General features: G+C 70.6%; 46 protein-coding genes and 1 pseudogene (1 of these 47 running past the window's edge). 27 read left to right on the top strand and 20 right to left on the bottom strand.

Features of this window, described 5'->3' with window-relative positions; all coding sequences use genetic code 11:
* The 3 genes from ACZ44S_RS29795 to ACZ44S_RS29785 form a co-directional block, all read left to right on the top strand.
* Positions 1-114: the 3' portion of a helix-turn-helix domain-containing protein gene (locus tag ACZ44S_RS29795; RefSeq protein WP_466934311.1), read on the top strand. The gene continues 543 nt to the left of window position 1, outside the view; only the last 114 of its 657 coding nucleotides appear in the window; its start codon lies beyond the left edge, outside the window; it ends in the stop codon at positions 112-114.
* Positions 115-145: 31 nt separating this feature from the next.
* Positions 146-685, top strand: coding sequence for a toxin-antitoxin system, toxin component (locus ACZ44S_RS29790; RefSeq protein ID WP_466934443.1), 540 nt, complete (start codon positions 146-148; stop codon positions 683-685).
* A gap of 151 nt (positions 686-836) precedes the next feature.
* A complete protein-coding gene (locus tag ACZ44S_RS29785; protein ID WP_466934309.1) occupies positions 837-1,073 on the top strand; it encodes a hypothetical protein in 237 nt (78 codons plus the stop codon).
* 173 nt (positions 1,074-1,246) lie between these two features.
* On the opposite strand, the gene ACZ44S_RS29780 is transcribed toward ACZ44S_RS29785, so the two are convergent.
* Both ACZ44S_RS29780 and ACZ44S_RS29775 read right to left on the bottom strand, forming a co-directional pair.
* On the bottom strand, positions 1,247-1,924 hold the full coding sequence (locus ACZ44S_RS29780; protein ID WP_466934307.1) for a 4'-phosphopantetheinyl transferase family protein: 678 nt from the start codon (positions 1,922-1,924) through the stop codon (positions 1,247-1,249).
* Positions 1,921-2,775, bottom strand: a complete 855-nt coding sequence (locus tag ACZ44S_RS29775) for a metallophosphoesterase family protein (RefSeq protein ID WP_466934306.1) — start codon at positions 2,773-2,775, stop codon at positions 1,921-1,923. The genes ACZ44S_RS29780 and ACZ44S_RS29775 overlap by 4 nt, the downstream gene beginning before the upstream one ends.
* Before the next feature lie 237 nt (positions 2,776-3,012).
* Between ACZ44S_RS29775 and ACZ44S_RS29770 the strand changes: the two genes are divergently transcribed.
* Complete coding sequence (locus tag ACZ44S_RS29770) at positions 3,013-4,134, top strand: ATP-grasp domain-containing protein (protein ID WP_466934305.1); 1,122 nt, start codon at positions 3,013-3,015, stop codon at positions 4,132-4,134.
* A 177-nt stretch (positions 4,135-4,311) separates the two neighbouring features.
* Here the strand turns inward: ACZ44S_RS29770 and ACZ44S_RS29765 are convergent, their stop codons facing one another.
* Entirely contained in the window at positions 4,312-5,649 is a 1,338-nt protein-coding gene (locus ACZ44S_RS29765) for a 6-phospho-beta-glucosidase (protein ID WP_466934303.1), read from the bottom strand.
* Positions 5,650-6,046: 397 nt separating this feature from the next.
* On the opposite strand from ACZ44S_RS29765, the gene ACZ44S_RS29760 reads away from it, so the two are divergent.
* From ACZ44S_RS29760 to ACZ44S_RS29710, 11 genes are all read left to right on the top strand, one after another.
* Positions 6,047-7,243, top strand: coding sequence for a sensor histidine kinase (locus ACZ44S_RS29760; RefSeq protein ID WP_466934301.1), 1,197 nt, complete (start codon positions 6,047-6,049; stop codon positions 7,241-7,243).
* Positions 7,240-7,914 (top strand): response regulator, encoded by a 675-nt coding sequence (locus ACZ44S_RS29755; RefSeq protein WP_466934299.1) that lies wholly within the window; start codon positions 7,240-7,242, stop codon positions 7,912-7,914. The genes ACZ44S_RS29760 and ACZ44S_RS29755 overlap by 4 nt, the downstream gene beginning before the upstream one ends.
* Positions 7,915-8,044: 130 nt before the next feature.
* Entirely contained in the window at positions 8,045-10,153 is a 2,109-nt protein-coding gene (locus ACZ44S_RS29750) for an MMPL family transporter (protein WP_466934297.1), read from the top strand.
* A gap of 293 nt (positions 10,154-10,446) precedes the next feature.
* On the top strand, positions 10,447-11,868 hold the full coding sequence (locus tag ACZ44S_RS29745; protein WP_466934296.1) for a glycoside hydrolase family 16 protein: 1,422 nt from the start codon (positions 10,447-10,449) through the stop codon (positions 11,866-11,868).
* 238 nt (positions 11,869-12,106) lie between these two features.
* Positions 12,107-13,255, top strand: coding sequence for a transaldolase (gene tal, locus ACZ44S_RS29740; protein ID WP_466934294.1), 1,149 nt, complete (start codon positions 12,107-12,109; stop codon positions 13,253-13,255).
* On the top strand, positions 13,252-14,991 hold the full coding sequence (zwf, locus tag ACZ44S_RS29735; RefSeq protein ID WP_466934292.1) for a glucose-6-phosphate dehydrogenase: 1,740 nt from the start codon (positions 13,252-13,254) through the stop codon (positions 14,989-14,991). The genes tal and zwf overlap by 4 nt, the downstream gene beginning before the upstream one ends.
* Complete coding sequence (opcA, locus tag ACZ44S_RS29730) at positions 14,988-15,923, top strand: glucose-6-phosphate dehydrogenase assembly protein OpcA (RefSeq protein ID WP_466934291.1); 936 nt, start codon at positions 14,988-14,990, stop codon at positions 15,921-15,923. Before zwf ends, opcA begins: the two co-directional genes overlap by 4 nt.
* Positions 15,916-17,559, top strand: coding sequence for a glucose-6-phosphate isomerase (gene pgi, locus ACZ44S_RS29725; RefSeq protein ID WP_466934289.1), 1,644 nt, complete (start codon positions 15,916-15,918; stop codon positions 17,557-17,559). Before opcA ends, pgi begins: the two co-directional genes overlap by 8 nt.
* Before the next feature lie 6 nt (positions 17,560-17,565).
* Positions 17,566-18,450, top strand: a complete 885-nt coding sequence (gnd, locus tag ACZ44S_RS29720) for a phosphogluconate dehydrogenase (NAD(+)-dependent, decarboxylating) (protein WP_466934288.1) — start codon at positions 17,566-17,568, stop codon at positions 18,448-18,450.
* Positions 18,451-18,454: 4 nt separating this feature from the next.
* Positions 18,455-19,039 (top strand): histidine phosphatase family protein, encoded by a 585-nt coding sequence (locus ACZ44S_RS29715; RefSeq protein ID WP_466934286.1) that lies wholly within the window; start codon positions 18,455-18,457, stop codon positions 19,037-19,039.
* Between the two features lie 325 nt (positions 19,040-19,364).
* Positions 19,365-21,758, top strand: coding sequence for an ATP-binding cassette domain-containing protein (locus tag ACZ44S_RS29710; RefSeq protein WP_466934285.1), 2,394 nt, complete (start codon positions 19,365-19,367; stop codon positions 21,756-21,758).
* Positions 21,759-21,786: 28 nt separating this feature from the next.
* Here the strand turns inward: ACZ44S_RS29710 and ACZ44S_RS29705 are convergent, their stop codons facing one another.
* Positions 21,787-22,233, bottom strand: coding sequence for a PPOX class F420-dependent oxidoreductase (locus ACZ44S_RS29705; protein ID WP_466934283.1), 447 nt, complete (start codon positions 22,231-22,233; stop codon positions 21,787-21,789).
* A 48-nt stretch (positions 22,234-22,281) separates the two neighbouring features.
* Between ACZ44S_RS29705 and ACZ44S_RS29700 the strand changes: the two genes are divergently transcribed.
* Positions 22,282-23,511 carry a serine hydrolase domain-containing protein gene (locus ACZ44S_RS29700; protein WP_466934281.1) on the top strand — a complete coding sequence of 410 codons (1,230 nt, stop codon included), beginning with the start codon at positions 22,282-22,284 and terminating at the stop codon, positions 23,509-23,511.
* 14 nt (positions 23,512-23,525) lie between these two features.
* Here the strand turns inward: ACZ44S_RS29700 and ribA are convergent, their stop codons facing one another.
* Positions 23,526-24,185 carry a GTP cyclohydrolase II gene (ribA, locus tag ACZ44S_RS29695; RefSeq protein ID WP_466934279.1) on the bottom strand — a complete coding sequence of 220 codons (660 nt, stop codon included), beginning with the start codon at positions 24,183-24,185 and terminating at the stop codon, positions 23,526-23,528.
* Positions 24,186-24,226: 41 nt separating this feature from the next.
* Between ribA and ACZ44S_RS29690 the strand changes: the two genes are divergently transcribed.
* Complete coding sequence (locus ACZ44S_RS29690; protein WP_466934277.1) at positions 24,227-24,994, top strand: creatininase family protein; 768 nt, start codon at positions 24,227-24,229, stop codon at positions 24,992-24,994.
* Between the two features lie 317 nt (positions 24,995-25,311).
* On the opposite strand, the pseudogene ACZ44S_RS29685 reads toward ACZ44S_RS29690, so the two are convergent.
* The 5 genes and pseudogenes from ACZ44S_RS29685 to ACZ44S_RS29665 all read right to left on the bottom strand — a co-directional run.
* A pseudogene (locus ACZ44S_RS29685) lies at positions 25,312-26,193 on the bottom strand (lysylphosphatidylglycerol synthase transmembrane domain-containing protein); the annotation flags it as partial.
* 32 nt (positions 26,194-26,225) lie between these two features.
* Positions 26,226-27,176, bottom strand: coding sequence for a class I SAM-dependent methyltransferase (locus ACZ44S_RS29680; RefSeq protein WP_466934441.1), 951 nt, complete (start codon positions 27,174-27,176; stop codon positions 26,226-26,228).
* 107 nt (positions 27,177-27,283) lie between these two features.
* Positions 27,284-28,522, bottom strand: a complete 1,239-nt coding sequence (locus tag ACZ44S_RS29675; protein ID WP_466934276.1) for a glycosyltransferase family 4 protein — start codon at positions 28,520-28,522, stop codon at positions 27,284-27,286.
* Positions 28,519-28,917, bottom strand: coding sequence for a 6-pyruvoyl trahydropterin synthase family protein (locus tag ACZ44S_RS29670; protein WP_190163986.1), 399 nt, complete (start codon positions 28,915-28,917; stop codon positions 28,519-28,521). Before ACZ44S_RS29670 ends, ACZ44S_RS29675 begins: the two co-directional genes overlap by 4 nt.
* A gap of 115 nt (positions 28,918-29,032) precedes the next feature.
* On the bottom strand, positions 29,033-30,028 hold the full coding sequence (locus ACZ44S_RS29665; protein ID WP_466934274.1) for a zinc-dependent alcohol dehydrogenase: 996 nt from the start codon (positions 30,026-30,028) through the stop codon (positions 29,033-29,035).
* A gap of 108 nt (positions 30,029-30,136) precedes the next feature.
* Here ACZ44S_RS29665 and ACZ44S_RS29660 point away from each other — a divergent pair, with 108 nt between their 5' ends.
* Positions 30,137-30,901 carry a CDP-alcohol phosphatidyltransferase family protein gene (locus ACZ44S_RS29660; RefSeq protein WP_466934272.1) on the top strand — a complete coding sequence of 255 codons (765 nt, stop codon included), beginning with the start codon at positions 30,137-30,139 and terminating at the stop codon, positions 30,899-30,901.
* Positions 30,902-31,071: 170 nt separating this feature from the next.
* On the opposite strand, the gene ACZ44S_RS29655 is transcribed toward ACZ44S_RS29660, so the two are convergent.
* On the bottom strand, positions 31,072-31,614 hold the full coding sequence (locus ACZ44S_RS29655; protein ID WP_466934271.1) for a hypothetical protein: 543 nt from the start codon (positions 31,612-31,614) through the stop codon (positions 31,072-31,074).
* A 170-nt stretch (positions 31,615-31,784) separates the two neighbouring features.
* Here ACZ44S_RS29655 and ACZ44S_RS29650 point away from each other — a divergent pair, with 170 nt between their 5' ends.
* Entirely contained in the window at positions 31,785-32,408 is a 624-nt protein-coding gene (locus tag ACZ44S_RS29650) for an HD domain-containing protein (RefSeq protein WP_466934270.1), read from the top strand.
* 72 nt (positions 32,409-32,480) lie between these two features.
* On the opposite strand, the gene betT is transcribed toward ACZ44S_RS29650, so the two are convergent.
* The 3 genes from betT to ACZ44S_RS29635 all read right to left on the bottom strand — a co-directional run bounded on the left by betT (position 32,481) and on the right by ACZ44S_RS29635 (position 37,763).
* Positions 32,481-34,607 carry a choline BCCT transporter BetT gene (betT, locus tag ACZ44S_RS29645; protein ID WP_466934268.1) on the bottom strand — a complete coding sequence of 709 codons (2,127 nt, stop codon included), beginning with the start codon at positions 34,605-34,607 and terminating at the stop codon, positions 32,481-32,483.
* Positions 34,608-34,698: 91 nt separating this feature from the next.
* Positions 34,699-36,249 (bottom strand): GMC family oxidoreductase, encoded by a 1,551-nt coding sequence (locus ACZ44S_RS29640; protein ID WP_466934267.1) that lies wholly within the window; start codon positions 36,247-36,249, stop codon positions 34,699-34,701.
* Positions 36,250-36,296: 47 nt separating this feature from the next.
* Positions 36,297-37,763: an aldehyde dehydrogenase family protein gene (locus tag ACZ44S_RS29635; RefSeq protein ID WP_466934265.1), complete on the bottom strand. Its 1,467-nt coding sequence runs from the start codon at positions 37,761-37,763 to the stop codon at positions 36,297-36,299.
* 215 nt (positions 37,764-37,978) lie between these two features.
* On the opposite strand from ACZ44S_RS29635, the gene ACZ44S_RS29630 reads away from it, so the two are divergent.
* From ACZ44S_RS29630 to ACZ44S_RS29615, 4 genes are all read left to right on the top strand, one after another.
* Positions 37,979-38,578: a hypothetical protein gene (locus ACZ44S_RS29630; RefSeq protein WP_466934263.1), complete on the top strand. Its 600-nt coding sequence runs from the start codon at positions 37,979-37,981 to the stop codon at positions 38,576-38,578.
* A 238-nt stretch (positions 38,579-38,816) separates the two neighbouring features.
* Positions 38,817-39,278: a hypothetical protein gene (locus ACZ44S_RS29625; RefSeq protein ID WP_466934262.1), complete on the top strand. Its 462-nt coding sequence runs from the start codon at positions 38,817-38,819 to the stop codon at positions 39,276-39,278.
* A 9-nt stretch (positions 39,279-39,287) separates the two neighbouring features.
* A complete protein-coding gene (locus ACZ44S_RS29620; protein WP_466934260.1) occupies positions 39,288-41,114 on the top strand; it encodes an alpha/beta hydrolase in 1,827 nt (608 codons plus the stop codon).
* Positions 41,115-41,285: 171 nt separating this feature from the next.
* Positions 41,286-41,792: a hypothetical protein gene (locus tag ACZ44S_RS29615; RefSeq protein WP_466934259.1), complete on the top strand. Its 507-nt coding sequence runs from the start codon at positions 41,286-41,288 to the stop codon at positions 41,790-41,792.
* 36 nt (positions 41,793-41,828) lie between these two features.
* On the opposite strand, the gene ACZ44S_RS29610 is transcribed toward ACZ44S_RS29615, so the two are convergent.
* The 5 genes from ACZ44S_RS29610 to ACZ44S_RS29590 form a co-directional block, all read right to left on the bottom strand.
* Positions 41,829-43,889 (bottom strand): Hsp70 family protein, encoded by a 2,061-nt coding sequence (locus ACZ44S_RS29610; protein ID WP_466934258.1) that lies wholly within the window; start codon positions 43,887-43,889, stop codon positions 41,829-41,831.
* A complete protein-coding gene (locus tag ACZ44S_RS29605; RefSeq protein WP_466934256.1) occupies positions 43,886-44,419 on the bottom strand; it encodes a hypothetical protein in 534 nt (177 codons plus the stop codon). The genes ACZ44S_RS29610 and ACZ44S_RS29605 overlap by 4 nt, the downstream gene beginning before the upstream one ends.
* A 209-nt stretch (positions 44,420-44,628) precedes the next feature.
* On the bottom strand, positions 44,629-46,413 hold the full coding sequence (locus ACZ44S_RS29600) for a hypothetical protein (RefSeq protein WP_466934254.1): 1,785 nt from the start codon (positions 46,411-46,413) through the stop codon (positions 44,629-44,631).
* Between the two features lie 173 nt (positions 46,414-46,586).
* Positions 46,587-47,168: a hypothetical protein gene (locus ACZ44S_RS29595; protein ID WP_466934253.1), complete on the bottom strand. Its 582-nt coding sequence runs from the start codon at positions 47,166-47,168 to the stop codon at positions 46,587-46,589.
* A gap of 68 nt (positions 47,169-47,236) precedes the next feature.
* On the bottom strand, positions 47,237-48,463 hold the full coding sequence (locus ACZ44S_RS29590; RefSeq protein WP_466934251.1) for a DNA sulfur modification protein DndB: 1,227 nt from the start codon (positions 48,461-48,463) through the stop codon (positions 47,237-47,239).
* A gap of 147 nt (positions 48,464-48,610) precedes the next feature.
* Between ACZ44S_RS29590 and ACZ44S_RS29585 the strand changes: the two genes are divergently transcribed.
* The 4 genes from ACZ44S_RS29585 to ACZ44S_RS29570 all read left to right on the top strand — a co-directional run bounded on the left by ACZ44S_RS29585 (position 48,611) and on the right by ACZ44S_RS29570 (position 57,341).
* Positions 48,611-50,797, top strand: a complete 2,187-nt coding sequence (locus ACZ44S_RS29585) for an N-6 DNA methylase (protein WP_466934249.1) — start codon at positions 48,611-48,613, stop codon at positions 50,795-50,797.
* 105 nt (positions 50,798-50,902) lie between these two features.
* Positions 50,903-52,894, top strand: a complete 1,992-nt coding sequence (locus tag ACZ44S_RS29580) for a type I restriction-modification system subunit M (RefSeq protein WP_466934247.1) — start codon at positions 50,903-50,905, stop codon at positions 52,892-52,894.
* A 191-nt stretch (positions 52,895-53,085) separates the two neighbouring features.
* On the top strand, positions 53,086-54,150 hold the full coding sequence (locus tag ACZ44S_RS29575) for a restriction endonuclease subunit S (RefSeq protein WP_466934246.1): 1,065 nt from the start codon (positions 53,086-53,088) through the stop codon (positions 54,148-54,150).
* 11 nt (positions 54,151-54,161) lie between these two features.
* Positions 54,162-57,341 (top strand): type I restriction endonuclease subunit R, encoded by a 3,180-nt coding sequence (locus tag ACZ44S_RS29570; RefSeq protein ID WP_466934244.1) that lies wholly within the window; start codon positions 54,162-54,164, stop codon positions 57,339-57,341.
* Between the two features lie 49 nt (positions 57,342-57,390).
* Here the strand turns inward: ACZ44S_RS29570 and ACZ44S_RS29565 are convergent, their stop codons facing one another.
* Entirely contained in the window at positions 57,391-57,573 is a 183-nt protein-coding gene (locus ACZ44S_RS29565; RefSeq protein ID WP_466934242.1) for a DUF397 domain-containing protein, read from the bottom strand.
* Positions 57,574-57,671: the final 98 nt, after the last annotated feature.

Below are 57,671 nucleotides of genomic sequence, written 5' to 3'. Positions count from 1 at the left end.
GGTGTGCGGGGGATCGCCTGGCGGGCCGCGCAGCTGCCCACCGACCAGCACCGCGACAAGGTCGCGGAGTGGCTGGACATGCTCCTGGAGAGTGTCCAGCGGCCCAAGTCGTGACCCGGGGAGAACTGTGGGCATCGGTAGGGAAATGCGCCGCCTGTGCGGCGAGTTGGTCGCGGAGCTGACGCTTCCCGTCCCGGCGCGGCCCGCCGATCTGTACGCCGCCCTGTGCGAGGCGATGAGCAGGCGTCGCGGCCGGCCCGTGCTGTTCCGTACGGCCGCCTTCCCGCCGGGGACCGCGAGCGGGCTGTGGCTGGACATGACCGACCTGGACCTCGTGGTGATCGAGGAACGCACGGCACCCGATCACCAGTTGGTGATCCTGGGGCACGAACTGTGGCACATGAAGGCGGGCCACTGCGGTCGTCATGTCGCGGGTGCGCAGGTCGCGACCCGGCTCCTCGACGCGGCGCCCGACGAGGACACGCTGCGGGCGACGGTCCTGAAGGTCGCCGCGCGCACCCGGTTCGACCTCGCCGAGGAGAAGGAGGCCGAGGCGTTCGGTCTGCTGCTGGCCAGCAAGTGCCGGACACTGCTGGCCGGTTCGTCCCTGCGCGGGCCGGTGCGGCGAGATCATCTGGCGGGCCGCATCGAGGCGTCGCTCGGGTACCTGGGTCCCCAGAGCTGAGCGGGCGCGCCCCGGCGTGCGAGCCCCGCCGGCCGGGCGAACGGGCGCCCGGCTCGGCCCGATTGTCAGTGGTGGGCGGCAAGCTGGAGGTGCGTCCCCTCCGTGTGCGGGGGCGTGGCACCGACGACCACGACACGGGGAGAGCCGAGCGATGCCCACCGCCGTACTGACCGACCGCGAGCGCACCGCCGTCCAGGCCTATCTACGACTGCTGCACACCGTGCGCGCCGCCCTCGACACGCGCCCCGGCCCGCCGGGCACGCCGGGACCCCCGCTCGTCCCGCCCGCCGTCCTCGCCGAGGCGGAAGCCGCCCTGGCCCGAGCAGGCCTGACGGGCAACGAGGAGGCCTTCTTCCGCATGCTCCACGCCTGGCACCCCGAGCAGTAACACCGGAGCAGTGACTTCCGGAGGGCGTTCGGGGGACACCCTCAAACGCCCTCCGGGAAGACACGCTCCCCCACCCCGAAAACCCAGGGCGGACCCACCCCTCAAGGGGCGCGGGGAACTGCGCGACCAACCCCCACTCACCCGCATCCGCACACCACGGCCGCGCGGCGGCGTCACACGTGCGGCACCACGACCGCCGTGGCCACGAAACCCCCCGCGGCGGTCCAGCGGCCGGTGAAGTGGTCGAGGCGGCGCCCGCCGACCTGCGGGCCGGGCACGAGGAGCGTGGCCCGGAAGCCACCCCGGGATGCCACGTCGTCGTCGGCGACGAGCTCGATGTCCGCCTCCAGGAAGTCCAGCCACTTCCCGGTGAGCGGGAACCACGCCTTGTAAACGGCCTCCTTGGCGCTGAACAGCAGCCGGTCCCAGTGCACGGCGGGCAGCTCACGGGTCAGCCCGGCGATCCGGGCGGCCTCCCCGGGCAACGACACCGAGGAGAGCACCCCCTCGGGCAACGGCCCGTGGACCTCGGCGTCGATGCCGATGGACGCCAGGTCGCCGGCGCGGACCAGGGCGGCGGCGCAGTAGCCCGCGCAGTGCGTCATGCTGCCGGCCACCCCGTCCGGCCAGATCGGGGCACCGCGCTCACCGGGCAGCACGGGCTGCGGCGGCACGTCGAGCTTCTCCATCGCACGGCGGGCGCAGGAGCGCACGGCGGTGAACTCCCGGCGGCGCTTGAGGACGGCCCGCTCCACCAGCGCCGCCTCCTCGGGGTACAGCGGAGCGTCGGCGCCCTCCTCGCCGTAGGCCTCGACGGCCACGACCGTCTGCGGCAGCAGTTCCTCGATCATCGCTCGTCCTCTCGGGGCACGATCCGCCGCAGCCGCCCCGGCGGCCGGTTCCACTTGCGCCACTCGCGCGGGTAGCCCACCGACACCTCCTCGAAGCGGACCCCGTCCTGCCAGGTGGTGCGGGGGATGTGCAGATGACCGTAGACCACCGTGTGGACGGGGAACCGGCGGTGCCAGTCGTCGGTGAGCACGGTGCCGCACCACATGGCGAACTCCGGATACCAGAGCACCTCCGTGGGATGGCGGTGCAGCGGGTGGTGGTTGACGAGGACGACGGGCAGGTCGTCCGGCAGCTCACCGAGCCGGCGCTCGGTCTCGGCGACCCGGGCCCGGCACCAGTCCTCCCGGGTCGGGTACGGGTCGGGGTGCAGCAGATGTTCGTCAGTGCAGACGACCCCGGTGCCGTTCGCGTACTCCAGCCCCTCGTCCTTGGTGGCGCAGCCGGACGGCAGGAACGTGTAGTCGTACAGCAGGAAGAGGGGTGCGACGGCCACCGGCCCGCCGGGTCCGTCCCAGACGGGGTAGGGGTCCTCGGGAGTGACGACCCCGAGGTCGCGGCACTGCTGGACCAGATGGTCGTAGCGGGCGACCCCGCGCAGAGTGACCGGATCGCGCGGGTGGGTCCACAGCTCGTGGTTGCCGGGCACCCAGACGACCTTGGCGAACCGGCCGGCCAGGGTCTTGAGGGCCCAATGGATGTCCTCGACCGTCTCCGCGACATCGCCGGCCACCAGCAGCCAGTCCTCGTCCGACTCCGGCTGCATCGCCTCGACCAGGGCACGGTTCTCGGCGTAACCGATGTGCAGGTCGCTGATGGCCCACAGCTGTCCGCCGCCGCCCGTCCCCGACATTCCTCGTCGTCCCTTCAGCCGTCACCGAACCCCACCACGAGATCACATCCGTGGCGCCGGAACAAGCGCGACCCGTCCGCCGCACGTGGTATCAGGACCGGCTGCCGAAGCCCTATGATCGCCCCGACACCACCGCCGTGAGACGCCTTTCGGACAGGGCGGTTCGGTGACCCTCCATACGTCTGCCCGGGCAACGGGCCGCTGAGCCCTGCCCGCGAACCGTGAAAGGCGGCCTGCATGGTCTCTTGCGTACGCGTCTGGCTCAACCGCACGTACGCGGAGAACGTGTTCTTCATGGATCAGCTGAGGAGAAATCCCAGCGACCGGGCCGTCGAGATCCACGCCACCCACGGCGACCCCGACTCCCCCGTGCTGGCCGCGGCCGACACCGCCGAACTGGAGCCCGAAGGGCTGTCCCCGGCCGCGTACGTCGAGTACGCGCTCATCCAGTGCCGGCGGCGCGGCATCGACGTGTTCGTCCCCCGGCTGCACCAGGCGGCGATCGTCGCGCACCGCGCCGAGTTCGAGGCGGCCGGTACGGCACTGCTGGCGCCGCCGCCCGAGGCGGTGGCCGCGTTTCAGGACAAGGTGATCGCCTATGAGGCGGTCCAGGCCGTCGGGGTGCCGGTGCCGCCGTGGTGGCGGGTGCGCGGGGCGGACGAACTCGTCGCGGCGGTCGACGAGTTGGAAGGGCTCGGACACCGGGCCTGTCTGAAACCCGCGTCCGGCGCGGGTGGGGTCGGTTTCCGCATGATCACGCGTGCCCCCTTCTCACTCACGCAGTTGAGCGGCTTCCCGAGTCCGTACGTGCCCCTCGGCCTGGTGCTGGACGCCGTGCGGCGCGCGGAGGAGCCGGTGGACTGGCTGGTGATGCCCCGCCTGGAGCAGCCCGAGGTGTCGGTGGACTGTCTGACCGGGCCCGACAACCGGGTGCGGCTGGCGGTGGGACGCACCAAGAACGGCCGGCGCAGGGGCTTCACGCTGCACGAGCAGTGGCTGGAGCCGGCCCGGCGGATCGCTGAGCGCTTCGGTCTGCACCACCTGTCGAACATCCAGTTCCGGATGCTCGGCGAGCGGCCCGTGCTCATGGACGTCAACACCCGGCCGGCGGGCGGGCTGCACCAGCTGTCGCTGTGCGGGGTGAACGCCCCGTGGGCCGCCGTACGGCTGGCGCTCGGCGACGACCCGGGCGAGATCGTGCCGCCGTTCCTGGGCCAGGACTACTCGGTGGTGTCCGGTCCGCGTCCGCTGCTGCCGGTGACGTTGCCGCAGCAGCGTGCCGGGGTGTCCGCGCTGGGTGCGGTGCCGACCCCGGCGGCGCCCTCCGGGCCGAGAACGACGACCGGGGCGCGGTCGTAGGAACTTCTCAGGGGAATGGTGCGCCGAGGGTGTATCAGGGGCCGGGCCGCGGGCTCTTGATGGTGAAGGCGACTGGGGAAGCCGCCGGGGGGAAGCACGGGGGTACCGGGGGGCTCGGGTCGGTCGGCCGCTGTCACGGGGGGCGACCGGCCGCCCCGAAGCCCTCTCCGGTCCCGGCTAACCGAGGTAGGCGAGGCCGGGGTGGACGGCCGTGTAGCCGTCGACGAGCCGGCGGGCCACGGTGACGGAGTCCACCAGCGGGTGCAGCGCGAACGCCTTGACGGCCGTCGCGCGGGAGCCCGACCGGGCGGCGGCGAGCACCTCGCGCTCCACGGCCTTGACGGCGCAGACCAGACCGGTGGCGTGGTCGGGCAGCGGGTCGACGGAGACCGGATGCGCCCCGTTGGCGTCCACGAGGCAGGGCACCTCGATCACGGCCTCCGCGTCCAGTGGCGAGAGGGTTCCCCGGTTGCGGACGTTGAGGATCAGCGTGGTGCGTTCGTCGCGGGCGATGGCCCGCATCAGGGCGAGGGCCACCTTCTCGTAGCCGCCGGACAGATCGTCGGCCTCGCGCTCGCCCGCACCCGCCGCCTCCCGGTTCTCGGACATGTAGGTGGCCTCGCGTTCGGCGCGGGTGCGGTCCCACAGGGCCAGGGCGGAGACGTCGGGGTCGCCGGTGCCGGCGTAGAAGCCGGTCTGCTGGTCGTGCAGGAACGCGCCCCGGGTCCGCTCGGCCCGCCGGTAGGCGTCCACGGCCTCACGGTTGAAGTAGTAGTAGTGGAGGTACTCGTTGGGGATCGCGCCCAGGGAACGCAGCCAGTCGACGCCGAAGAGCCTGCCTTCCTCGAACGAGCCGAGCAGGGCGGGGTCGGCCAGCAGGCGCGGCAGTTCGTCGCGGCCGGCGACCCGCAGGCCGCGCACCCAGCCGAGGTGGTTGAGGCCGACGTAGTCGATCCACGCCTCCCGCGGCGGCGCGCCGAGCACCCGGGCGATACGGCGGCCGAGGCCGACCGGTGAGTCGCAGATGCCGATGACGCGGTCCCCGAGGTGGCCGGCCATGGCCTCGGTGACCAGGCCCGCCGGGTTGGTGAAGTTGATGACCCAGGCGTCGGGGGCGACGCGGGACACCCGGCGGGCGATGTCGACGGCGACGGGTACGGTGCGCAGACCGTAGGCGATGCCGCCCGCGCCGACCGTCTCCTGGCCGAGCACGCCCTCGGCGAGGGCGACCCGTTCGTCATGCGCCCTGCCCTCCAGGCCTCCGACGCGGATCGCGGAGAAGACGAAGTCGGCGCCGCGCAGCGCCTCGTCGAGGTCGGTGGTGGTGGTCACCCGGGGTGCGTCGGGCACGCCGTCGGCCTGTTCGGCCAGGACCCGGGCGATCGCGCCCAGCCGGCCGGTGTCCACGTCGTGCAGGACGACCCGGGTCACCCGTCCCTCCGCGTGGTCCGCGAGCAGTGCCCCGTACACCAGCGGCACGCGGAATCCTCCGCCGCCCAGAATCGTCAGCCTCACATCCGCACCCTTCCCACCACGACGAACGTGGACGACCCTACTCGCGGGGCGGGCGTCACCGCGGGCCGCGCGACCGCGCCGCGCGTGCCCCCGGGGCAGCAGCGAACCCGCCGTGAACGGACGACGCCGAGCGTGCCGGGCACCGGCCCGTCAGCACGACGGGCGTCCTCCGCCCGCCGTTCGCGGATCGACCACGCCCGCCCCGGCTCATGCCTCCGGCCGACGTCCGGCCCACCTCGGTAGCCGGCACAGGGAACGCCGGGCGTGGCCCGCCCGCCCGGGGGCAACCGGACGCGCCGTCCGTGTCCGCGGGGACGGCGAAATCCCTCTCACCGGTGAGGACTCGGCTCCCGGACGGTCGTGATACTGGGACGGCCCCCGCCCCGAGGAGCCGCACATGTCCCTCCGGTCCGCCCTCACGCCGGTCGTCACCCGCTGGCGCCCGGCGAATCCGTACGCCCTCGACACGGCGCTCGCCGCGCTCGTGCTGTTCGCCGTGTCCCTGCAGTGGATGTTCCCCGACGAGGGGGACGACCCGCTGACCTGGCAGGGCTGGCTGCTCGGCGCCGCCACGGCCGTACCGCTGATCTGGCGGCGGCGGGCGCCCTGTACGGCCGCGTGGGCCGTGTCGGTCGCCACCCCGGCGCAGGCGCTGTACCACGCGCCCCCGCCGGACGTGATGTACGGCGGGATGGTCGTCCTGTACACGCTGGCCACCGTGGGCAGGCCCTGGCAGCGCCGGATGATGCTGGCGGGCTGGGTGATCGGGGTCGTCGCGACCATGCAGCACCAGACGAACAAGGAACCCTTCGAGTACGCCTTCCACCTGATGGGGCTCGTCTGCGCCTACGCCCTGGGCATGCTCGCCCGCGTGCAACGCGCCTACACCACGGAGCTCGAGGACCGGGCCCGCCGGCTGGAGCGTGAGCGGGCCGCCGACACCGCGCGGGCCCGGGCCGAGGAACGCTCCCGTATCGCGCGGGACATGCACGACATCCTGGCGCACGCGGTGAGCCTCATGATCGTGCAGGCGGAGGCCGGGCCCGTCGTGGTGCGCAAGGATCCGGAGCGCGCGGAGGCCACGTTCGACACCATCGCGGCGACCGGGAGGGACGCGATGGCCCAACTGCGCCGCATCCTCGGGGTGCTGAAGGAGGAGCGGCCGGACGGCGGGACCCCACGGAGGCTGCCGCAGCCGAGCGTGACGGCGCTGCCCGCGCTGATCCGCCAGGTCGAGGAGTCCACGGGGGTGCGCACCGAGCTGCGCACCAGGGGCGAACCCTGTCCCCTCTCCTCGGACACCGAGGTCGCGGCCTACCGTGTGGTCCAGGAAGCACTCACCAACACCGTGAAGCACGCCCGTGCCTCACGCGCGGTGGTCGAACTGGACTGGGCGGAGGACCAGGTGACCCTCACGGTGACGGACGACGGACGGGGCCCGTCCGGGCCGGCCGGCGGACACGGCCTGATCAACATCCGGGAGCGGGCCGCGGCCTGCGGGGGCAGCGCCGAGACCGGCAGCGGTCCGGACGGCGGATTCCGGGTCGTCGTACGGCTGCCCGCGGCGGCCGACCGCGAGGGGGCGCTCGGGTGAGCATCCGGGTGGTCGTCGCCGACGACCAGGAGCTGGTCCGGGCGGGTTTCGGCATGATCCTCGACGCGCAGGACGACATCGAGGTGGTCGCCGAGGCCGGTGACGGCGAGGAGGCCGTCGCGGCGGTGCGACGGCACGCGCCGGACGTGCTGCTGCTCGACATCCGCATGCCGGTGATGGACGGTCTGGAGGCGGCCCGCCGGGTGTGCGCGCAGTCGGGCTGCAAGGTGGTCATGCTGACCACGTTCGACCTGGACGAGTACGTGTACGAGGCGTTGGACGCGGGTGCCAGCGGCTTTCTGCTGAAGGACGTCCGCCGGGACGACCTGGTGCACGCGGTGCGGGTCGTCGCCGCCGGCGACTCGCTGCTCGCCCCGGCCGTGACACGGCGGCTGGTCGCGGACATCGTGCGGCGCCGCCGGGAACGGGCGTCCGCCGAGACGGCGGCGCCCCCCGATCGCCTGGACGCCCTCACCGCACGCGAGGTGGAGACCCTGCGGCTGCTGGCCCGGGGGCTGTCCAACGCGGAGATCGCCACGACCCTGTTCGTCAGCGAGCACACCGTCAAGACGCATGTGAGCAACGTGCTGAGCAAGCTCGCTCTCCGGGACCGGGTGCAGGCGGTGATCTGCGCGTACGAGACGGGACTGATCACTCCCGGCTCCCCCTGAGGAGTGAGTGCGGGAGCCGTCTCCCCCGTACGGGCGAGGGGACCGAACCCCTCCCACCGGCGATCCGCCGACCCGCCTCCCGGCAGGAGCCTGGGGCGTGTTGACGAACCATCATCCGCCGGGAGGGACCGTGCTTTCCGCACTTGCCCGGGCGGCCACTCGCCGCCCCTTGACCGTGATGCTCCTGTGGGGGCTCTTTCTGCTGCTGGGCTTCGGGCTGGGGACGGGAGTCTTCGCGCGGCTCTCCGACAACGTGCCCGAAGTGCCCGGGACCGAGGCGGAGTCGGCCGCCCGCCATCTGGACCGGGTGGACCCGGCGGGCGAGTCGATCACCGGAGTGGTGGCCGGCACCGCCGTCTCGGACCCGGAGCTGCGCGCCGACGTCGAGCGGGCCGTGGCCGAGGTCCGGAAGGTCGCCGGGGTCGCCGCCGTGCCCGATCCGTACACCACGCCCGGTCTGACCGCCAAGGACGGTCAGGCGCTGATCATCTCCGTCACGCTGACGGGCGGGCTGGACGACGACGCCGAGGAACGCACGCTCGACGCGGCCGCCGACCGGATCCGGGAGATCGACGCGCCCGACGTCCATGTGAGCGGCGGCCCGCTGCTGGGGCTGCAGATCGGCGAGCGGGCCCAGGAGGACGTGAAGAACGCGGAGTTGATCTCCCTGCCGGTGGTGCTGGCGCTGCTGCTCGTGGTCTTCGGCGGGCTGCGGTCGGCGCTGCTGCCGCTGATCGTCGCGGTCAGCGGGATCGCGGGGGCGTTCCTGGCGCTGTTCGCGTTCAGCGAGGTCACCGACATCTCCGTGTACGCGATCCAGGTGACGACCATGCTGGGGCTCGGACTCGCCGTGGACTACGCCCTGTTGATGCTGGTGCGGTTCCGGGAGGAGCGCCGGCGCACCGAGGACGTCGTCGAGGCGGTGCACCGGACGGTCGCGGCGGCCGGGCGGACGGTGCTGTTCTCCGGGCTCACGGTGGCCGTCAGCCTGACCGGGCTGCTGGTCTTCCCGAGTGTGTTCCTGCGCAGCATGGGTCTCGCGGTCGCCGCCGTGGTCGTCATCGACATGCTGGCGGCGCTCACCCTGCTGCCCGCGCTGCTGGCGCGGTTCGGCGGGCGGATCCCTCCGGCGAAGACACCGAAGAGCGGTGAGGAGGGCCGGTTCTTCGCCCGGGTGGCCCGCTTCGCGGCCCGGCGCAAGGTCGCCGTGCCGGCGGTGGTGGTTCCGGTGCTGCTGGTGCTGGCCCTGCCCGTGTCCGGGATGAGCATCGCCGTGGGGGACGCACGGCAGCTGCCCACGGACACCGAGGCACGGCAGCTGCACGACACCGTCGCCGGGCACTTCCCGCCGGGCACGGGTGTCTCGCCGGTCACCGTCGTGGTCGGGCCCGGCACGGACGCGGCGGTCGCCGACCGGATCCGGGAGCTGTCACCGCGTTCCGAGACGCGTGAACTGCCGGACGGCTCCTCGGTGATCGAGATCCTGCCGCCCGGGGAGAGCGACGGTGAGGAGGCGACCCACCTGGTCGAGCGGGTACGTGAGGTACGCGGCGACGAGCCGGTGGAGGTCACCGGTACCGCGGCCCAGCTGGTCGACTTCCGCGAGATGCTCTCGGAACGGGCACCGTGGGCGGCTCTGACCGTCCTGGCCGGTATCTTCCTGCTGCTGTTCGCGTTCACCGGGTCCCTGCTGCTGCCGCTGCGCACCATCGTGACGACGCTGCTCAGTCTGGCCGCCGCCCTCGGCGTGGTGGTGTGGGTCTTCCAGGACGGTCATCTCGCGGGGCTGCTGGGCGCCGAGGGGCTGGGCGCCCTCAGTCTCACCGCGCCGCCGCTGATCGTCGCGATCGCGTTCGGACTCGCCATGGACTACGAGCTGTTCATCCTGGCCCGGATGCGCGAGGCACGCGGCCGCGGCGAGGACGACCGCGAGGCCGTGGTGAGCGGGCTGCGCCGTTCCGGACGGGTGGTCACCTGCGCGGCGCTGCTGCTGGCGGTGGTCTTCGCCGCCTTCATGACGGGCGGGTTCTCGCCCATCCTGCAGATCGGCCTCGGTCTCACGCTGGCCGTCGTCATCGACGCGACGGTCGTGCGGATGCTGCTGGTCCCGGCCACCATGGCCGTCCTCGGCCGCGGCGCCTGGTGGGCGCCGGCACCCCTGCGGCGGGTGCACGACCGCTTCGGCCTCCGGGAGGAGTCCGCGGAGACGCCCCGGCCACGGGTACCGACGGGAGTGTGAGGAGCGGCCGCACCGGCCGGCATCCGCGCGTGGTCGAACGGAGCGTGGGGGCACGTCGTCCGGGAACTTCCCGGCGTCGTGTCCCTGCGGCGCTCCTGGTCACGCCTTGCACCCATTCGCGTTTTTCGGGACCTGAACTCCCCCGGGTCACGGGGACTTTCTCGGATACATCTCTTGACGACGGATGGACCGCAGAGCACATTGGCGTCACTGTGAGAGCGCTCTCATGCATGTTCCGGGCTCTCGAACGTACCTCCCCGCACAGATGATCCGTACCGAGAGGGCATCCCCACATGAGTGACACCTCCGGCACCCCCCGCCCGCTCCGCAGACCCCGCCCGATGCGGCGGGCGCTTCTCGCCGTCGTCAGCACGCTCGCTCTCGCGGCGGGCGCGGCAACCGCCGCGAGCCCGTCCGCGAGCGCCTCGGTGCCGCCTCCGCCGTCGGGCTGGACCCAGGTCTTCGCCGACGACTTCGACGGACCCGCGGGCAGCGGTGTCAACACCTCCAACTGGCGGTACGCGACCGGCAAGGGCTACCCGGGCGGCCCCGCCAACTGGGGCACCGGCGAGATCGAGACCATGACGTCCAGCACGGACAACGTCTCCCTCGACGGCGCCGGCAACCTGCGCATCACCCCGCGGCGCGACGGCGCCGGCAACTGGACCTCGGGCCGCATCGAGACCAACCGGACCGACTTCCAGCCCCCGGCCGGCGGCAAGCTGCGCGTCGAGGGCCGCATCCAGGCCCCGAACGTCACCGGAGCCGCCGCCAAGGGCTACTGGCCGGCGTTCTGGATGCTGGGCGCCCCCTACCGGGGCAACTACTGGAACTGGCCCGCCGTCGGCGAGCTGGACATCATGGAGAACACGCAGGGCATGAACACCGTGTTCGCCACGATGCACTGCGGCACCTCGCCGGGCGGCCCGTGCAACGAGACCAGCGGCATCGGCGGTTCGACCACATGTCAGGGCACGACCTGTCAGGCCGGGTTCCACACCTACCGGATGGAGTGGGACCGCTCGACGAGCCTGGAGGAGATCCGCTTCTACCTCGACGGCAACAACTTCCACACCGTGCGGGAGAACCAGGTCGACGCGACGACCTGGAACAACGCCACGGACCACGGCTTCTTCGTCATCCTCAACGTGGCGATGGGCGGCGGCTTCCCCGACGCCTTCGGCGGCGGCCCGGACGCGGGCACCCAGCCCGGGCACTCGATGCTCGTCGACTACGTACAGGTGCTGACCTCCGGGGGCGGCGGCGACCCGGGGGACCCCGGTGACCCCGGCACTCCCGGCAACCGGGACGCCTACGGCACCATCCAGGCCGAGTCCTACGACGCCCAGTCCGGCGTGATGAAGGAGACGACCTCGGACGCGGGCGGCGGCCAGAACGTGGGCGCGCTCGCCAACGGCGACTGGCTGCAGTTCAAGGGCGTCAACTTCGGTTCGAACCCGGCGCGGCAGTTCTCCGCGCGGGTGGCGAGCGGTGCGGGTGCCGGCGTCAGCGGGCTCGTCGAAGTACGCCTGGACAGCCGGAGCAACGCGCCCATCGGCAGTTTCGCGGTGGGCAACACCGGCGGCTGGCAGTCCTGGCGGACCATCCCGGCGAACATCAGCAACGTGACGGGCACGCACGACGTCCACCTGACCTTCACCAGCGGTCAGCCGGCGGACTTCGTGAACGTCAACTGGTTCACCTTCGGTCACTGACCCACCCCCCACACCCGGCCCCCTCCGGCCGGGATGCGAAGAGGGCTCCACGCCTGCGTGGAGCCCTCTTTCGCGTGCCCGGACGCCAGGCCCGCGCCCCACCCGAACGGACCAGCACGTCGAGTCCGAGGAGGGCCGACGTGGTACCGGTTCACGCGAGTGACGATTCGCCCCCACGACGACGCGGCCGGGGAATCAGTTGCCGGTGCGTGCGGTTGACGCCATCGCGAGGAAGAAGATGATCAATGTGAGCGAAGCGACCGCGAGCGCGGGAGCACTGGAGCGACTGTCCGGCGCGGGCGTGTCGGTCTGGCTCGACGGCCTGTCCCGCGAGCACCTCACCTCCGGCGTTCTCGCCGGACTGGTCCGGTCCGGCGGTGTCACCGGCGTCAGCACCGACCCGTCGGTCCTCCGGGCGGCCGTCGGCTCCGGAACGGTCTACGAGGAGCAGCTCGCCGGCCTGGCCGTGCGGGGCGTGACCCCCGACGAGGCCGTTCGGATGATGACCACCGCGGACGTCCGGGCGGCCGCCGACGTCCTGATGCCCGTGTACGAGGCGACGGGCGGCCGGGACGGCCGGGTCTCCCTATTGGTCGACCCCCGCCTGGCGCACCACACCGCGGCCACCGTCGCCGAGGCGGGACAGCTCGCCTGGCTGGTGGACCGGCCGAACGTCCTGATCGGGATGGTGGCGACCAGGGCCGGCCTCACCGCGATCACCGAGGTGACCGGGGCCGGCATCGGCGTCGACGTCCGGCAGATCCACTCCCTGGAGCGCTACCGGGAGGTGATGGACGCCTACCTCGCCGGTCTCGAGCGGGCACGGGCCGGCGGAATCGACCTGGCCGCCCTCCACTCCGTCGCCTCCTTCTCCGTCTCCCGCGTGGACGGCGAGATCGACAAGCGGCTGGCCGTGCTGGGCACGGGCGAGGCGCTCGCCCTGAGGGGCAGGGCGGCGCTCGCGAACGCGCGGCTCGCCTACGCGGCGTACGAGGAGTTCTTCTCGTCGGAGCGCTGGCTGGCGGTGGCCGGTGGTACCCGGGCCAACAAGCAGCGGCCGCTGTGGGCGTCCACCGGGGTGAGGGACCCCGCTCGCAAGGACACCCTGTATGTGGAGGAGCTGGTCGCACCCGGCACCGTCTGCACGATGACCGAGGCCACGCTGAGGGCCACCGCCGACCACGGGGTGGTCCGGGGCGACACCGTCACCGGCGGCTACGCCCAGGCGCGGGCCGATCTGGCCGCCGTGGAGCGGCTCGGGATCTCGTACGACGAGGTGGTGCGGCAGCTGGAGAACGAAGGCGTCGCGAGGTGCGAGGACGCCTGGCAGGAGCTGCTCGACGCGGTGACGAAGTCGCTCGACAGCAAGGGAGTTGACGCGGAATGACCGACGAGACGACCCGCCCCGGGGCGCAGCCTCCCGGCGGGACGACCGAACCGGGAACGACGGCGCCCCACGCGGGAACGACGGCGCCCCACGCGGGGACCGCACCGGGGACGCGGACGTCCGGCGCGCCGGACGAGGCGGTGACGGATGCCCCGGCGGCCGACGGGACCACGCCGGAGGGTCCGCCCCCGGCCGCCCTCACCGCGCCCCCGGCCGGCTGGTCCAACCCGCTGCGCGACCCCCGGGACCGCCGGCTGCCCCGGATCGCGGGCCCCTCCGGGCTGGTCATCTTCGGGGTGACCGGCGACCTGTCCCGCAAGAAGCTGATGCCGGCCGTGTACGACCTCGCCAACCGGGGCCTGCTGCCGCCCGGCTTCTCGCTCGTCGGCTTCGCCCGCCGGGACTGGGAGGACCAGGACTTCGCAGAGGTGGTGCACGACGCCGTCAAGGAGCACGCGCGGACCCCGTTCCGCGAGGAGGTCTGGCAGCAGCTCTCCGAGGGCATGCGGTTCGTCCCGGGCGACTTCGACGACGACCACGCCTTCGAACAGTTGCGCAAGGCCGTCGACGAGCTGGACGCCTCCCGGGGCACCAGCGGCAATTACGCCTACTACCTCTCCGTACCGCCCAGGTTCTTCCCGAAGGTCGTTCAGCAGTTGAAGAAGCACGGGCTGGCCGACGCCCCCGAGGGTTCCTGGCGGCGCGCCGTGATCGAGAAGCCGTTCGGCCACGACCTGAAGTCGGCCCAGGAGCTGAACGCGATCGTGCACGACGTCTTCGACCCGGAACAGGTCTTCCGCATCGACCACTACCTGGGCAAGGAGACGGTCCAGAACATCCTGGCGCTCCGCTTCGCCAACCAGATGTTCGAACCGATCTGGAACCGGTCCTTCGTGGACCATGTGCAGATCACCATGGCCGAGGACATCGGCATCGGCGGGCGGGCGGGCTACTACGACGGCATCGGCGCCGCCCGCGACGTCATCCAGAACCACCTCCTGCAACTGATGGCACTCACCGCAATGGAGGAGCCGGCCTCCTTCGACGCGGGCTCGCTGCTCACCGAGAAGCTGAAGGTCTTCCGGGCCGTGCGGCTCCCGGACGACCTGGGCCGGCACACGGTGCGCGGGCAGTACGCGGCCGCCTGGCAGGGCGGTGCGCGGGTGCGCGGCTATCCGGAGGAGGAGGGCATCGCCCCGTCCTCCACCACCGACACCTACGCCGCGATCAAGCTGCGGGTGGACAACCGCCGGTGGGCGGGCGTGCCCTTCTACCTGCGCACGGGAAAGCGGCTCGGCCGCCGGGTCACCGAGATCGCGGTGGTCTTCCAGCGGGCGCCGCACTCCCCCTTCGACTCCAGCGCCACCGAGGAGCTGGGCCAGAACGCCGTCGTCATCCGCGTCCAGCCGGACGAGGGCATGACGGTCCGGTTCGGCTCCAAGGTGCCGGGTACCTCGATGGAGCTGCGGGACGTGACCATGGACTTCGCCTACGGCGAGTCGTTCACCGAGTCCAGCCCGGAGGCGTACGAGCGGCTCATCCTGGACGTGCTGCTCGGGGACGCCAACCTGTTCCCCCGTCACCAGGAAGTGGAGGAGTCCTGGAAGATCCTCGACCCGATCGAGGAGTACTGGGCGTCGCACGGCCGGCCGGCGCAGTACACGGCGGGCAGCTGGGGGCCCGTGGAAGCCGACGAGATGCTCGCACGAGACGGACGGAGCTGGCGCAGGCCATGAAGATCGACCTGACCGACACCACGGCAAGCAAGGTCAACAAGGCGCTGGTGCAGGGCCGCCGCGCCATCGGCACCCCGGCCGTGGGCATGGTCCTGACGATGGTGATCGTCACGGACGAGGAGAACGCCTACGACTCGATCAAGGCGGCCGAGGAGGCCTCGCACGAGCACCCCTCGCGCACCCTGGTGGTGATCAAGCGGCACGCCCGCACCCCGCGCGAGCGCACCCACCCCCGGCTGGACGCCGAGGTCAGGGTGGGCTCGGAGGCGGGCACCGGGGAGACGGTGGTGCTGCGGACGTACGGCGAGGTGTCGGACCACGCCGACTCGGTGGTGCTGCCGCTGCTGCTGCCGGACGCCCCGGTGGTGGTCTGGTGGCCGGCGGACGCTCCCGAAAACCCCGCGAAGGACCCGCTGGGCGCCCTGGGCCAGCGCAGGATCACCGACCTGTACGCCGTCGAGAACCCGATGCAGGTGCTCGAGACCCGGATGCGTACCTACGCGCCCGGGGACACCGACCTCGCCTGGACCCGGCTGACGCCGTGGCGCTCCATGCTGGCGGCGGCGCTGGACCAGGCGCACGCGTCGGTGACCTCGGCGGCCGTGGAGGCCGAGGCCGACAATCCGGCCGCCGAGCTGCTGGCGCGTTGGCTGGAGGCACGGCTGCGGGTCACCGTGGACCGAGTGGTGACCGCGGGCCCGGTGGTCACCGCGGTCCGTCTGGGGACCGAGGACGGCGAGGTCGTCATCGACCGGCCCGAGGGCCCGCTGGCCACCCTGACCCTGCCCGGCCAGCCCGCGCGCCGCCTCGCGCTGAAGGTCCGCCCCACCTCCGAGCTCATCGCCGAGGAGCTCAGGCGCCTCGACGCGGACGAGATGTACGCCGTCGCCCTGCGCGGCGAGGCCACAGAGGAGACCCCCGCCCATGTCTGACGTCCCCGAGCCGACCCGGCGCCCCGAGTGGGCCGCACTGGAGGACCACCGCGCGGACACCCTGCCGCAACCGGACCTGCGCGCCCTGTTCGCCGACGACCCCTCCCGCGCGCAGCGCTACGTCGTGCATGCGGGTGACCTGCGCATCGACTATTCCAAGCACCTGGTCGACGACGAGACGCTCGCGCTGCTGTTCGAACTGGCCGAGGCCACCGACGTGTCCGGCCTGCGCGACGCCATGCTGCGCGGCGAGCGGATCAACGTCACCGAGGACCGGGCCGTGCTGCACACCGCGCTGCGCGCACCGCGGGACGCGGTGATCGAGGTCGACGGGGAGAACGTCGTCCCTGCCGTGCACGCCGTGCTCGACAGGATGGCCGACTTCGCCGGACGGATCCGTTCCGGCGAGTGGACCGGCCACACCGGCCGGCGCATCCGCAACGTCGTCAACATCGGCATCGGCGGATCCGACCTCGGCCCGGCGATGGCGTACGAGGCGCTGCGCGCGTACACGGACCGCGAGCTGACCTTCCGCTTCGTCTCCAACGTGGACGGCGCCGACCTGCACGAGGCGGTGCACGACCTGGACCCGGCGGAGACGCTGTTCATCGTGGCGTCCAAGACGTTCACCACGATCGAGACGATCACCAACGCCACCTCCGCGCGGACCTGGCTGCTCGACGCCCTCGGTGACGGGAAGGCGGTCGCACGGCACTTCGTCGCCCTGTCGACGAACGCCGCGAAGGTCACGGAGTTCGGCATCGACACGGCGAACATGTTCGAGTTCTGGGACTGGGTCGGCGGACGCTACTCCTACGACTCCGCCATCGGCCTGTCCCTGATGATCGCCATCGGCCCGGACCGCTTCCGGGAGATGCTCGACGGGTTCCGCATCGTCGACGAGCACTTCGCCAACGCGCCGGCCGAGGCCAACGCACCCCTGATCATGGGCCTGTTGGGGGTCTGGTACAACAACTTCTTCGACGTGCAGTCGCACGCGGTGCTGCCGTACTCGCACTACCTGTCGAAGTTCACCGCCTACCTCCAGCAGCTGGACATGGAGTCCAACGGCAAGTCCGTGGACCGCCAGGGCCGTCCCGCCACCTGGCAGACGGGACCCGTTGTGTGGGGCACGCCCGGCACCAACGGGCAGCACGCGTACTACCAGTTGATCCACCAGGGGACGAAGCTGATCCCGGCCGACTTCATCGGCTTCGCCCGTCCGGTCGCCGGACTGAGCGGCGCGCTCGAGGCCCAGCACGACCTGCTGATGGCCAATCTGTTCGCCCAGGGCCAGGCGCTCGCCTTCGGCAAGACCGCCGACGAGGTGCGGGCGGAGGGCGTGCCCGAGGAGCAGGTGCCGCACCGCACGTTCAAGGGCAACCACCCCACCACCACGATCCTGGCCACCGAACTGACCCCCTCGGTACTCGGTCAGCTGATCGCCCTGTACGAGCACAAGGTGTTCGTGCAGGGCGCCATCTGGAACATCGACTCCTTCGACCAGTGGGGCGTCGAACTCGGCAAGGTGCTCGCCAAGCGCGTCGAGCCCGCCCTCACCGAGGGCGCCGACGTCCCCGGCCTCGACCCGTCCACGGCCGCGCTGGTGGCCGCCTACCGCGAACGCAGGAAGTGAACTGACATGCAGATCGGTCTTGTTGGTCTCGGCAAGATGGGCGGCAACATGCGCGAGCGGCTGCGCCGCGCAGGCCACACCGTCATCGGGTTCGACACCAACCCCGAGGTGTCCGACGTACCGCACCTGTCCGACCTGGTCGACCGGCTCGAAGGGCCGCGCGCCGTCTGGGTGATGGTCCCCGCGGGCGGCCCCACCCAGGACGTCGTCGACCGGCTGGCGAGCCTCCTCAAGCACGACGACATCGTGGTGGACGGCGGCAACTCCCGCTGGACCGACGACGAGAAGCACGCCAAGGAGCTGGCCGCCCGGGGCATCGGCTTCGTCGACGCCGGTGTCTCCGGCGGCGTATGGGGCCTGGAGCACGGCTACGCCCTCATGGTCGGCGGCGAGAAGGAGCACGTGGAGCGGCTGAAGCCGGTCTTCGACGCGCTCAAGCCGGACGGCCCCTACGGCTACGTCCACGCGGGCCGGGTCGGCGCCGGACACTTCGCGAAGATGGTCCACAACGGCATCGAGTACGCCATGATGCAGGCCTACGCCGAGGGCTGGGAGCTCCTGGAGAAGGTCGAATCGGTGGACAACGTCCGGGAGGTGTTCCGCTCCTGGCAGGCGGGCACCGTCATCCGTTCCTGGCTGCTCGACCTGGCGGTCGACGCCCTCGACGACGACGAGCACCTGGAGCGGCTGCGCGGCTACGCCGAGGACTCGGGCGAGGGCCGCTGGACGGTGGAGGCGGCCGTCAACAACGCCGTGCCGCTGCCCGCGATCACCGCGTCGCTGTTCGCGCGGTTCTCCTCCCGCCAGGAGGACTCGCCGCAGATGAAGATGGTCGCCGCGCTGCGCAACCAGTTCGGCGGGCACGCCGTCGAGTCGGTGAAGAAGGCCTGACGGGGTGGGCGATCTGCTGCTGGCGCGGCACGGTGAGACGGAGTGGAGCCGGGACGGACGGCACACCGGCCGCACCGACCTGCCGCTGACCCCGCGGGGCGAGGACCAGGCGAAGTCCCTCGCCCCGCTGCTCGCGGACCGGACCTTCGGGCTGGTCCTCACCAGCCCGCTCGTCCGTGCCCGGCGCACCGCCGAGCTGGCGGGCCTGACGGACGCCGAGCCGGAGCCCGGTCTGCGCGAGTGGGACTACGGCGGCTACGAGGGGATCACCACGGCGGACATCCGCCGCGGCCGGCCCGGCTGGGACCTGTGGACCGACGGAGTACCGCCCGGCCGGGAGTTCCCCGGCGAGTCGCCGGAGCAGGTCGGCGAGCGCGCGGACCGGGTGCTGTCCCGGGTGGCCGGGGCCCTGGACGAGGGGGACGTGATGCTGGTGGCGCACGGCCACCTCCTCCGCGTCCTGACGGCCCGCCGCCTGGGCCTGCCCTCATCCGACGGCCGCCTCTTCCGCCTGGAGACAGGCACCCTGTGCCGCCTCTCCCTGGAGCACGGCACCCCGGTCGTCGCGGAGTGGAACACCCGGCCGTGACGCCGGGGGCGCGGATGAAGGGGCGCGGGGAACCGCGCAAAGGGGGGTCCGGGGGCGCAGCCCCCGGGGACGGGACGGGAAGGGGCGGCGGGCACGAAGAAACGCCTGACCCACCCGAGGCAGACGGGCGACCCGGCGCACCCTGACCTCGTCAGGAATGGAGAAGCGCGGCCACCCACCACCCGCCTAGCCTAGCCTTGGCCAAAGGCCCCCCGGGGGCACCGCCGCCCGCGCAGGGCCCCCGCGCCGCAGGCCGCAACCGCGCCGACCCCGCCGCCCGGCCCCTCTCCCCGCCGGCCGGCGCCCGCCCGACGGATGGAGAACGATGAGCAAGGCCACGAGGACGGACCGGCAGCCGGCCGCGCCGCACCCCGCCGACAGCCACGACCTGATCCGCGTCCACGGCGCACGCGAGAACAACCTCAAGGACGTCAGCGTCGAGCTCCCCAAGCGCCGTCTCACCGTGTTCACCGGCGTGTCCGGCTCGGGCAAGAGCTCGCTGGTGTTCGACACCATCGCCGCCGAGTCCCAGCGGATGATCAACGAGACGTACAGCGCGTTCCTCCAGGGCTTCATGCCGACGCTGGCGCGCCCCGAGGTCGACGTGCTCGACGGCCTGACCACCGCGATCACGGTCGACCAGCAGCGGATGGGCTCCGACCCGCGCTCCACGGTGGGCACCGCCACCGACGCCAACGCGATGCTGCGCATCCTCTTCAGCCGGCTGGGCCGGCCCTACTTCGGCCCGCCCGGCGCGTTCTCCTTCAACGTCGCCTCGGTCTCGGCGAGCGGAGGTTTCACCGTCGACCGCGGTGCCGACAAGACCAAGACGGAGAAGGTGTCCTTCAGCCGCACCGGCGGCATGTGCACCCACTGCGAGGGCCGGGGCACGGTCTCCGACATCGACCTGGCCCAGCTCTACGACGACTCCAAGTCGCTCTCGCAGGACCCCTTCACCATCCCCGCCTACACCGGGGGCGGCTGGGTGGTGCGGGTCATCGCCGAGTCGGGCTTCTTCGACCCGGACAAGCCGATCCGCGAGTACACGAAGAAGGAGCGGCACGACTTCCTGTACCGCGAACCGACCAAGGTGAAGATCAACGGCATCAACCTCACCTACGAGGGGCTGATCCCCAAGCTCCAGAAGTCGATGCTCAACAAGGACCGGGAGGCGATGCAGCCGCACATCCGGGCGTTCGTGGACCGGGCGGTCACCTTCGCCACCTGCCCCGAGTGCGACGGCACCCGGCTCACCGCGGGGGCGCGCTCGTCGAAGATCAAGAAGATCAGCATCGCCGACGCGTGCGCGATGGAGATCAGGGACCTGGCCGAATGGGTGCGCGGTCTCGACGAGCCGTCGGTGAAGCCGCTGCTCACCGCGCTCCAGCACACCCTCGACTCGTTCGTGGAGATCGGCCTGGGCTATCTCTCCCTCGACCGTGCCTCGGGCACCCTGTCGGGCGGCGAGGCCCAGCGCGTGAAGATGATCCGGCACCTCGGCTCCTCGCTCACCGATGTCACCTACGTCTTCGACGAGCCCACCATCGGCCTGCACCCGCACGACATCCAGCGAATGAACAACCTGCTGCTGCGCCTGCGGGACAAGGGCAACACGGTGCTGGTCGTCGAGCACAAGCCGGAGGCGATCGCGATCGCCGACCACGTCGTCGACCTGGGTCCCGGCGCGGGCACGGCGGGCGGCACCGTCTGTTTCGAGGGCACCGTCGAGGGGCTGCGGGCCAGTGACACGGTCACCGGCCGCCACCTCGACGACCGGGCGTCCGTCAAGGAGACGGTCCGCAAGCCCACCGGCACGCTGGCGATCCGCGGCGCGACGGCGAACAACCTCGAGGACGTCGACGTCGACATCCCCCTCGGGGTGCTCACCGTCGTCACCGGCGTGGCGGGTTCCGGCAAGAGCTCCCTGGTGCACGGGTCGATCCCCGCCGAGGAGGGGGTGATCGCGGTCGACCAGACCCCGATCCGCGGCTCCCGGCGCAGCAACCCGGCCACGTACACCGGGCTGCTGGACCCGATCCGCAAGGCGTTCGCCAAGGCCAACGGCGTGAAGCCGGCGCTGTTCAGCGCCAACTCCGAGGGCGCCTGCCCCACCTGCAACGGCGCCGGCGTCATCTACACCGACCTGGGCATGATGGCCGGGGTCTCCACCACCTGCGAGGACTGCGGCGGGAGGCGGTTCGACGCGTCGGTGCTGGAGTACCGCTTCGGGGGCCGCGACATCAGCGAAGTGCTCGCGATGTCGGTGGCCGAGGCCGAGGAGTTCTTCCGCGAGGGCGAGGCGCGGATCCCGGCCGCCCACCGGATCGTCGAGCGGATGGCGGACGTCGGACTCGGCTACCTCACCCTGGGCCAGCCGCTCACCACCCTGTCCGGCGGTGAGCGCCAGCGGCTCAAGCTGGCCACGCACATGGGAGACAAGGGCGGCGTCTACGTACTCGACGAGCCGACCACCGGTCTCCACCTCGCCGACGTCGAGCAGTTGCTCGGCCTGCTGGACCGGCTGGTCGACTCCGGCAAGTCGGTCATCGTCATCGAGCACCACCAGGCGGTCATGGCGCACGCCGACTGGATCATCGACCTCGGTCCCGGTGCCGGTCACGACGGCGGCCGCATCGTCTTCGAGGGCACCCCCGCCGACCTGGTCGCCTCCCGCTCCACCCTCACCGGCGAGCACCTCGCGCAGTACGTCGGCGCCTGAGCCGCCGCTCGCGCGGGCGCCGGGGCCGCTACGCCCCGGCGCCGCGCGGGATGCCGTACGCCCGCTCCACCCGCAGCCGCAGCACCAGCCGCCGGTCGTGGACCATGGCCGCCCGGTAGTCGCCCCAGTCCGGGTGCTCGCCGTTGATGTCGCGGTACAGCCGGATGAGTTCCTCCACCGTCTCGTCGTACGGGTCGCCGGCGACGGGTGACAGCTCCGCGGTGCCCTCGGCAACCGTGTACACCCACCGGTCCGGGGTGGTGACGTGGTAGGACGCCCGGGGGTCCCGCCGCAGATTGCGGGTCTTCGCCCGGTCGTCGGTCAGCGAGACGCGGATGACGCGCTCATCGGGGTAGTAAGCGTGCATGACGTTGGACAGCTGGGGCCGTCCGTCGCGTTTCAGCGTGACGAGCACTCCGCCGTGCCCTTCGGAGAGCAGGGCGAGCAGTGCGTTCTGTTCGGCGTCCTGAGTCATGACTCGATCAACGGTCCGCACCGGGCCGGCGTTCCCCGAAGGAGACCGATGGGAGTACTGCGGCAGGAGACCGGGCCCGAGGAGGCCGGGCTGGACGCGGGGGCGCTCGACCGTCTGGACCGGCATTTCGCCCGGCTGGTCGACGCCGGGAAGCTGCCCGGTTTCCTCGTGTCCCTCGCCCGCGGGGGCCGCGTCGCGCACCTCACGGCGTACGGGGCGCGGGACGTCGCGGCCGGGCTGCCCGTGGAGAGCGACACGCTGTGGCGGATCTACTCGATGACCAAGCCGGTGACCGCGGTGGGCGCGCTGATGCTGGTCGAGAAGGGCCTGCTGTCGCTGGACGACCCGGTCGGCCGTCACCTTCCCGCCTTCGCCGAACCCCGCGTCTACGACGGCGGCTCCGGTGACCGGGTGCGCACCCGTCCGGCCGCCGGCCCTCTCCTGGTACGGCATCTGATGACGCACACCGCCGGGCTGACGTTCGCCTTCTACCACGCCCATCCCGTCGACGCGCTGTACCGTGCGGCGGGGCTGGAGTCGTCGGTGGCGCCCGGGGCGGACCTCGCCGGGACGACCGATGTGTACGCGAGCCTGCCCCTGCAGTTCGATCCCGGGACGCAGTGGAACTACTCGGTCGCCTCGAACGTGCTGGGCCGGATCGTCGAGGTCGTGTCGGGCCGTCCGCTCGACGAGTACCTCGCCGAGCGCGTCTTCCGGCCGCTCGGCATGACGGACGCCGGTTTCCGGGTCACCGACGAGCAGGCGGGGCGCCTCGCCGAGATGTACGGCGAATCGGACACCGGCGGCATCCGCCCCATCCCCGGCCTCCCGCTGCGGGGACGCCCCCGTTTCCTGTCAGGCAGCGGCGGCATGGTGGCCACCGCCCACGACTGGCACCGCTTCATGGAACTGCTGCGCCGGCGCGGCGAACTCGACGGCAGGCGTCTGCTCGACCCGGCGACGGTCGATCTGATGACCCGCAACCACCTCCCGGGCAACGCCGACCTGCGGGCCTTCGGCAGCCGCCCCGCACACGACGAACCGGGCAACGAGGGTGTCGGCTTCGGCCTCGGCGTCAGCGTCGTCATCGACCCGTCCCGCACCCAGTCCCCGTCCGCTCCGGGCGCCTACGGCTGGAGCGGGGTGGCCACCACCACCTTCTGGGTCGACCCGGGCCGCGACCTGACCGTGCAGTTCCACACGCAGGTGCGGCCCAGGTCCTCCCACACCGTCTTCCAGGACCTCAAGCGGCTGGTGCACGAGGCGGTGACGCACTGACGGGAGGGCCGCCGTCAGGACAGCTGCCCAACGGCGTCCAGGTGGGGCAGATGGTGGTCGAGGCGCTCCCGCTTGGTGCGCAGGTAGGTGATGTTGCTCTCGCACGGCGGTATGAGCAGCGGCACCTGCTCGGCGACCTGGACGCCGTGCCGGACCAGCGCTTCGCGCTTGCGCGGGTTGTTGGACATCAGCCGCACCGACCGCACGCCCAGGTCCTTGAGCATCCCGGCGGCGACCGCGTAGTCACGGGCGTCCACCGGCAGGCCGAGCGCCAGGTTCGCCTCGACGGTGTCCAGGCCCTCCGCCTGCAGGGCCATCGCGCGCAGCTTGGCGAGCAGCCCGATGCCGCGGCCCTCGTGGCCGCGCAAGTAGACGACCACGCCCGCCCCTTCGGCCACGACCGCACGCAGCGCCGCCGCGAGCTGGTCGCCGCACTCGCAGTGCTGGGAGCCGAAGGCGTCGCCGGTCAGGCACTCGGAGTGGAGCCGGGTGAGCACGCGGTCCGCGCCCGGATCACCGTACACGAGGGCGACTTGTTCGTCACCGCGGTCGTGGTCCAGGTAGCCGACCGCCTGGAACTTTCCGTACACGGTGGGCAGCGGCGCATTCACGACGCGTTCCACACCGGTCCGCCGCTGAGGCTGCTTGCCGAGTACGCCTACTTTTTCTGTCATCATTCTCGAGTTCCTAAGCAGAGACGAAAGGCCGTGACGATATGGGTGGTTCACGAAAGCGGTCGGCGGCATACGGCCCGGTGCACGGTCTGTTGCCGGCGGATACTACAGAGGATGTACGGACGCGGGGAGCCGACGTCTCACGGCAGATCGCGGTACTTCCGGTCGGGAGTTTCGAGCAGCACGGCCCGTTCCTTCCGCTGGCGACCGACACGCTGGTCGCCTGTGCGATCGCGCGGGAGATCGCCGACGCCTACCCGGTGCACCTCCTTCCTCCGGTGACGATCTCCTGCTCGCACGAGCACGCGGCCTGGCCGGGCACCGTCTCCATCTCCTCCGTCACCCTTCACGCGGTGATCCGGGATATCTCCGACTCGCTCCGCCGGTCGGGCGTGGACACCCTGGTGCTGGTCAACGGCCACGGCGGAAACTACGTACTGGGCAACGCCGTTCAGGAATCCTCCGCACGCGGTGAGCGGATGGCCCTGTTCCCGGCCCCGGAGGACTGGGAGACGGCTCGCGAGCGGGCCGGTGTCGCGACCTCTCTCCTCACCGACATGCACGCGGGCGAAATCGAGACCTCCATCCTTCTGCACACCCGTCCCGATGTGCTCCGACCCGGTTATGAGACCTCCGATCACGTCGCCGACGACCGACGCCATCTCCTGACCCTCGGTATGTCCGCCTATACGGATTCGGGAGTCATCGGCCGCCCTTCCCTGGCCTCGGCAGAAAAAGGCAAGCAACTCCTGTCGAGCCTGACGGATTCCTTCGGCACGTATTTCTCACTACTGACACCCGACGCCTGAGAACGAGGCCGCGCCCCAACTCCCGTCCCGTCCGGAACCTGAGAACGAGGCTCGGCCCCAACTCCCAGCCCGTCCAATGCCTGAGAACGAGGCTCGGCCCCAACTCCCAGCCCGTCCGGAGCCGGAGAACGAGGCTCGAGCCCGACTCCCAGCCCGTCCGGCGTTTGAGGACGAGGCCGAAGGCCGACAGGGGGTCCGGGGGCAACGCCCCCGGGGTCGGGAAGGGAAGGGGCGGCGGGGGCGAAAGAAGCCCGGCCGGCACCACGCACACCCCCGTACCACCGCACGACAAGCACCACCGCCCCCGGCAGACTCGCCACAAGACTGAGCACGCCGTACACCACGGCGACCGTCAACCCCCGCCCGGCCCCCAGCCCCGCCGCCCCGAACGCCCACGCGGTAACCCCCTCCCGCGGCCCCCAGCCCCCCACGTTCAACGGCAGCCCCATCGCCAGCAACGCCAGCACGGCCAGCGGCAGCAGCTCACCCACGGACGCCCCGACCCCGACGACCTCCGCGGCGAGGACGAACATCGCGACATACCCGGCCAGCACCACTACCGAAGAGACGAGCACCCCGGGCGCGTTACGCCGGGAGAACAACCCCTGACGCGCCTCCCCGAGCACCCCGCGCACAACCCCCCGCTTCCGCCCGGACGCCGACCCCGGCCCCGAACCCGAACCCGAACCCGCCCGATTCATCCGCAGAGCCAGCCCCACCGCACAGGCCCCCACCACCCCGAGCCCGACCACCGGCAGCACCTGCCGCACCTCACCGAACACCGGGGACGGCATGCTCACCAGCACCGCACCCCCGGCGACGAACAGCGCGAGCTGTCCGGCGGTACGCTCCAGCACCACCGCCCGCACCCCCCGCCCCATGTCACCGGCGTCCTTGCCGTGCCGGACGGCCCGGTGCACATCGCCCACGACGCCCCCGGGCAGGGCCGCGTTGAGGAACAGGGCACGGTAGTAGTCGGCGACAGCGGCTCCCGGCCGCAACCTGATGCCGATCCCCCGCGCGACCAGCGCCCAACGCCACGCGCTGAACGCGGTGGTCACCAGCCCGATGCCCAACGCCCCGAGCAGCGCGGCCGCGTCGATGCGCCGCAGCCCGTCCACGAACGCCCCGGTACCGAGCCGCCAGAACAGCACCGCGAGGATCGCGATGCCGGCGAGGGTGCCGAGTCGGGTCCGCATGGCAGGGGTGTTGAGCCGCGCCCACACTCCTTTCATGCGGCCCCGCCCGCCGGCCGGCAGAGGGCGAGCAGGTCACTGTGATGGACGACGACCCGCAACTCCCCCACCGCACAGGCCTCCAGCCGCTCGGCCAGATACCCTTCGGCCCGCGCCTTCAGCTCCGGCCGCTCCTCCACCGCCGCACCGACCCATCCCCGCAGCCACTGCTCGATGAGCGCCTCGTCCCCCGGTCCGAGACGCCAGGGGCTCGGGTTCAGCCGTACGGTGGCGCCGTGCTCGGCGAACGCCTCGGCCGCGACCGTCACGGCGTCCGGTCCGAGCAGATCGCCCCGCCGCTGATGGGCGTTGAACGCCTCGGTGATCTCCTGGTCCATCGGATGCGGCGCGGTCAACTCCACCCGTCCGGCCACCGACAGGGTCAGCAGGGCCGGGCAGCCTGCCCCCGCGCAGGCGGCGGCGAGGGCGCCGATCTCCTCGCGGGTGAGGACGTCGAGCAGGGCGGAGGCGGTCACCAGGGAAGCACCGGACAGCGCATCCGGGGTGAGCCGGGCGACGTCGCCGCGCCGGGTCTCGACGGTGACGTGGCTGCCGTCGGCGGCGGAGCGCGGGGAGGCCACGGCGGCGAAGTGCAGCAGATAGGGGTCACGGTCGTGCAGCACCCAGTGCTGGGCTCCGTCGAGGTGCGGGGCGAGCCAGCGGCCCATCGAGCCGGTGCCGCACCCGATGTCGTGGATGACGACACCGTCCGCCCGCCCGGGGAGGTTGGCGAGCCGGATGCGCAGCGGGTCGAGCAGGTCGTAGGAGCGGGCGGCGGCGTCGGCCGGTTCGCGCAGCTGCAGCCACTCGGGGGCGTAGCGGGCCGGTTCGTCGTCGCCGGTCTCGCGCAGCCGCAGGGTGGCACGCTCCCCGGGGCGGGGTGCGGCGGGGCCGGCTCCGGGGATGACGGATGCCTGGGCCCCGGTGCCGCTGGTCCTGGGTTCCATGCTGCCCCCTGTTCGGGCCGGTGCCGCGTCCTTGACGTCGCGGGGGCCGGGCTGGGCCGGGATCGTACCGCCGTGCTGAGTGGTGGTCGCCGGGTCGGTCGTGCGGCTCATGCTGCCCTCCGGGGTTCGGTAGGGAGCCGGCGCAGTACCGCCGCCAGGCTCTGTGCGGTGCTCGCCCAGCCGCCGAGCGCGGCCCGCCGGCTCCGGGCGGCGGCCTTCAGCCGGCGCCGTACGTCCGCCTCGCCGAACCAGCCGCGCAACTCGGCGGCGATGGCGGCGGGGTTCTCCGGCGGCACGAGGATGCCGGGCACTCCGCCGTCGGGTGCGCGGCCGACCGCCTCGGGCACTCCGCCGACGTCGGTGGCCAGCACCGGGATGCCACGCGCCAGTGCCTCGGTGACCGCCATGCCGTAGGTCTCCGCGTAGGAGGTGAGCACCATCAGGTCGGCGGAGGCGTAACTGGCGTCGAGGGCGGCGCCGGTCCGCGGTCCGGTCAGCTCCAGCCGGTCGTCGAGACCGTGCCGGCGGATGAGGTTCCGCAGGTGGGTGACGTACTCGGGGTCCTGGCCCAGTCCGCCGACGAGCGCGCAGCTCCACGGCAGGTCGGCCACCGCGGCCAGTGCCTCCACGAGCCGGTGCTGCCCCTTGCGCGGGGTGACGGCGGCCACGCACAGCAGCCGTGAGACGCCGTCGGTGCCGGGCGCGAGGGGGGCGATGTCGGCGCCGGGGGCGGCGACATGGACCCGGTCGGGGGCCAGACCGTGGTGGGAGACCAGGCGGCGTACGGCCCAGTCGCTGGTGGCGATGACGGCCGGGACGGCCCTCAGCACCGCGCGTTCGCGTGCGTCGAGTTCGGCGGCGACGCCGGCGTCGAGGCCGGTCTCGTCGCCGAGCGGGAGGTGGACGAGTACGGCCATGCGCAGCCGTCCCTCCTCCGCCTCCGGGACGACGATCTCGGGCACTCCGCAGGCGACCAGCCCGTCGAAGAGGACGACGGCGCCGTCCGGCAGTTCGCGCAGGGTGCGGGCGAGTTCCGCCCGGGCTCCGGCGTCCGGGCGGGGCCAGTCACCGGCCACGGTGTGCCGCTGCACCTGCCAGCCGAAGCCGGGCAGGTCGAGGCAGGCGCGGCGGTCGTAGGCGTTTCCGCCGCTGGGCGCGGACGGGTCGTCGACACCGCCCGGCATCACGAAGTGGACCGTGCGCAGGGACATGGGGATGATCCCGCCGTTCCTCGGGAAGACCGCCTGCTTCGGAACATAACCCAGGCGGGCGGTCCCCGCCCGGTCGCCGGCGGTGTCGGTCGTGCCGGTGGTCGCGTGTGTCGTGTCGACGGTCGTGTCGGTCACAGCGCACGCTCGTAACTCGCCCAGGCGATGTGCGACTCGTGCAGCGTGACGGCGATCTTCGCGATGCCCTTGGCGCCCTCGCCCAGCGCTCCCTTGTGGACGCGTTCGGCGAGCCGGTCGGCGATGACCTTGGCCAGGTACTCCGTGGAGGTGTTGACCCCCGCGAAGTCGGGCTCGTTGTCGAGATTGCGGTAGTTCAGCTCGCCGACGACGGCTCCGAGTTCCTGTGTGGCCAGGCCGATGTCGACGACGATGTTGTCCTCGTCCAGCTGCTCGCGCCGGAACGTGGCGTCCACGAGGAACGTGGCCCCGTGGAGGCGCTGGGCCGGTCCGAAGACCTCGCCGCGGAAGCTGTGGGCGATCATGATGTGATCGCGGACGGTGATGCTGAACAACGGACGACCCTCCAGGTGCGGCGCGTCTGTTCCCCGGCCGATCTCCGGCGGGGATTGCCGTGTAGTACGGCTGTGTGCCTTCCCCTGTTCAGCGCCGGCTACGTCTTTTCTCAGGTCAGGCGTGTTTGTTTCGGTCCGGGCCGGTGTACCGCACGCGGTGGCACAGTGCGGGGATCTCGCCGGAGGCGAGGCGGGGCATGACGTCGGGCAGCTCCTCGAAGGGCGATTCGCCGGTGATCAGGGCATCGAGGGCCGGGTCGGCGAGCAGGTCGAGGGCCAGGGCGAGCCGGTCGCCGTAGCTGCGGTCGGCGCGGGCCGGGGAGACGGTGCCGACCTGGCTGCCGCGGATGGCCAGCCGCCGGGAGTGGAAGGCCTCGCCCAGCGGGAGGCTCACCTTCCGGTCGCCGTACCAGCTGAGTTCGACGACGGTGCCCTCGGGGCGGAGCAGTTCGAGTGCCCTGTTCAGTCCCTGTTCGGTGGCGCTGGCGTGCACGACCAGGTCGCACCCGCCGAGGGCGTCCGCGGGCAGCGCGAACCCGACACCGAGGGCCTCGGCGGTCTTCGCCCGCGTGGGGTCCGCGTCGACGAGCTGGACGCGCACACCCGGGAAGCGGGCCAGCAGCGCGGCCACCGAGCAGCCCACCATTCCGCCGCCGACCACGGCGATGCGGTCGCCGACCAGCGGCGCCGCGTCCCACAGCGCGTTGACCGCGGTCTCCACGGTGCCGGCGAGCACGGCCCGTCCGGCGGGCACACCGTCGGGCACGGGCGTGACGGCGCTCGCCGGAACGACGTACCGGGTCTGATGCGGGTAGAGGCAGAAGACCGTGCGCCCGGCGAGCGCCTCGGGGCCCTCTTCCACGACTCCCACGTTGAGGTAGCCGTACTTCACCGGCCCCGGGAAGTCGCCCTCCTGGAACGGCGCCCGCATCGCCGTGTGCTGGCTCTCGGGGACGTGGCCCCGGAACACGAGCGTCTCGGTGCCGCGGCTCACGCCGGAGTAGAGCGAGCGGACGAGCACCTCGTCCGCGCCGGGTGCGGGCAGGGTGATCTCACGGATCCCCCCTCGGCCAGGTGAGTCGAGCCAGAACGCACGTGCGGTGCGGTTCATCGAAGTCCTCCTGAACGATCGGGATCCTGTACGCGTACCGAGTGGTGCACAGGCCGCGCACAAGGTAGCGGCCTTGATCGACTCTGTCACACGGCCGGAGGATGCTCGGTGGCCCTGAACAACAGTTACGACGCGAGGCTCGTACAGCAGGAGACCGCCGTGGGCGCGGGCGTACAGATCCTGCTGCTGGCCCTGATCGGTACGGCGATCGGCATGGGCCCCGCGGGCTGGCTGACCGGCCTCGCGTTCGCGATCGCCACCTGGGCGGTGCTCTCCCGCGCCCTGTACCGGTCCCGGCTGCGGTCCTTCGGCGCGGCGAACCGGGTCACCCTCGGCCGGGCCACCCTCGTCGGCGGGGTGACCGCGCTGGTCGCCGACTCGTTCCAGGACTCACCGCCCGTCTCCCTCTTCGTGGGCCTGACCGCCGTGGCCCTGATCCTCGACGGCGTGGACGGCAAGGTGGCCCGCAGGACCGGTACGGCGACCCCGCTGGGCGCCCGCTTCGACATGGAGGTGGACGCGTTCCTGATCCTGGTGCTGAGCGTGTACGTGTCGATGGCGATGGGCCCCTGGGTGCTGCTGATCGGCGGTATGCGCTACGTGTTCGTGGCGGCGGCCCGGGTCTGGCCCTGGCTGACCGCCCCGCTGCCGCCGAGCACGGCCCGCAAGACGGTGGCCGCGCTCCAGGGTGTGCTGTTGCTGGTGGCGGGCGCGGCCCTGCTGCCGCACGCGGCCAATGTCGCTGTGGTGGCGCTGGCGCTGGGTCTCCTGGTGTGGTCGTTCGGCCGCGATGTGCTGTGGCTGTGGCGCACGTCGAGGGTGGCGGCGGCCCCGGCCGGACGCGAGGTGCGGCGGGAACTGGTCGCGAGCTGACATCCGGGTGGGGGCTCGTCGGACACCGCACGGGGAGCTGACCCCCGCTTCGTACCGGGCCCCGCCGCGCTGTCCTGAGGAGACGGGGACAGGCACGACCGCTTCACTCGGTCCGGTCGCACAGGTCCTGAACCCGTCCCCGGAGTCCAGGGACCGCTGAACCATCCCGGCTACTCGATCCCCGTGGCGTCGAGCAGCCGGACCACGTCCTTGCGCCCGTACCCGAGCAGCCGGGCCCGGTCTGCGGCCATCACCACCAGGTGTGCGACGATCTCCGCCGCGTATCCGTTCCTGGTGTCGGTGTCGAACCACTCCTCGGGTTTCTCGACGCCCAGGCTGTTCATCACCAGCCCGTGATCGCGGCGGATCTCCGCGACCGTGCCGGCGACCGCGTCCATCAGTGTCTTCCCGGGCCGCTCGCACGCCAGGGCGAAGCACCCCCGGTCGACCGGCGCACACCCCTCCGGCGGACGGGCCCGCAGCCCCGCGTACCGCTCGTCCGTGAACCCGGCGCCCCGGACGTCGTCGTGCACCAGGGAGAACCGGTGGAACCCGGGCGGCACGGGAGGGGGCGGAGGCGTGTACTCCCACCCCGCGTCCTCGTACAGCTGCCGCTTCACCTCTTCCTCGTCGGCGTGGGTGACGGTGAAGCCGTTGGCCTCGTTGCGTCCGGTCGTCGTGCCGTCGGCGTTGTGGTGGAAGGTCAGTTCCATGGTCTGCTCCCCGTTTCCGTGCTGGGAAGGGACGACACGTCCCGTCACCAGCTCGAACGGCCCGCGCGCCCGGCGGGTGCCCGCTCCCCGCAGCACCATCCCATCGCGTGAAAAAGCCCGCCGCGGGAACTACCCGCCCCGGCCCGACGAACGGTTGTTACGCTGCCCCGATGAGGATTCCGGGCCCCGAAGAGATCCGCGCCCTGCACGAGAAGCACGCGCCCACCCCCGAGGCGTTCGCCCTCGTCCACACGCACTGCGAGATCGTCTGGAACGTCGCCGAGCAGCTCCTGGCCGCGCCCCGCCTCGCGCACCTCGACGCCGAGCTGGTCCGCGCCGGCTGCCTCCTCCACGACATCGGCGTCTACCGCCTCTACGGCGACGACGGACGACTGGACCACAAGAACTACATCCGGCACGGCCTGCTCGGCCACGAGATCCTCGAGAGCGAGGGCTTCCCCGAGCCCCTGCGCCGTTTCTGCTCCCACCACACCGGGGTGGGCGTCACCCGGCACGACATCGTGTCCCAGGGCCTGCCCCTGCCTCCCGGTGACTACCTGGCGGTCACGGAGGAGGAGAAGCTGGTGATGTACGCGGACAAGTTCCACAGCAAGTCCCGGCCGTCGGCGTTCCTCTCCCCCGACGCGTACGCCACCCACGTCCGCCGCTTCGGCGAGGACAAGGTGACGGCCTTCAAGGCCCTGCGCACGCGGTTCGGCGACCCGGACCTCACCGGGCCGGTGCCGGGCGCCGGCCCGGTGGGGGACGCGACGACGTCCGCCGTGCGGGCGTAGGGACCGCGAACCCCCGGGGGGACGCCACCGCCGTTCGGCTCCCCCGGCGGCCCGCCACCTGCCCGGCGGTGTCTACTGCTCCGGCCGGTGTGCGTCCGGCGCGTCCAGCCGGTGGTCGGGAAGCGCCGAACCGGTGGCCGTCTCGTGGCGCACCCGGAGGAACTCCAGGTGCCGCTCGTACTGGTCGAGGCTGTCGGCGATGAGCTGCTCCTTGGTGTAACCCATCACGTCGTATTCCTGGTTGCCCTCGCTGAGCCGGACCTCGAAGCGCACGTAGGTGTCGTGCGTGGTGACCGACCGGGTGGCGAACGCGGGGGTCGGCAGCTCCACGGGCCAGACTTCGTAGAGGAACGTGTCACTGGTACCGATGGGCACCCGCAGGCCGGCATGAGGGAGGCCGTTCTCCTCGACGGTGCCTTCCAGGACCTCCGCCTCCGCACCCTGCTGCCGCAACTCCTCGGCGACCTCCTGGAAGGCGGGGCGGCACACCTGGTCGACGAAGCGCTCGGCCGCCCGCCTGCTGGGGAACGCCATCGCGCGCGCCAGCCGGTGCCGCCAGTTCGGCGCACCCGGCAGACCGTGCTGCGGCATACGTCCGGAGAGCGACAGCGGCAGCGTGGTCACCCTCGCCTCCACCTTCATGTACTCGGTCCGCAACGCCAGATAGAGCCCGGCCATGATCAGGAACATGGCGAAGGAGAAGGGCAGACCCATGATGATGGTGGCGTTGGTGAGCGCCTGCACCCCGCCCACGATGAGCATGGCGAGGGTGAGCAGCCCTGTCGCCACCGCCCAGAAGATACGCAGCCACGGGGGCGCGTCGGTGACCGGGGTGGGCAGTTCGGCGCTGAGGTTACCCATGACCAGGGCCCCGGAGTCCGCGGACGTGACGTACAGCAGCAGCCCGACGAACGTCGCGAGTCCGGCGCTGAAGAGGAACCCGGGATACTGCTCCAGGAGCGTGTAGAAGCCCTGCTCGGGGACGTTCATGGCCGTTTCGCCGAACTCGGCGTTGCCGTCGCGCACCACGAACAGGGCGCTGTTGCCGAAGATCGCCAGGAAGAGCCCGGTGAAGAGGAACGGGATGACCAGCGTCGCCGCGACGAACTCGCGCAGGGTGCGGCCACGCGAGATGCGGGCCAGGAAGAGCCCGACGAACGGCGCCCAGGCGACCCACCAGGCCCAGAAGAAGAGCGTCCACGCGTCCAGCCACTCGGTGGGCTGGTCGTAGGCGAAGGTGTTCAGGGTCATTGACGGGAAGCGGCTGACGTAGTCGCCGACGTTCTGGACGATGGCGTTGAGCAGCCGGAACGGTTCGCCGACGACCAGGATGTAGAACATCAGCAGCGTGGCCAGGAGGATGTTCAGCTGCGACAGCCTGCGGATGCCCTTGTCGACGCCGGACGCCGCGGACGCGGTGGCCATCGCCACCGCGATGACGATCAGCGCGATCTGTGCGGCCAGCCCCTCCTCCACGTCGAAGAGGACCTTCAGTCCGTAGTTCAGCTGCACCACGCCGATGCCGAGCGTCACCCCGATACCGAAGACGGTGCCGATGACGGCCGCCAGGTCGACGGTGTCACCGATCCGTCCGTGGATTCGGCGGCCGATGATCGGATAGAGCGCGGAGCGGATCGCGAGCGGCAGCCGGTACCGGAAGGAGAAGTAGCCGAGCGCCATGCCCATCAGCGCGTACATGCCCCAGCCGGTGATGCCGTAGTGGAACAGCGTCCACACCACGGCCTGCCGGGCGGCCTCGAGCGTCTCCGGGTCTCCCTGCGGCGGCGCGAGGTAGTGGCTGACGGGCCCGGAGACCGAGAAGAACATCAGGTCGATGCCGATGCCCGCCGCGAACAGCATCGCCCCCCAGGTGAAGAGGCCGTAGTCGGGCTTGGAGTGCTTGGGACCCAGCTTGATCGTGCCGTACTTGGACGCGGCGACGAAGAGGACGAACAGCAGGTACAGGCTCGCGGCGAGGAAGTAGTACCAGCCGAACCAGCCGGAGATCTTGCCGACCACCACTCCGATGGTCTTCTCCGCGCCGGAAGGGGTGATCATCGCCCAGATCGAGATCGCGAGGATGAGGACGGCCGACCCGAAGAACACCACGGGCTTGAGCCGGACCGTGCCCATCGGCACCTCCTCCGACGGCGTCTCGTCCGGCGCCGTCCCGGGGCCCTGCGCTCCAGTGGTCGACACGGCCGTGTTCCTCCTTCGCTGAGGGCCAGTAGGTCGGCTGCCGGCGGCCGACGGCGTCCGCCGGGGCTCCGCAGCACGAAAGACCTGTGAGTTATTGCTCCGACGCCCGGGTGAGCAGGTCCGCGGCGCGTTCGGCGGCGAGGAGGACCGTCACCATGGGGTTGATGGTGGGCATCGTCGGGAACACCGACGCGTCGACGATGCGCACACCCTCGACACCGCGCAGTCTCAGCTGTGGATCGCAGACGGCCATCGGGTCGTCCGCCGCGCCCATCCGGCAGGTGCCCGCCGGGTGGTACACCGTGTGGGCGACACGGCGTCCGTACTCCGACAGATCGGTGTCGGAGGTGACCTCCGGGCCCGGCGCCACTTCACGCAGGAGCCAGCCCTTCAGCGGATCGGTCGCGGCCACCTCCCGGGCCACCTTGAGCCCTTCGACGATCGTGCGCTCGTCGTGGCCCTCCGGATCGGTGAAGTACCGGAAGTCCAGGGCGGGATGCTCGGCCGGGTTGGCACTGCGCAGCCACATACGGCCGGTGGAGCGGGCCCGGGGCACGTTCGGCGTCATGCACACCCCGTACTTCGGAACGGGGTAGCCCAGTCGTTCGGTGTTGACGGTGAACGGCACCTGATAGAAGTGGAACATCAGATCCGGACGCGGCTGGCCCTTCTCCAGACGCAGGAACAGACCGGCGTCGGAGTCCATCGCGGAGTTGGGCGGCAGCGGTCCCTCGGTCTCCCAGACGATCACGGACTCGGGGTGGTCCAGCAGGTTCTCCCCCACGCCGGGCAGGTCGGCGTGTACGTCGATGCCCAGGCGGCGCAGGTCGTCGGCCGGGCCGATGCCGGACAGCATCAGCAGGCGCGGGGTGTCGATGGCACCGGCGCACAGCAGGAGTTCGCGTTCGGCGCGCACGGTGGCGGGCTCGCCGTCGGCGCCCCGGACGGCGACGCGGGTCAGCCGCCCGGACTCGTCGGTGAGCAGACGGTGGGCCCAGGTCTCCAGGAGGAGGGTGAGGTTGGGGCGGTCCAGGACGGGGTGGAGGTAGGCGACGGACGCGGAGGAACGCAGGTTGCCCTCCGGTTCGTACGCCAGGGAGAAGAAGCCGGTGCCGTCGGCGAAGGGCTCGGCGTTGAAGTCGTCGACGACGGGGACGCCGGTGGCGCGGGAGGCGGCGGTGACGAAGTCCTTGGCGATGGGATTGCGGTCCGCCTCGGCCACCGGCACGATCGTGGTCTGCAGCCGGTCGCGGTACGGCAGGATCGTCGCCGGGTCCCAGCCGGCGCACCCGGCGGCCACCCAGTCGTCGAGGTCCTGCGGCAGCGGCAGGAAGCTGATCAGCGTGTTGTGCGAGGAGCAGCCGCCGAGCACACGGGCCCTGGAGTGCAGGATGTGGGAGTTGCCGCGCGGCTGTTCGACGGTGGTGTAGCCGTAGTCGAACTCCGTGCCGAGCAGGTTGATCCAGTTGCGCAGCCGCAGGATGCGCTCGTCACCGACATCGCTGGGGCCGCCCTCGACGACGCAGACGCGGCAGTCCGGGTCCTCGCTCAGGCGGGCGGCGAGCACACAGCCGGCGGTGCCGCCGCCGACGATGACGTAGTCGTAGGACGACTCGGCGCCGTGCGGGGTGGTGGAGGCCATGGAACGCCTTTCTTCGGTGCCGTCGGGTGGTGGCGGGCCGCGCCCGGTCAGCCCTTGAACCAGCCGGAGGGGGCCGGAGCGAGGTTCTGGTAGATGTGCTTGGCCTCCTGGTATTCACGCAGGCCCGTGGGGCCGAGCTCGCGCCCGATGCCGGAGCGGCCGAAGCCGCCCCACTCGGCCTGCGGTACGTAGGGATGGAAGTCGTTGATCCACACGGTGCCGTGGCGCAGCCGCTGGGCGACGCGCTGGGCACGGCTCGCGTCGGAGGTCCACACGCCGCCGGCCAGGCCGTAGCGGGTGTCGTTGGCCAGGCGCACGGCCTCGTCCTCGGTACGGAAGCGTTCGACGGTGACCACCGGTCCGAAGACCTCCTCCTGCACGATGCGCATGGAGCTGTCGCAGTCGGCGAAGATCGTCGGCAGCAGGAAGAACCCGCGGCTCAGCTCGGGGTCGTCGGGGCGGGCCCCGCCGGTGACGAGCCGCGCCCCCTCCTCCTTCGCTGCGGCGATGTGCCGCTCGACCTTGTCCCGGTGTTCGGCGGAGCTGAGCGGGCCGCTCTCCGTGCCCTCCTCCAGGCCGCTGCCGAGGCGGATGGCACGGGCGCGTTCGGCGAACGCCTCGACGAACCGGTCGTGCAGGGAGTCCTGGACGAGCAGGCGGGAACCGGCGGAGCAGACCTGACCGGCGTGCAGGAAGGCGGCGTCGAGGGCGTAGTCCACGGCGGCGTCGAAGTCGGCGTCCTCGAAGACGATGTTGGGGTTCTTGCCGCCCAGTTCCAGGGCGATGTTCTTCGGCCCCTCGGCGGCGGCGGCCATGATGGCGCGGCCGGTGGCCAGGCCGCCGGTGAAGGACACCAGGTCGACCTCGGGGTGGGCGGTCAGCGCCGCGCCGACGGTCGCTCCGGAGCCGAGGACCAGGTTGGCGACGCCGGGCGGTGCGCCGGCCTCCTCGATCAGCCGGATCATGGCGATGGTGGTGAGGGGTGTGGTCTCGCTGGGTTTGAGCACGAAGGTGTTGCCGGCGGCCAGCGCCGGCGCGACCTTCCACGATGCCTGGAGCAGGGGGTAGTTCCAGGGGGCGATGAGCGCGCACACCCCGACCGGCTGGTAGACGACGCGGCTGAGGACGTCCGGGCCGACGTCCACGACCCGGCCGCCGTCCTTGCCCGCCAGTTCCCCGAAGTAGCGGAAGGCGTTGGCCACGTCCTCCACGTCGATACGGGCCTCGGTGAGGGTCTTGCCGGTGTCGAGGGTCTCGGTGCGGGCGATCTCGTCGATGTCGCGCAGCAGCAGGTCGTGCACGCGCAGCAGGAGGTCGGCGCGCCGGCGTGTGGGGGCGTACGCCCAGTCCTCCTCCTCGAAGGCACGCCGGGCGGCACGCACCGCCCGGTCCACGTCGGTGGCGTCCGCCTCGTCCACGGTGGTGACGACGGAGGCGTCGTACGGGTTGATGACGTCCCGCTTCCCGCCGGCCGCGGCCCCCGTCCACGCGCCGTCGATGTACAGCTCGCCCATCGCGCGGGCCCTCCTTCGCATCCGCCCGGTACCGATCGGGTTGCCGGTCGGCAGCACGACCCATGCTCCGGCGAGCGCGCGGAGGCTGCGCGGTGGCGGGTGCGGACGGGTGGCGGGGTGACTCGGGTGGGCTAGCGGGTTCGTCGACGCTGCCGCGGCCGGAGAAGGCGTTGGACGTGGCCCGCCTTGTCAGTGGCCGCCTGTTTACTTGGCCCGTGACCGACAAGATGAGTCACAGCGATGTCCACCGAAGCGCTACGGCTGCCACTGCCGACACCGAGATGGTCGAACCGTACGGAGGCGGGAAGGCCTTCCGGTTCAGGATCCGCAACGTGAGGATCGACGGCCAGGCCAACGTGGTACGCGTCCCCCGAGGGGGCTCACACGAGGTCAGTTTCGACCTGCTGCACGATTGCTCGGAGTGCGGCAACGCCATCAACCAGGTGATCGTGGGACTGGCGGGCCAGGATCGGGCCCAGGCGTCGGTGTGGAACGGCAAGCAGCGCAGCGGGGGCGGCGTGCGGGTGGTCAATGCCGGCAGCCGCGTCCAGGCGCTGGCGGAGGACAACCCGGGTCCGGCGGAGTGGGTGAATGTGTCGTGCGACCTCGTTGTTCCTGACGAACCCGGCGTCCACTCGGTGCGCGCACGTTACGCCCAGGCGTATCAGGGACGCCTGATGACCGCCGAAGGACGTGCGATTCCACAGCCGGAGTACGAGGACGTGCTGGGCTGGTGGAAGGTCGACCGCCCGGAGGGGCCCGGCCCGGAATCGACCATAGGCACCATCGTCGTCGAGGCCGGGGCTGCTGGTTAGTCGCTTCGGCCGACCCCATGGCCTGAACCGCTGTGCACGGCGGCCGCGACGGGGTCGGCGACGTGGTCGAAGTACTACGCGCATCCGGGCACTTCGCTCCGCTGCCCGGCGGGCACGCCCGACCCGAGGAAGGTCCTCTCCCGGCACTGAGTAGGGATACTCAGTGCCGACCGACGATCTCCTGGGTACGCTGCTCCGGGGCGCAGCGGGAAGCCCGGAACAGGGGGAAGGACGACGCATGGCATGGGACGAGTGGGATCAGCTCAAGCAGGAGGCCGCTCAGCGGCACGCCGCGCAGATGCAGCTCAACCAGCTCCCGCCGGGTGACGGTCCTGGGCCGACCACCAGCAGCGTCACCAAGGGGCTCGTCTCCAGCAAGAAGGCATGGAACAAGGCCGGGGAGGACGTCGGCGGGCTGGGCAGCGACGTCGACAAGGCCGTGAAGAAGCTGCAGGACGGGCAGCAGGGCCTGGGTGACACGACCGGATGCCTGTCGGCCGCGGCGCAGAAGGAGGTCCATGAGTCCTGGGCCGCCTACCTCAAGGGCATCGACGACCGCTGTGGCAGCATCAAGAAGATCTTCGAGCAGATCGGACACGACGTGCTGCTGACGGACGAGGCCGTACGCTCGGCGCTCGCCGCCGTCGACGCCCGGTACGCGGACACGCCCGCCGTGGGCGGCGAGACCCCGGGGCGGTGACGGAGCGGTATGGACCTCGCGACCCTGAAGAGGCTGAAGCCCTCGGAATTCGAGGACGCCGCCGACGGCTATCGTGCCGCCGGTGACATGGCCGACACGGCCAAGGACCACATCGACCGTGTCGTGGTCCCGGGCATGCGCAAGTCCCTCAACGGTGAGGCGCTGGACGCGGCCGTCGGGGAGCTGAGGAAGCTCGCGGCCAACTTCCACTACTCACAGATCGAATGCGGCCTGGTCAGCACGGCGCTCAACGGATTCGCGCACGAGCTGAACGCCGCTCGCAAGGAACTCCTGTCCGCGCTCGACGACGCGGAGGCGGCGAAGTTCACCGTCGACGCGAACGGCAACGTCACCTACCCGGAGGGCCCGCCGGAGGAGGGGGCCACGTCGCCGTCCAAGGGCGGCACGGTCGGCAGCCACACGGACCCGATGGCCCAGGCCATCGCCCGCCAGGCCGCGAACGTCGATCCCAATCCCCACCACGCCAGGGCCCTGGCCATAGCGGACCGCATCGCGAGCGCCCTCAGGAAGGCGACGCAGGCGGACGAGAAGTGGGCGCCGAAGATCCGTGCCCTGAAGGCCGACGACGATCTGACGGTGTCCGACGCGGACCTGAAGGACGCCCAGACCGACATGAGCGGGGTCCGCGCGGCGGGCAAGGAGTACCTGGCGTCCATCGGCGGACCGCCCAAGGACGCCACCCCCCAGCAGAACGCGGACTGGTGGAGAGGGCTCACTACCGAGGAGCGCGAGGCGTACCTCGCCACCCACCCCGAGCTCGTGGGACGGCTGGACGGCCTGCCCGCCGAGATCAGGGACGAGGCGAACCGCGTGGTGTTCGAAGAGAAGCGCTCGGAGTACCAGCTCAGGCTCGACTCGATCCCGAAGCCGCCCGCCAACGAATGGACGTGGATCACGGCGGGCGGATACCCGTCCAAGGTCCACACGGACGAATGGATGGAGTGGAACAGGAAGTACGGTGACGACTACCGCCACCTCACCGCTTCCCTCAAGGGCATGGGCTCCATCCAGAGCCGCTTCGACGCCACCGGCAAGGAGGGACTCCCCGAGGCCTACCTGCTCGGCTTCAGCCCGGAGGGGAACGGCAGGGCCATCGTCGCGACCGGCAACCCCGACACCGCCCAGCACCAGGCGGTGTACGTACCGGGCACCACGTCGAACCTGGAAAAGGTCGGGGGCGACATCAACCGGATGACCGAGCTGTGGCGCCAGACCAATCAGGCGTCACCGGACGCCTCCGTCTCGACCATCACCTGGCTCGGTTACGACGCGCCCCAATCGATCGTCAAGGACGCCCCCTTCGAGCACTACGCCTACGACGGCGCCCCCGCGTACCGGCAGTTCATGGACGGCCTCGACGCCTCCCACTCCGGTCCCGGGGAACCGCACCGGACCGCCATCGGTCACTCGTACGGCACCACCCTCATCGGGGCCGCCGCCGAGACGGGCACCCTCAACGCCGACGATGTGATCTTCGCCGGAAGCCCCGGTGTCAAAGTCGGCCACGCCGACGAGATGGATGTGCCGCAGGGGCACGTGTGGAACCAGGAGGCCGACGGCGACCCCGTGCCCGACATCGGCCGCTGGGGTCACGGCGGCAGCAACTGGAGTCTCGGCGGCGGCGTCTTCCTCATCCCCAGCGACGAGGAGGCCTTCGGCGCGAACCAGATGAACACCGGACCGGAGGGGAGCGGCCCCACGGGCACCACCGGGGCCTCGGGCCACAGCGAATACTGGGACCGGGGGACGACGGCGCTGAAGAATCAGGCGCTGGTCGTGGTCGGAAAGTACGGCTACGTGACCACTCCCGAGTAAGCGGCAGGACGGTGCCGAGCACCGTTCCGCCGCCTCCCCCTTACGACGAAGACCTTGGATCCCATGTTCTACGCACCCCGCCCCGCACCGGCCCCGCCCCACCGGGGTCGCCGTCCTCGCACCCTCCCCCTGGCCCTCGTCCTGACCGGACTTCTCCTCAGTGGATGTGGCATGACCGACAACGACGCCAACGACTCCCCCGGCAGCACCGCGGGCGAATCCCAGGAGGCCCGGACGAGTGCCCCCGACGCGGGCACGGCGACGACCGATGACGCGGTCGCCGCCGTGAAGGAGGTGTCCAGCGAGCTCTACCGCTTCGCCGGCGTCCCCGGCAAGGCGTCCGAGCCCGGCCCCGGCGTCAAGGAGTGCGAGGGCAAGGACCCGGAGGTGTACTTCACCGTCTACCACCCCTGGAACTTCGCACCGTCCAAGCCCCGCGACGTCGACGTGGCGATGGAGAACCTGAAGAAGAAGCTGAACACGGGCGGCTGGGTGATCAAGGATCTGTACCGCGACAACAGTCCCAGCAAGGCGCTCAACCTGGTCGCCGACAACGACACGAAGAAGGTCAGCGTCTGGATCGTCCAGTACTCCGAGGACGCGACACCGAACCTGGGCATCACCGTCACGTCGGGCTGCTACCAGGTGCCCGAGGGAGAGACGGTCGACCACTTCTGAGCAACCGACTCGCCCGAAAGGTACGCCGACCGCCGTTCAGGTGAACACCCAGTGGCGTTCGACCCTCGCGAGCTTGACGAAGCGCCCCTTCTCCGCGACCCACGGATAGGGAATGCGCAGTCGTCTCAGGTCCTCCATGGACACGACCAGAGCGTCGAGTTGCTGGGCCACGTTGAGCACGGCCTGGGGAGAGGTCGACGGGACGGTGACGATGTGCCCTTCCGCGATGGCTCTGTCCAGCAGGTCCTGCTCGTCGTACTCGACGAGGTCGACCAGATCCGTGCCGATCACCGCAACCACGTGATGGTCCGCGTAGCGACGCCGGACTTCCCGCAGGGCGGACCCGAGCAATCGCATGCTCGGTGGCCTGGGTGAGGCGGCGGTACGCCCCGCGGTCATGATGCCCCGGCCGTCGACCACGAGGGTCGGAGCGCCCGAGCCCAGCGGTTCTTCCCAGGTCTCGGGGCTGTCCGTGGGTGTTTCGGCCCGTGAGGGCGGGGGCACCTGTGCGGCGGCGCCGGGTGCGGGCTCGTCGATGCGCCGGAGCAGCCGCTCGAGTTCCCTGTCGATCCCTTGCACGATCGGCGTTCCATCGGGGCCGAAGCAGTCCAGTTCCTCGTCGAGGATGACCGTGCCGCTGTGACGTGCGGTGGCGTGCACCTTGAGGATGCCGCTGCGGTCGTAGTGGTAGTCGACATCGAAGACGTTGCTCGACGGGTCGGCGTCCGGCCGGGGTACCGGGAGTTCGAGCCGGGCCAAAGGGAACGTCCGCTCGTCGTCCGCGGCACGTTCTCCGTCGCCCTCCACGATCTCCAGGACCACCTTGGATGCTCCGCGCACGGCCGGCATGGCGCTGCGGGTTCCTCGCGCGGGCAGCGTCGAGTAGCGGGGGATGAGAGGGGCGAACCCTCTGCGTTCGCCGGCCACGAAGGACAGGCCGAGGTCGTGACTCGTCGCCACGGAGATGGTCGTCTCAGGAATCAGGCCGTCGATCTCGGCGGCCGTGATGGCGGCGCCCCTGGCCACGGCGGTCATCGGTTTGCACAGCCGGGGGTCGACGACCGCCGCCCCGAGGACACGCTCGACTTCCCGCCGGACCAGGGGAATCTGCGACGTGCCACCGATCATCAGCACGGCGTCCAGGTCGTCGGCGGTCAGCCCGACATCCAGCAAGCACTCCTCCAGAGGCACCAGGGCACGGCGGACGAGTGGTTCCACTGCCTGTTCGAACTCGTCCCGGTGGATCACCACGGAGGCGAGACCTCCGAGCGGTTCGAACAGCACCTGATCCGTGTCTGGCTGGGACAACGCGATCTTTGTCAGTTCGACATGGCGCCTCCAGCGTCGCGCCTCCTGGCGGGTCAGCCCGTGCGGGTGGCTCCCCAGTTTGCGCAGGACGAGCTTTACGAGTTCCTCGTCGAACTCCAGACCGCCGAGCGCCGTGATGCCACGTGAGGCGACCTCGTCGAAGATGCCGTCGTAGTGCTCGAGAAGGGTCACGTCGATGGTGCCGCCGCCCCAGTCGAACACGAGGAAGCGGCCTTCTCCGGGGAAGTCGTGCGCGTAGCTGATCGCCGCCGCGGTGGGCTCGTTGATCAGCGCCTTGACCTTGATGCCGGCGAGACGGGCGGCTGCCCTGGTCCGGTAACGCGCGGCTCCCGTGGCGTTCGCCGGCACGGTGACCACCGCCGCGTCCATCTCACGCAGATTCCGGCGAACCCCGTCCCGCATACGGTCGAAGAGAGCTGCGGCGACGGCGGTACTACGGAAGGGTTCGTCGCCGAGCCACACCTCGTGTTCCTCGGGAACCGTGCTGACGGCAGCAGTGTCCTCGTCGTCCATCGCCCTGGGCCGTGAGGCGAGCATGCGCTTGACCGCGTCCTGCGGATCGGCGGTCTCGCACTTGGCGGACCAGCCGAAACACAAGGTCCGCTGGATGTCCCGAAGAGAGACCACAGAAGGGAACAGCTCGTCGAAGCCAGGCCGGTTCCACTCCGCGGGCAGCGCGGCCGAGTCCACTCGTATGACCTCGGTGGCGCTGCCCGTCCAGCGGGCCACGACGCTGTTGCTCGTACCGAAGTCGATGCCGAACGTCATCTGCTCTTCCCTTCCTCCGCAGCCCGATCCTCCTGATCCGGCGGCAGGCGCCGCATTTCGCCGCGCTGGATGATGCGGCCGCTGCCGCTGTCCGCGTAGGCCGGCGCCAGCACTTCGTACGTCGTGCTGCCCTCGTGCTCCGTGGGATTGACCAGGTTGAAGGACGCCGGGTCCGCGGCGGTGATCCGGGTGAGACCCGAGCGGCGCATCTCCTGCTCGACGCGGAGTCGTACGGCGTCGAGATCCGAAGCCGTCTGAGCGGTGCGGTCGATCAGGGCGAGTTGCGCCAGATGCTCCTCGTGGACGCGGGTGGCGTTGAGCACCGCGGTGCGCAGGGCCTCGTCCACGGCCGACTGGACGGCCTGCTGGACGAGCGTGCCCATTTTCCCGGCGGCCGACTGGGCCCCCGCGATGGCGGCGTCCAGTTCGGCGGTCAGTCGTCGGCTCACTTCCTGGGCGGCGCTCGCTCCGGCCTTCATCGCGGCCCGGTCCACCTTCGCCGCGATCTTCTCGCTGAGGATGCGGAACATCACCTCGGGGTCCGAACGCGGGTCGACCAGCGGTTCGACGTCCGTGCGCGCAGACGCCCGGGGGTTGTCACGCGGCGGCCGCTCCCCGTTCCCCTCCGCCCGGTTCCGACGCGCGCCGCGACCCTGGCGCGGTTTGGATCTCACCCCTTCGAACTCCGGGATACGACGCTGTTGTGCTGCCGACTTGTTCGGCTTCTTCTCGGAGGGCATCAGTGACGGTTCCTCGTTCTCGCGGCGCAACGGCCGATGATCTCCCGGGCCGCTTCCGCGGCGGCCCACGACTTCTCCCGCTCAGTGCTGGGTGCGGTCCTGCGGTCCAGTGGCCGGGGACCGGGCTGCAAGAGAAAGCTGCGCTCCTTCGGCACCCACAGGAACCGCTCGTTCACCGGCAACTCGTAGAGTTCTTCCGGCTCTTGCCCCAGGCGTTGTGCCGTGTCGATGCGTCGGATGCGGTCCTTCGCCCCGTTGATGTATTCGAGCCGGTCCGTCGCCACTTGACGACGCAGGTCCCGCCACCCCTGCCCCCACTCGGTGGATCCGTGTTCGACGCACAGGGCCAGGTACGGGTTGAGCACGTCTTGGGGCCTGGACTTGAACCGCAGCGACTGCAGAAGTTCGCTGAGGCGCTGCATGTGGCGGCGCTCCGCTCCGTCCACGCCACCTCGCTGCTTGCCTCCCCGCTTGAGCACGTCCTCGAGGAGGCCGACGCCCATGTCGAGCCGGTCGCGGTCCCCGGGGCGGACATGCAGGAAGGCGACGTAGGCCTGTACGGCCCTGGCCTCCCGGTCGGCCGCACTGGCAGCGCCCCGTGGCTCCGGGTTGCGCAGAGCGGCGGCCTGCTGCAGGACGGAGCGCAGCACGGTGTCGGCCCGCTCCGGCTCACAGGCCATGGCCCAGTGCATGTCGTCAAGAAGCCGGTAGAGACGCCGGGTTCCGGCCCAGTAGTGGAACGGAGTGCCACCGGACACGACACGTTCGTGGGCGAAGCAGTCCTCCAGCAGACCGAACAGTGACCGGTCCCGTGCCAGTCGGACGTCGGGGCTGCCCCCGCGGCGGATCCGCTGCAGACAGAGCACGAGGTCCCGCAGATCCGCCGGCAGGTCCGGGTCGTCGTACGGCCGGAGGACGTCCACCACCGACACTTCGCCGCCGAGCAGTGCCGAGCGCAGACTCCACTCGTCGTGGCGGCCGTCGACCGGGTCGATCGTTCCGCCTGCCTCGAGCGTTCGCCGACACTCCTCGCCCCGCCAGTCCAGAGCCCGTACGTCGTCGTCAGAGAGTGCGCCGGGATCCAGACGCGCCGTCATGTACGTGACGTGTTCGGTCTGCTCCGGCCAGGTACGGGGAGACGGAGCCTTGCGGAGAGCGCCCGAGTCGATCAGGTCGTCGACGACCGGCAACGGCAGTGCCCGCGCCAGGCGCTGCCACGCGGCGGAGGACAGCACAGCTCGCCCCTGCGCCTCGTTGAGCTCGAGGAACAGCTGCCACGCGTCGGCGGACGGCACTTGCACCGCCGGCGGAGGCAGACGACCGGACCGCAGTGCCTCGGCACGCACCCGGTCCTCCTCGCTGAGGACGGGCAGGCCTCCGGCCACGAGATCGAGCACATGGCCCAGAGCCGACAGGGGGTCCAACCGACTCAGCAGGGCAGCGGCCTCCACGGCCACCGCTCCCAGCGGGTCCGGGGAGTGAGCAGCCTTTTCCGCCAAACGTTCGACCAGTGCGGGTTCCTCCCGCAGTTCCGCGACGACGCGCTCGAGTGCGCGCGCCACACGAGGGGGCAATCGCACCGGCTCGGGCCTCGGCTGCTCGACGACGCCGTTCCCCGGCTCGAACCCCGGCCGTGTGCCACTGCCGCCCGCGGCAGAGCGGCGCCGCACATGCAGCGGAGTGGCCGCACCGGTCTCCCGGGCCCGACGCCGCTGTTCCCGCCGTTCCATCTCGGCACGCCGCAGGGCTTCCAGAACATCCGGGGCAGCCGGGTCCGTGCTCATCGATGCAGTCCTTTCCCCCTCGCCGCGAACCCTCGAATCTCCCCAGATCGACAAGATCCCGGCGCTTTCAGATAGTAAGGCAGGACATCATGACCCCAGAAGCACAGCAGCCAATTCACCAGCTCAAACGTCCCGTCCCGGCGCCGTGGGAGGGGAACCGGTACGACCGCCGTTCACCCCGCCCGTTTCCACTCCTGGCAGCGGTTGGTCTTGAAGGTCTCGCCCTTGTTGAGGGTCACCCGTCCCGGGCCGTTGAGGATGTTGTTGGCGATGATCGAGTCGAACTCGCCGCTGGCGTTGGTGGCCCGCTCCCAGTAGCAGCCGAAGTCGCCTTCGGGGCCGTCCGTCTTGTAGGTGCCGGGCTTGATGTCCTCTCCGACGAGGTACTCGCCCTCGCCCGAGAAGGAGGTCGCCGGGCCCGGCTTCTCGGTCTTCTTCGGCTTCGCCGTGACCGTCTCGGTCTCGGTCTCGGTGACGGTGGGGGCCGGTTCGGCCTCGGCGGTCTCGGTGACGGTGGCCGTGGGGCGCGGGCTCGCCTTGGTGCCGGCGGCCGTCGCCTCGCTGTCGTCGGTGGAGACGCCGCTGGTGCCGATGCCGACGCCCATGAGCAGGGAGACCAGCGCGACGCCTCCGTATTTCAGCCAGCGTCTGCGGTCTCCCGGGGGCCGTCCGGGGCCGGTCGGAGCGCCGAGGCCGAAGGGGCCGGCGGCGTGCGGTGGATGGTTGGGCGGCGGCGGGGGCTGCTGGAAGGACATGGTGGTGTGCTCCGTTCCCGAAGTAGTGACGGGTGGTGGGTGCGTGAGAGGGCGGCGCCGCCCGTGGGTCAGAAGCCGCGGATCCTGCGGCCCGCCTCCGTCGCCGGGTAGAGGATCGCCTCGGCGACCCGGCCGCCGGAGTCCTTGACGCCGCCGCTGAAGTTGAGGCGTCCGGAGGTGCCGGTCTTGGCGGCGACGCCGTCCCAGTACTTCGCCTCTCGCTCCCAGCGGATGTCGCCCAGGAGGCGGACCAGGTCGTCGGTGCGGAAGGCTGACGCCGTGTCGGTCCACGGCATGGTGTGGTGGGCGGCGATGCCGATGCCGGCGAGGACGGCGGGCGCGGTGATGGCGCTGCGCGAGGTGAAGTGGTTGGCGTGGCGGGCGATGAGCTGCGCGAGGACCGGTACGACGGTGGTCTCGACCTGCTCGGGCCGGTACGCCGCCGGGAGTTCGTCCTCGTGCACCGATTCGGCGGACCGCTGGAGACCGTTGCGCCCGTAGAGCGTGGTGACGACGAGGGCGCGCAGTGCGGAGAGGGTGACGACCTCGCGGTCGCTCGCGGACACCTGCCGCTTGCTGACGTTCACCAGCCGGGCGAACGGCACGCGCTGTCCGTCCACGTCGACGTTCACCGCGTCGGCGACCAGGTGCGCGAGCCGGGTGCCGTAGTCACGCTGGTCCATGGACATGGCCAGGTTCTTGGCGACGGCCACGCCCTGCACGTTGCGGTCGTAGAAGATCTGCCGGGCGTCGGCCGGGGCGAGGTCGATGTACAGCTCGAACGGCAGGCGCACCTGGGCGAGTTCGGGGTAGGTGAGGCCGTACGTCTCGGGGTCGTCGTAGAGGTCGTGCCAGGCGGTGGTCTGGGTTTCGCCGTCGATGGCGATGACCATCGTGCCGGGCGCGACGGTGAGGGTGCGCAGTCCGCTGCCAAGGACGAGTTCGTCGCTGAGCGCGGCGAGCGGTCCGGCGTGCCAGAGGGTGACCGGCGGGGTGGACCAGGCCGCGCCGAGCTCGCCCTTCAGTCCGGCGGCGATGTACTCGGCGTACGGGCCGACGTTCTTGCCCTTCTGGGACGACTTGAGCGTGCGCTGCACGGTGGCCCGCAGCTCGGCGTGCCGCCGCACCAGCCCGGAGGCCGCTTTCAGTTTGCGCGGGTCCTCCTCGGCGCGGGGCGAGGGCACGAGCTGGACGAGCGTCGGCACGGACATCGTTCCGACGACGGCGTCGGCGCGGAACGGCATCACGGTGAGCTGGGTGCCTTCGACGACGGCCGTCGGCATGGTCAGAAGCATGGGACTCCCCCCGGAGTGCTTGCGACTTCCCCTCGGAAGCAACACCAGAGAAGCATGCCAGTGAAAGCGTCGTCAATCACGTTGACAGATTTGACGAACGCTGTAGGTTGTTGACTGTTCACTCCAGAGAGGCTCAGGACTGCCGTCATGCCCCAGTCATCCGCGCAGGTGACCGCCGCCGAGATCTCCCGCATCGCGGGGGTCACGCGCGCCACGGTCAGCAACTGGCGCCGCCGGCACGAGGACTTCCCCGCGCCGTCCGGCGGCACGGACAGCAGTCCGCTGTACGACCTGGAGTCCGTGCGCACCTGGCTCGCCTCGCGCGGTCACACCTCGGCGGCGACGCCGTCGGAGGAGCTGCGCACGACGCTGCGCCTGCGCGCGCAGAGCGGCGGAAGCGGTACGTCGGAGGGGCTGCTGCTCCTCGTCCTCGCGGCGGCGGGGCATGCGGCGGAGGAGGTGACGGCGGCCACGGAGCTGCCGGACGCGGATCTGGTCGCGCACGCGCAGCGTGACACGGTGGCGGCGGGAGACTCCGTGCCGGCCGCCGACCCGGTGCGCTTCGAGGCGGACGACGCGACGGTACTGCGCGCGCTGTACGCCTGTGTACGGGACGAGGGCGGCGAGGCGGCGTTGCGTGTGCTCGCGGAACGGGAGCTGGAGGACAGCGCCGCGTCCGGCGCGTATCTGACGCCCGCGCCGCTGGCCGACCTGATGGTCCGCCTGATTCCGGGCTCCCCGTCCAGCGTCCTGGACCCGGCCTGCGGTGGCGGCACCCTGCTCGCGGCCGCCGCGCGGCGGGGAGCACGGGAGCTGTACGGCCAGGACAACCTGCCCGTGCAGGCACGGCGCAGCGCCGTCAGCCTGATGCTGACGGCCCCCGAGGCCACGGTCACCGTGCGCGCCGCCGACAGTCTCCGTGCGGACGCGTTTCCGGAGCTGATCGCGGACGCGGTGCTGTGCAACCCGCCGTACGGCGTCCGGGACTGGGGGCACGACGAGCTGGCCTACGACCCGCGCTGGGCGTACGGCGTCCCGGCCCGCGCCGAGTCGGAGCTGGCGTGGGTGCAGCATGCGCTCGCGCATCTGGCCCCGGGTGGCTACGCGGTGATGCTGCTGCCGCCGGCCACGGCCGGGCGTGCGTCGGGTCGGCGCGTGCGGAAGGAGCTGGTGCGCAGTGGGGCGCTGCGGGCGGTGATCGCGCTGCCGGTGGGTGCTTCGGTGCCGTTGCACGTCGGGCTTCAGGTGTGGGTGCTGCAACGGCCCGAGCCGGGCGGCCCGGAGCGCAAGTCGGTGCTGTTCGTGGACACGGCGGCGGAAGCGCCGGCGGGGGCCGCGGCGGGCGGTACGACGTCGGGTCGTACGCGGGGAGTGAGCCGGTCCGCCTCGTTGGACTGGCCGGGCGTCACGGCGCGTGCCCTGAGTGCGTGGCGGGCGTTCACGGAGGACCCGGACGTGTTCGAGGGTGAACCGGGTGTCGCGCACGCGGTCGGTGTGGTGGACCTGCTGGACGACGTGGTGGATCTGACCCCCGCCCGGCTCGTACGGGCATCGCGGGCCGAGGTCGATCCGGCGAAGCTGTCGGCAGGGGTCGACGCCACCCGCCAGGACCTGGCCCGGGCGGCGAAGGCGCTCGCGCGGGCGGCCGGTCACGAGGAGTGGAGCGCGGCGGGCGCGAAGGCACGGGAGTGGCGGACGGCCACGGCGTCCGACCTGGCGCGCGGCGGGGCACTCACCCTGTTGCGTACGGTGCCGGAAGGCGCGCGGGGGCGCGCGGAGGACGACGGGAGCGGGGCGCGGGCGGGCGCCCGTGCGGTGCTCACCGGCTCGGACATCTCGCGCGGTTCGGGTCCCACGGGTGACCCTGCGGAGCTGCGGGGCGCGACGGCGCCCGTGATCACCGTGGGGGACGTCCTCGTACGGGCGGTCGTGGGCGAGGACGGCCCGATGGCCCGGGTGGCGGGCGAGGAGGAAGCCGGCGCACTGCTCGGACTCCACGTCCACCTGTTCCGTCCGGACCCGAAGCGCTTGGACGCCTGGTTCCTCGCCGGGTTCCTGGGCTCGGAGGAGAACATCGCGGGCGCGTCGACGGGCAGCACGGTGCTCAGCGTCAGCCCCGGACGGCTGCGCGTCCCGCTGCTGCCGCTGGAGGAGCAGCGGCGGTATGGGGAGGCGTTCCGGCATGTGCACGCGCTCCGGGCGGAGGCTCGGCGGGCGACGCGGCTGGCGGAGGAGACGGCCAGGTTGCTGGCGGGCGGGCTCACGGGCGGACAGCTGCTGCCGTCGCGGGAGGCGGGAAAGGTACGCGGTCAGGGTGGCGATTCGTCCCATTAGGCACGCGGGCCTTCACACGTAGACCACACTTGTCGGACCGTCCCGGTCGGTCGACCGGCCGTGGCGGTGGGGTCGGGACATTTCGGAAGGAACCTGGGGATCCAGTTGAACAGCAGTAAGCACACGGAGTTGGCGAACCACGCGTGGTCCGTCGCCGACCTCCTGCGGGGGGACTACAAGCAGTCCGACTACGGCAAGGTCATCCTGCCGTTCACGGTGCTGCGGCGACTGGAGTGTGTGCTCGAACCGACGCGCGAGAAGGTCGCGGAGATCGCGGAGCAGCACAGGGAGAGCGGGATCGACCCTGACCGCTTCCTGCGGCGGGCGTCGGGGCACTCCTTCTACAACCGGTCGAGCCTCACCCTGAAGAAGATCGCCGCGGACCCGCAGAACGCGGCCCAGAACCTCCAGGTGTATGTGGGCGCCTTCTCCGACAACGCGCGGGGCGTGCTGGACCGGTTCGAGTTCGCGCAGCAGATCAAGCGGCTGGACAGCGCCGGGCTGCTCTACCAGGTCATCGGCAAGTTCACGGACCTGGACCTGCGTCCCGAGGTCGTGCCCAACCACAACATGGGCTACATCTTCGAGGAGCTGATCCGCCGGTTCGCGGAACAGTCGAACGAGACGGCCGGTGAGCACTTCACGCCCCGCGAGGTCATCCAGCTGATGGTGCGGCTGCTGGTCGCCCCAGACGGGGACGCGTTGCAGCTGCCGGGTGCGGTGCGCACGGTCCTCGACCCGGCCTGCGGTACGGGCGGCATGCTCTCCGCGATGGACGACCTCATCAAGGAGCTGAACCCGGACGCCACGGTGGAGGTGTTCGGGCAGGAGCTCAACCCCGAGTCGTGGGCGATCTGCCGGTCCGACCTGATGATCAAGGGGCAGGACCCCGAGAACATCGCCTTCGGCAACTCCTTCTCGGATGACGGGCACGCCCGGAAGTCCTTCGACTACATGCTGGCCAACCCACCGTTCGGCGTGGAGTGGAAGAAGGTCAAGGACGAGGTCGAGCACGAGCACAAGGCGCTGGGCGAGGCCGGCCGGTTCGGGGCGGGGCTGCCGCGGATCAACGACGGGTCGTTGCTGTTCCTCCAGCACATGATCTCGAAGATGAAGCCGGTGGATGTGAACGGCGGGGGCGGTTCGCGGCTCGCGATCGTCTTCAACGGTTCGCCGTTGTTCACGGGGGCGGCGGGGTCGGGTGAGTCGGAGATCCGGCGCTGGATCCTGGAGAACGACTGGCTGGAGGGCATCGTCGCCCTGCCGGACCAGCTCTTCTACAACACCGGGATCTCCACGTACTTCTGGATCCTGACGAACAGGAAGAGCCCGGACCACAAGGGCAAGGTCGTGCTGCTGGACGCGCGGGACCAGTGGCAGAAGATGCGGAAGTCGCTGGGCGACAAGCGGAAGGCTCTGGGCAAGGAGCACATCGCGGAGGTCGTCAAGCTGTACGGGGAGGCGCTGGCCGTGGCGGGGGATGCGGAGCATCCGTTGCACGGGAAGGTGAAGGTCTTCGCGAACGAGGACTTCGGGTACCAGCGGATCACCGTCGAGCGGCCGCTGAAGCTGCGGTTCGAGGTGACGGAGGAGACGCTGACGGCGCTGGAGGCGTCCAAGGCGATCCAGAAGCTTCCGCAGGCTTCGGCGTTGGCGGACGCGTGCAAGTCGCTGGTCGGGGCGAGCTGGGGTACGAAGCAGGAAGCTTGGCTCGCGTTGAAGGACGCGGTGGTCCAGGCCGGCGGGACGTGGCCCACGGGGGCGCCGTTCAACAAGGCGCTGCGGGATGTGCTGGGGGTGCGGGATCCGGAGGGCGAGGTGCAGCTCGTCAAGGGGCAGCCCGAGCCGGATGGCGAGCTTCGGGACTACGAGAACGTGCCGTTGGGGGAGGACGTTGAGGAGTACTTGGCGCGGGAGGTTCATCCTCATGTGCCGGATGCGTGGATCGACGGCAGTAAGACGAAGGTCGGGTACGAGATTCCGTTCACGCGGCACTTCTATGTGTATGAGCCGCCTCGGCCGTTGGCGGAGATCGACGCGGATTTGAAGGCCCTGGAGGCGGATATCCAAGAACTGCTGCGGGAGGCGACGCAGTGATGCAGGGAGTCCCGGGAAAGTTGCTGTTCCGAGAAATCGACGAGCGCGCCGGTGCGAGAACTTTGCCACTTCTTTCAGTTTCCCAGTACCGCGGTGTAGTGCCCCGTTCTGAGCTTACGGACGACTTGCCTCGCGCGGAGGACCTGAGCAACTACAAGGTCTGCGCGACAGGGGACATCGTGGTGAACCGAATGTCCGCCTACCAGGGCGCCATGGGGCGAAGCCCTCAGGAAGGGGTAGTCAGTCCGGACTACATGGTGTTGCGCTCCGGCCCTCTGGTCGAAAGTAGGTATCTTCATCACCTCTTTCGGTCTGCTTGGTTTCGGGGGAAAGTCGTTCAACGACTTCGCGGGATCGGATCCGTCGACCTCGGCAATGTCCGCACACCGAGAATTAATCCTGATGAGTTCGGCAGCATCCGAATCCCGGTACCTCCGCTAGAGGAGCAACGCCACATCGCAGACTTCCTCGACGCTGAGACTGCGCGCATCGACAGCATCACGTCAAAACGAAAAGATCAAATCGCAGCCCTATCTGAGCGAGAGTTGGCCATTATTGGACAGGCGCTCGCAGGTAACGCAACACGCACTGACGGACAGCCAACGGGTTGGCCATGGCTTCCTTACATTCCAAAGAATTGGAAAATAGGCCCTGTCTATGCCTATTTCTCCACCGAGCTCGGAAAAATGCTGAATGCCGACCGGACGCTTGGCCAAAGTCAGCGACCATACCTTCGCAACGCCAATGTGCACTGGTATGAGATTGACACTTCCGACATGGCAACGATGCACTTCGAGGCAGACGAGATGCAACGGTATTCCGTGCATACCGGAGACCTTCTCGTTTGTGAGGGAGGAGCAGGAGTTGCTGAGGCCGCAGTATGGGACGGCCAGATCAAAGAATGTTACTTTCAGAAGTCGCTGCATCGCGTGAGGCAGGCCGGGCCCGTACCTGTCGAGTGGTTGATGTACTGGCTCAGGTTCGCTAAATCTTGCGGGGTTTTCAGCGCCGATGGCAACATCGCCACGATCCCGCACCTTACAGGTGAGCAACTACGCCAGTACCGCATTCCGATCCCCGAAGACGGTGAGAGACTAATCGATAAGGTCTCACACTCAATTCGCAGCATGTCCCTGGTACGCGACCAGCTTATTCAAGCCCAGAGGTTGCTCACCGAACGCCGCCAAGCCCTCATTACCGCCGCCGTAACCGGCCAATTCGACGTCACCACCGCCAGCGGTCGCAACGTAACCTAAGGAGTTGCCGTATGAGCCCTGTGCACGACGAGTCCTCCTTCGGGTCTGCCATCGTTGCCGCCCTCTGCGAGCGCGGTTGGCGGGAGGCGAATCCCGAGGACTATCAGGCCGACCTCGGACTCGACACCAGCGAGTTGTTCACCTTCATCGGGGCGACTCAGCCCGACGAGTGGTACGAGCTGCTCGCGGTCTACGGCAACAACACCAACGAGGCCCAGCGCGGTTTCGCGCAGCGGCTCGACCGGGCCATTGCCGATGATGGGCTGCTCCATGTCCTCCGGAACGGCGTTAAGGACCGTGGTGTGCGGCTCCGCGTCGCCTATTTCAAGCCCAACCTCATCTCCGCCGACTCCGTACTCAACGGCTACCGGGCCAACCGGCTCACCGTCGTCCGCGAGCTCCCCTACGCCACCAAGCAGGCCGACTGGGGGCACCGGCTCGACTTGACCCTGTTCCTCAACGGCATCCCCGTCGCCACGGCCGAATTGAAGAACCCGCTCACCGGGCAGGGTGTCGAGCAGGCAAAGGAGCAGTACCGGACTGACCGGGACCCGACCGAGCTGATCTTCACCCGCCGGGTCATCGCGAACTTCGCCGTCGACCCGGACCTGGTCTTCGTCACCACGCAACTGCGCGGGAAGAAGACCCACTTCCTGCCGTTCAACACCGGGTCGAACGGCCCCGGCCAGCCCGGCGGGGCCGGTAACCCCTCCCCCACAGCCCACGGCACGTACGCCACCTCCTACCTCTGGGAACAGGTCTGGGAGCGGGACAACTGGCTCGACCTCCTCCAGCGCTTCGTGCATCAGCAGAAGGAGAAAACGCCCGGCGGCATTACCAAGAAGACGATCTTCCCGCGCCTCCACCAGTGGGACGTGGTCCGCAAGCTCACCGCTCACGCGTCAGTGCACGGCGCCGGCCAGAACTACCTGGTCATGGCCTCCGCCGGCTCGGGCAAGTCGAACACCATCGGCTGGCTGGCCCACCGCCTCAGTGATCTGCACGCCCGCACCGACCCGAGCGTCCTGAACCCCGAGGCGCTCGCCGAGGGCCGCATCAAGCCGGGCGAGCCCGTCTTCGACAAGGTCATTGTCATCACCGACCGCCGGAACCTGGATGCCCAACTCCGGGAAACTGTCGGCAGCTTCAGCCAGACCGACGGTCTGGTCGTCAAGGTGGACGAGAAGCACGGCGCCAAGAGCGAGCAGCTCGCCCGCGCGCTCTCCCGGGACACCGGGAAGATCGTCACCGTCACCCTGCACTCGTTCCCGGCGCTGCTCGACTACATCAAGCGCAATCCCACCGAGATCAAGGGCACCCGCTTCGCGATCATCGTAGACGAAGCGCACTCCTCCCAGTCCGGTGACGCCGCCACCGCCGTGAAGTCCGCTCTGCGGGACCTCGGCCTGGACTCCGACTCGGACGACGAGGGCGCGACCACACTCACCGTGGACGACCAGCTCAAGGCAAAGGCAGTCGCACGCTCCCGCGCCGCCAATCTCTCCTACTTCGCCTTCACCGCCACGCCCAAGTCCAAGACCCTCGAACTCTTCGGCACGGAAGGCGTCGAGAACGGCAAGACCGTCTACCGCCCCTTCCACACCTACTCCATGCGCCAGGCCATCGAGGAAGGCTTCATCCTCGACCCCCTGCGCAACTACGTCACCTACAACACCTACTGGAAGCTCGCGAACCTCAACCGCGACGAGAAAGAGGTGGACCCCTCCAAGGCGAACAGCCAGCTCGCCCGGTTCGCCCTCATGCACGAGCACACCGTGTCCCAGCACGCCACGGTGATCGTCGAGCACTTCCTCGCCCACACCCGCGGCCGACTCGGCGGACGGGCCAAGGCCATGGTGGTCACGGCATCTCGCCACTCCGCCGTGCAGATGGCCCGCGCCATCCGCAGTTACATCGCCGACCGCGAGTACGACACCAAGTACCCGGACCTGGGCGTGCTCGTCGCGATCTCCGGTTCCCTCACCATCGACGGTGAGGAGACCACCGAGGTCAAGGAGAACGGCGGTATCTCCGAGGCCGCGCTGCCGAAGGCTTTCGGCTACACCCGCGCCGACGACAAGGCCGCGAGGGCCGGCGGCAAGGGGCAGCAGGAGTACCGGATCCTGGTCGTCGCCGAGAAGTACCAGACCGGCTTCGACCAGCCGCTCCTCACCACCATGTACGTCAACAAGACGCTGACCGGCATCGCCGCCGTACAGACCCTCTCCCGCCTCAACCGCACCGCCGAGCGCAAGTCCCAGGCCGACCTCGCCGTCCTGGACTTCGTCAACGAGGCCGAGGACATCCAGGATGCCTTCCGCCCGTACTTCGAGGAGGCGCACACCCTGCCCTCCGACCCGAACCTCCTCTACACGGCCCAGAGTCGCGTCATGTCCGCGCCGATCATCTCGGAGCAGGACATGGACGAGTTCGTCGCCGCGTACTTGGAAGCGGAGAAGAAGGCAGGCGGCGTCCAGTCCAAGTGGGAGAAGTTGCACGCCGAGTTGTACCGGCTCCTCTCCCCCGCCGTGGCCCGCTTCACCGCGCTCCTTGAGAGCGAGGAGGAGGACGACGTCGAGACGGCCGAGGAGTTCCGCGCCCACCTCAACGACTACGTCCGCAAGTACGGTTTCCTGGCGCAGATCGTGCCCTACCGGGACGCCGAGTTGGAGCGCCTGCACCTCTACGGGCGCCACCTGCTCAACCGGCTCCCCCGCCTCGCGGACGGTGGCGTCGACATAGGCGAGGTCGACCTCAGTCACCTGCGCGTCGAGAAGACCGGCGAGCACGATGTGTCCCTCAACCCCGAGGGTCCCGCCGAACTCAAGGGCTTTGGTGACGGGACCGGCGGTGCGAAGGACTCCGACAAGTCACTGCTGTCCGAGCTGATCGAGAAGTTCAACTCCAAGTTCGGTACGGAGTTCACCGAGGAGGACGTTCTCCCGGCCTTCAACGCTACGAAGAAGGACCCCAAGGTCCGGGCGGCGGCCGTCGTCAACGACGAGGAGAACTTCGGGATCGTCTTCGACAAGAAGTTCGAGGAGAACATGATGGATCATGTCTCCACCATCGACACGCTCGGCAAGCGGTACTTCGGCACGGACCGAGACTTCAAGTCCAACCTCGACAGGAGCGCTCGCCGCGCGGCCTGGCGGATGATCCGCCGGGAGGAAGGGTTGGACGACTTCTGAGGCAGTGGGGTCCGGTGTGCCGTGCGCACCGGACGCCACTCGTCGTACGTCAGCGGCCTGCGGCCATCCGCACAAAGCCAGCCCACGCCTCCGCCCCAAAGGACAACCTGGCCTCTGCGGGCCGCTTGGAGTCACGTACCAAGACAGCGTCGCTGGTCTCGGCGACCTCGATGCACTCGCCGCCCTCCGCGCCGCTGTAGCTGCTCTTGCGCCACGACTCGACCGTGTTCATAGCTCCATACCTTTCTTCGTGGGTTACTCGCGGTCATTCGTAGGATCGGGAGACCCGGGGGCATCGGGTGTGGCTGTCATATTTCTGCCGCTGTAGTG

It is taken from the genome of Streptomyces malachitofuscus (assembly GCF_055571035.1).
Note: the sequence above shows the minus strand (reverse complement) of the source record. Positions and strands in the feature narration are given on the sequence as shown.

Bases quoted from the DNA above. Each gene is read 5' to 3' on its own strand.
- ACZ44S_RS29600 (WP_466934254.1), bottom strand. From the start codon at position 46,413: ATGAGCACGGACCCGGCTGCCCCGGATGTTCTGGAAGCCCTGCGGCGT.
- zwf (WP_466934292.1), top strand. From the start codon at position 13,252: ATGACCGACGAGACGACCCGCCCCGGGGCGCAGCCTCCCGGCGGGACG.
- ACZ44S_RS29700 (WP_466934281.1), top strand. From the start codon at position 22,282: ATGGGAGTACTGCGGCAGGAGACCGGGCCCGAGGAGGCCGGGCTGGAC.
- ACZ44S_RS29665 (WP_466934274.1), bottom strand. From the start codon at position 30,028: ATGAACCGCACCGCACGTGCGTTCTGGCTCGACTCACCTGGCCGAGGG.
- ACZ44S_RS29760 (WP_466934301.1), top strand. From the start codon at position 6,047: ATGTCCCTCCGGTCCGCCCTCACGCCGGTCGTCACCCGCTGGCGCCCG.
- ACZ44S_RS29565 (WP_466934242.1), bottom strand. From the start codon at position 57,573: ATGAACACGGTCGAGTCGTGGCGCAAGAGCAGCTACAGCGGCGCGGAG.
- ACZ44S_RS29705 (WP_466934283.1), bottom strand. From the start codon at position 22,233: ATGACTCAGGACGCCGAACAGAACGCACTGCTCGCCCTGCTCTCCGAA.
- ACZ44S_RS29615 (WP_466934259.1), top strand. From the start codon at position 41,286: ATGACCGACAACGACGCCAACGACTCCCCCGGCAGCACCGCGGGCGAA.
- ACZ44S_RS29650 (WP_466934270.1), top strand. From the start codon at position 31,785: ATGAGGATTCCGGGCCCCGAAGAGATCCGCGCCCTGCACGAGAAGCAC.
- ACZ44S_RS29605 (WP_466934256.1), bottom strand. From the start codon at position 44,419: ATGTTCCGCATCCTCAGCGAGAAGATCGCGGCGAAGGTGGACCGGGCC.
- ACZ44S_RS29710 (WP_466934285.1), top strand. From the start codon at position 19,365: ATGAGCAAGGCCACGAGGACGGACCGGCAGCCGGCCGCGCCGCACCCC.
- ACZ44S_RS29785 (WP_466934309.1), top strand. From the start codon at position 837: ATGCCCACCGCCGTACTGACCGACCGCGAGCGCACCGCCGTCCAGGCC.
- ACZ44S_RS29595 (WP_466934253.1), bottom strand. From the start codon at position 47,168: ATGTCCTTCCAGCAGCCCCCGCCGCCGCCCAACCATCCACCGCACGCC.
- ACZ44S_RS29590 (WP_466934251.1), bottom strand. From the start codon at position 48,463: ATGCTTCTGACCATGCCGACGGCCGTCGTCGAAGGCACCCAGCTCACC.
- ACZ44S_RS29780 (WP_466934307.1), bottom strand. From the start codon at position 1,924: ATGATCGAGGAACTGCTGCCGCAGACGGTCGTGGCCGTCGAGGCCTAC.
- opcA (WP_466934291.1), top strand. From the start codon at position 14,988: ATGAAGATCGACCTGACCGACACCACGGCAAGCAAGGTCAACAAGGCG.
- ACZ44S_RS29640 (WP_466934267.1), bottom strand. From the start codon at position 36,249: ATGGCCTCCACCACCCCGCACGGCGCCGAGTCGTCCTACGACTACGTC.
- ACZ44S_RS29770 (WP_466934305.1), top strand. From the start codon at position 3,013: ATGGTCTCTTGCGTACGCGTCTGGCTCAACCGCACGTACGCGGAGAAC.
- gnd (WP_466934288.1), top strand. From the start codon at position 17,566: ATGCAGATCGGTCTTGTTGGTCTCGGCAAGATGGGCGGCAACATGCGC.
- ACZ44S_RS29790 (WP_466934443.1), top strand. From the start codon at position 146: ATGCGCCGCCTGTGCGGCGAGTTGGTCGCGGAGCTGACGCTTCCCGTC.
- tal (WP_466934294.1), top strand. From the start codon at position 12,107: ATGATCAATGTGAGCGAAGCGACCGCGAGCGCGGGAGCACTGGAGCGA.
- ACZ44S_RS29625 (WP_466934262.1), top strand. From the start codon at position 38,817: ATGGCATGGGACGAGTGGGATCAGCTCAAGCAGGAGGCCGCTCAGCGG.
- ACZ44S_RS29575 (WP_466934246.1), top strand. From the start codon at position 53,086: ATGTCCGCCTACCAGGGCGCCATGGGGCGAAGCCCTCAGGAAGGGGTA.
- ACZ44S_RS29655 (WP_466934271.1), bottom strand. From the start codon at position 31,614: ATGGAACTGACCTTCCACCACAACGCCGACGGCACGACGACCGGACGC.
- ACZ44S_RS29610 (WP_466934258.1), bottom strand. From the start codon at position 43,889: ATGACGTTCGGCATCGACTTCGGTACGAGCAACAGCGTCGTGGCCCGC.
- ACZ44S_RS29585 (WP_466934249.1), top strand. From the start codon at position 48,611: ATGCCCCAGTCATCCGCGCAGGTGACCGCCGCCGAGATCTCCCGCATC.
- ACZ44S_RS29620 (WP_466934260.1), top strand. From the start codon at position 39,288: ATGGACCTCGCGACCCTGAAGAGGCTGAAGCCCTCGGAATTCGAGGAC.
- pgi (WP_466934289.1), top strand. From the start codon at position 15,916: ATGTCTGACGTCCCCGAGCCGACCCGGCGCCCCGAGTGGGCCGCACTG.
- ribA (WP_466934279.1), bottom strand. From the start codon at position 24,185: ATGACAGAAAAAGTAGGCGTACTCGGCAAGCAGCCTCAGCGGCGGACC.
- ACZ44S_RS29570 (WP_466934244.1), top strand. From the start codon at position 54,162: ATGAGCCCTGTGCACGACGAGTCCTCCTTCGGGTCTGCCATCGTTGCC.
- ACZ44S_RS29690 (WP_466934277.1), top strand. From the start codon at position 24,227: ATGGGTGGTTCACGAAAGCGGTCGGCGGCATACGGCCCGGTGCACGGT.
- ACZ44S_RS29635 (WP_466934265.1), bottom strand. From the start codon at position 37,763: ATGGGCGAGCTGTACATCGACGGCGCGTGGACGGGGGCCGCGGCCGGC.
- ACZ44S_RS29680 (WP_466934441.1), bottom strand. From the start codon at position 27,176: ATGGAACCCAGGACCAGCGGCACCGGGGCCCAGGCATCCGTCATCCCC.
- ACZ44S_RS29775 (WP_466934306.1), bottom strand. From the start codon at position 2,775: ATGTCGGGGACGGGCGGCGGCGGACAGCTGTGGGCCATCAGCGACCTG.
- ACZ44S_RS29745 (WP_466934296.1), top strand. From the start codon at position 10,447: ATGAGTGACACCTCCGGCACCCCCCGCCCGCTCCGCAGACCCCGCCCG.